Annotated in this window: 41 protein-coding genes and 1 pseudogene (2 of these 42 only partly in view); 22 read left to right on the forward strand and 20 right to left on the reverse strand. The window is 72.4% G+C overall.

Going from position 1 to position 57,671, the window contains the following annotated elements; genetic code table 11:
- A protein-coding gene (locus ACFYM2_RS27020; protein WP_388839789.1) for a DUF1996 domain-containing protein crosses the window boundary here: on the forward strand, positions 1 to 432 show its 3' portion. The gene continues 972 nt to the left of window position 1, outside the view; the window shows 432 of its 1,404 coding nt (coding positions 973-1,404); the start codon falls outside the window, past its left edge; the stop codon is at positions 430 to 432.
- Between the two features lie 58 nt (positions 433 to 490).
- Here the strand turns inward: ACFYM2_RS27020 and ACFYM2_RS27025 are convergent, their stop codons facing one another.
- Positions 491 to 883: a hypothetical protein gene (locus ACFYM2_RS27025; RefSeq protein WP_388839792.1), complete on the reverse strand. Its 393-nt coding sequence runs from the start codon at positions 881 to 883 to the stop codon at positions 491 to 493.
- A gap of 98 nt (positions 884 to 981) precedes the next feature.
- Here ACFYM2_RS27025 and ACFYM2_RS27030 point away from each other — a divergent pair, with 98 nt between their 5' ends.
- From ACFYM2_RS27030 to ACFYM2_RS27055, 6 genes are all read left to right on the forward strand, one after another.
- Positions 982 to 1,563 (forward strand): rhomboid-like protein, encoded by a 582-nt coding sequence (locus ACFYM2_RS27030; protein WP_388839795.1) that lies wholly within the window; start codon positions 982 to 984, stop codon positions 1,561 to 1,563.
- A 28-nt stretch (positions 1,564 to 1,591) separates the two neighbouring features.
- Positions 1,592 to 2,386: a tyrosine-protein phosphatase gene (locus ACFYM2_RS27035; protein WP_388461660.1), complete on the forward strand. Its 795-nt coding sequence runs from the start codon at positions 1,592 to 1,594 to the stop codon at positions 2,384 to 2,386.
- 78 nt (positions 2,387 to 2,464) lie between these two features.
- On the forward strand, positions 2,465 to 4,408 hold the full coding sequence (locus ACFYM2_RS27040) for a hypothetical protein (RefSeq protein WP_388461662.1): 1,944 nt from the start codon (positions 2,465 to 2,467) through the stop codon (positions 4,406 to 4,408).
- A 375-nt stretch (positions 4,409 to 4,783) separates the two neighbouring features.
- A complete protein-coding gene (locus tag ACFYM2_RS27045) occupies positions 4,784 to 5,671 on the forward strand; it encodes a metal-dependent hydrolase (RefSeq protein ID WP_388839798.1) in 888 nt (295 codons plus the stop codon).
- Position 5,672: 1 nt separating this feature from the next.
- On the forward strand, positions 5,673 to 6,737 hold the full coding sequence (locus ACFYM2_RS27050; RefSeq protein ID WP_388461664.1) for a PDR/VanB family oxidoreductase: 1,065 nt from the start codon (positions 5,673 to 5,675) through the stop codon (positions 6,735 to 6,737).
- A 13-nt stretch (positions 6,738 to 6,750) separates the two neighbouring features.
- A complete protein-coding gene (locus ACFYM2_RS27055) occupies positions 6,751 to 7,476 on the forward strand; it encodes a TetR/AcrR family transcriptional regulator (protein ID WP_388839801.1) in 726 nt (241 codons plus the stop codon).
- 526 nt (positions 7,477 to 8,002) lie between these two features.
- Here the strand turns inward: ACFYM2_RS27055 and ACFYM2_RS27060 are convergent.
- The 5 genes and pseudogenes from ACFYM2_RS27060 to cynR all read right to left on the reverse strand — a co-directional run bounded on the left by ACFYM2_RS27060 (position 8,003) and on the right by cynR (position 19,181).
- Positions 8,003 to 8,527: a GNAT family N-acetyltransferase gene (locus tag ACFYM2_RS27060; RefSeq protein ID WP_388457828.1), complete on the reverse strand. Its 525-nt coding sequence runs from the start codon at positions 8,525 to 8,527 to the stop codon at positions 8,003 to 8,005.
- Between the two features lie 175 nt (positions 8,528 to 8,702).
- Positions 8,703 to 10,736 (reverse strand): AAA family ATPase, encoded by a 2,034-nt coding sequence (locus ACFYM2_RS27065; RefSeq protein ID WP_359007050.1) that lies wholly within the window; start codon positions 10,734 to 10,736, stop codon positions 8,703 to 8,705.
- Positions 10,737 to 10,826: 90 nt separating this feature from the next.
- Positions 10,827 to 16,198 (reverse strand): annotated as a pseudogene (gene pulA, locus ACFYM2_RS27070) (pullulanase-type alpha-1,6-glucosidase).
- A gap of 85 nt (positions 16,199 to 16,283) precedes the next feature.
- Complete coding sequence (locus ACFYM2_RS27075) at positions 16,284 to 18,020, reverse strand: carbohydrate-binding module family 20 domain-containing protein (RefSeq protein ID WP_388839804.1); 1,737 nt, start codon at positions 18,018 to 18,020, stop codon at positions 16,284 to 16,286.
- A gap of 264 nt (positions 18,021 to 18,284) precedes the next feature.
- Positions 18,285 to 19,181 (reverse strand): transcriptional regulator CynR, encoded by an 897-nt coding sequence (cynR, locus tag ACFYM2_RS27080; RefSeq protein WP_359007058.1) that lies wholly within the window; start codon positions 19,179 to 19,181, stop codon positions 18,285 to 18,287.
- Positions 19,182 to 19,317: 136 nt separating this feature from the next.
- Here cynR and ACFYM2_RS27085 point away from each other — a divergent pair, with 136 nt between their 5' ends.
- The 3 genes from ACFYM2_RS27085 (at position 19,318) to ACFYM2_RS27095 (ending at position 21,341) form a co-directional block, all read left to right on the forward strand.
- The gene (locus ACFYM2_RS27085; RefSeq protein ID WP_359007061.1) at positions 19,318 to 19,914 is read left to right on the forward strand and encodes a carbonic anhydrase; all 597 of its coding nucleotides are present in this window, start codon (positions 19,318 to 19,320) and stop codon (positions 19,912 to 19,914) included.
- A gap of 47 nt (positions 19,915 to 19,961) precedes the next feature.
- A complete protein-coding gene (cynS, locus tag ACFYM2_RS27090; RefSeq protein WP_359007064.1) occupies positions 19,962 to 20,432 on the forward strand; it encodes a cyanase in 471 nt (156 codons plus the stop codon).
- Positions 20,433 to 20,546: 114 nt separating this feature from the next.
- Entirely contained in the window at positions 20,547 to 21,341 is a 795-nt protein-coding gene (locus tag ACFYM2_RS27095) for an SDR family oxidoreductase (protein ID WP_388839808.1), read from the forward strand.
- Between the two features lie 52 nt (positions 21,342 to 21,393).
- Here the strand turns inward: ACFYM2_RS27095 and ACFYM2_RS27100 are convergent, their stop codons facing one another.
- The 5 genes from ACFYM2_RS27100 to ACFYM2_RS27120 all read right to left on the reverse strand — a co-directional run bounded on the left by ACFYM2_RS27100 (position 21,394) and on the right by ACFYM2_RS27120 (position 27,359).
- Positions 21,394 to 22,443 carry a LacI family DNA-binding transcriptional regulator gene (locus ACFYM2_RS27100; protein ID WP_388457840.1) on the reverse strand — a complete coding sequence of 350 codons (1,050 nt, stop codon included), beginning with the start codon at positions 22,441 to 22,443 and terminating at the stop codon, positions 21,394 to 21,396.
- The gene (locus ACFYM2_RS27105; protein ID WP_388839811.1) at positions 22,428 to 24,077 is read right to left on the reverse strand and encodes a glycoside hydrolase family 13 protein; all 1,650 of its coding nucleotides are present in this window, start codon (positions 24,075 to 24,077) and stop codon (positions 22,428 to 22,430) included. Before ACFYM2_RS27105 ends, ACFYM2_RS27100 begins: the two co-directional genes overlap by 16 nt.
- 75 nt (positions 24,078 to 24,152) lie before the next feature.
- On the reverse strand, positions 24,153 to 25,004 hold the full coding sequence (locus ACFYM2_RS27110; protein WP_388457844.1) for a sugar ABC transporter permease: 852 nt from the start codon (positions 25,002 to 25,004) through the stop codon (positions 24,153 to 24,155).
- 7 nt (positions 25,005 to 25,011) lie between these two features.
- Positions 25,012 to 26,004, reverse strand: coding sequence for a carbohydrate ABC transporter permease (locus ACFYM2_RS27115; RefSeq protein ID WP_388839814.1), 993 nt, complete (start codon positions 26,002 to 26,004; stop codon positions 25,012 to 25,014).
- An 80-nt stretch (positions 26,005 to 26,084) separates the two neighbouring features.
- A complete protein-coding gene (locus ACFYM2_RS27120) occupies positions 26,085 to 27,359 on the reverse strand; it encodes an extracellular solute-binding protein (protein WP_388457848.1) in 1,275 nt (424 codons plus the stop codon).
- 303 nt (positions 27,360 to 27,662) lie between these two features.
- On the opposite strand from ACFYM2_RS27120, the gene ACFYM2_RS27125 reads away from it, so the two are divergent.
- The 3 genes from ACFYM2_RS27125 to ACFYM2_RS27135 all read left to right on the forward strand — a co-directional run bounded on the left by ACFYM2_RS27125 (position 27,663) and on the right by ACFYM2_RS27135 (position 31,310).
- Positions 27,663 to 29,267, forward strand: a complete 1,605-nt coding sequence (locus ACFYM2_RS27125; protein ID WP_388839817.1) for a glycoside hydrolase family 13 protein — start codon at positions 27,663 to 27,665, stop codon at positions 29,265 to 29,267.
- A gap of 25 nt (positions 29,268 to 29,292) precedes the next feature.
- Positions 29,293 to 30,318: a LacI family DNA-binding transcriptional regulator gene (locus ACFYM2_RS27130; RefSeq protein ID WP_359007088.1), complete on the forward strand. Its 1,026-nt coding sequence runs from the start codon at positions 29,293 to 29,295 to the stop codon at positions 30,316 to 30,318.
- Positions 30,319 to 30,422: 104 nt separating this feature from the next.
- Positions 30,423 to 31,310: a phosphatase PAP2 family protein gene (locus ACFYM2_RS27135; RefSeq protein ID WP_359007091.1), complete on the forward strand. Its 888-nt coding sequence runs from the start codon at positions 30,423 to 30,425 to the stop codon at positions 31,308 to 31,310.
- 537 nt (positions 31,311 to 31,847) lie between these two features.
- Here the strand turns inward: ACFYM2_RS27135 and ACFYM2_RS27140 are convergent.
- Positions 31,848 to 34,853 carry a bifunctional [glutamine synthetase] adenylyltransferase/[glutamine synthetase]-adenylyl-L-tyrosine phosphorylase gene (locus ACFYM2_RS27140; protein ID WP_388839820.1) on the reverse strand — a complete coding sequence of 1,002 codons (3,006 nt, stop codon included), beginning with the start codon at positions 34,851 to 34,853 and terminating at the stop codon, positions 31,848 to 31,850.
- A gap of 902 nt (positions 34,854 to 35,755) precedes the next feature.
- Between ACFYM2_RS27140 and ACFYM2_RS27145 the strand changes: the two genes are divergently transcribed.
- The gene (locus tag ACFYM2_RS27145) at positions 35,756 to 37,900 is read left to right on the forward strand and encodes a PIG-L family deacetylase (RefSeq protein WP_388839823.1); all 2,145 of its coding nucleotides are present in this window, start codon (positions 35,756 to 35,758) and stop codon (positions 37,898 to 37,900) included.
- A 16-nt stretch (positions 37,901 to 37,916) separates the two neighbouring features.
- Here the strand turns inward: ACFYM2_RS27145 and ACFYM2_RS27150 are convergent, their stop codons facing one another.
- On the reverse strand, positions 37,917 to 39,020 hold the full coding sequence (locus ACFYM2_RS27150; RefSeq protein ID WP_388457856.1) for an acyltransferase family protein: 1,104 nt from the start codon (positions 39,018 to 39,020) through the stop codon (positions 37,917 to 37,919).
- A 153-nt stretch (positions 39,021 to 39,173) separates the two neighbouring features.
- Between ACFYM2_RS27150 and ACFYM2_RS27155 the strand changes: the two genes are divergently transcribed.
- From ACFYM2_RS27155 to ACFYM2_RS27165, 3 genes are read left to right on the forward strand one after another with little or no spacing between them, the layout of a single operon-like run.
- Positions 39,174 to 40,061 (forward strand): alkaline phosphatase family protein, encoded by an 888-nt coding sequence (locus ACFYM2_RS27155; RefSeq protein WP_359007540.1) that lies wholly within the window; start codon positions 39,174 to 39,176, stop codon positions 40,059 to 40,061.
- 1 nt (position 40,062) lies between these two features.
- Positions 40,063 to 41,448 (forward strand): MFS transporter, encoded by a 1,386-nt coding sequence (locus tag ACFYM2_RS27160; RefSeq protein WP_388839826.1) that lies wholly within the window; start codon positions 40,063 to 40,065, stop codon positions 41,446 to 41,448.
- Positions 41,445 to 42,470 (forward strand): TolB-like translocation protein, encoded by a 1,026-nt coding sequence (locus tag ACFYM2_RS27165; RefSeq protein WP_388839829.1) that lies wholly within the window; start codon positions 41,445 to 41,447, stop codon positions 42,468 to 42,470. Before ACFYM2_RS27160 ends, ACFYM2_RS27165 begins: the two co-directional genes overlap by 4 nt.
- Positions 42,471 to 42,498: 28 nt before the next feature.
- On the opposite strand, the gene ACFYM2_RS27170 is transcribed toward ACFYM2_RS27165, so the two are convergent.
- Together ACFYM2_RS27170 and ACFYM2_RS27175 are read right to left on the reverse strand one after the other, a co-directional pair.
- The gene (locus ACFYM2_RS27170; protein WP_359007548.1) at positions 42,499 to 42,858 is read right to left on the reverse strand and encodes an isomerase; all 360 of its coding nucleotides are present in this window, start codon (positions 42,856 to 42,858) and stop codon (positions 42,499 to 42,501) included.
- A 249-nt stretch (positions 42,859 to 43,107) separates the two neighbouring features.
- The gene (locus ACFYM2_RS27175) at positions 43,108 to 44,469 is read right to left on the reverse strand and encodes a glutamine synthetase family protein (protein ID WP_053723940.1); all 1,362 of its coding nucleotides are present in this window, start codon (positions 44,467 to 44,469) and stop codon (positions 43,108 to 43,110) included.
- Between the two features lie 522 nt (positions 44,470 to 44,991).
- On the opposite strand from ACFYM2_RS27175, the gene ACFYM2_RS27180 reads away from it, so the two are divergent.
- The gene (locus tag ACFYM2_RS27180) at positions 44,992 to 46,911 is read left to right on the forward strand and encodes a protease pro-enzyme activation domain-containing protein (protein WP_388457861.1); all 1,920 of its coding nucleotides are present in this window, start codon (positions 44,992 to 44,994) and stop codon (positions 46,909 to 46,911) included.
- A gap of 74 nt (positions 46,912 to 46,985) precedes the next feature.
- On the opposite strand, the gene ACFYM2_RS27185 is transcribed toward ACFYM2_RS27180, so the two are convergent.
- Positions 46,986 to 48,419, reverse strand: a complete 1,434-nt coding sequence (locus tag ACFYM2_RS27185; protein WP_359007554.1) for an APC family permease — start codon at positions 48,417 to 48,419, stop codon at positions 46,986 to 46,988.
- A 147-nt stretch (positions 48,420 to 48,566) separates the two neighbouring features.
- Between ACFYM2_RS27185 and ACFYM2_RS27190 the strand changes: the two genes are divergently transcribed.
- Positions 48,567 to 50,318, forward strand: a complete 1,752-nt coding sequence (locus ACFYM2_RS27190; protein WP_388839831.1) for an NAD+ synthase — start codon at positions 48,567 to 48,569, stop codon at positions 50,316 to 50,318.
- A gap of 30 nt (positions 50,319 to 50,348) precedes the next feature.
- Here ACFYM2_RS27190 and ACFYM2_RS27195 read toward each other — a convergent pair whose 3' ends face one another.
- The 3 genes from ACFYM2_RS27195 to ACFYM2_RS27205 all read right to left on the reverse strand — a co-directional run bounded on the left by ACFYM2_RS27195 (position 50,349) and on the right by ACFYM2_RS27205 (position 54,054).
- On the reverse strand, positions 50,349 to 51,251 hold the full coding sequence (locus tag ACFYM2_RS27195; RefSeq protein WP_388839854.1) for an endonuclease/exonuclease/phosphatase family protein: 903 nt from the start codon (positions 51,249 to 51,251) through the stop codon (positions 50,349 to 50,351).
- Positions 51,252 to 51,555: 304 nt separating this feature from the next.
- The gene (locus ACFYM2_RS27200) at positions 51,556 to 52,179 is read right to left on the reverse strand and encodes a TetR/AcrR family transcriptional regulator (protein ID WP_388839857.1); all 624 of its coding nucleotides are present in this window, start codon (positions 52,177 to 52,179) and stop codon (positions 51,556 to 51,558) included.
- A 267-nt stretch (positions 52,180 to 52,446) separates the two neighbouring features.
- Positions 52,447 to 54,054, reverse strand: a complete 1,608-nt coding sequence (locus ACFYM2_RS27205) for an MFS transporter (protein ID WP_388839834.1) — start codon at positions 54,052 to 54,054, stop codon at positions 52,447 to 52,449.
- Between the two features lie 208 nt (positions 54,055 to 54,262).
- On the opposite strand from ACFYM2_RS27205, the gene panB reads away from it, so the two are divergent.
- From panB to ACFYM2_RS27220, 3 genes are all read left to right on the forward strand, one after another.
- Positions 54,263 to 55,141 carry a 3-methyl-2-oxobutanoate hydroxymethyltransferase gene (panB, locus tag ACFYM2_RS27210; RefSeq protein WP_359007565.1) on the forward strand — a complete coding sequence of 293 codons (879 nt, stop codon included), beginning with the start codon at positions 54,263 to 54,265 and terminating at the stop codon, positions 55,139 to 55,141.
- Between the two features lie 328 nt (positions 55,142 to 55,469).
- Positions 55,470 to 56,501, forward strand: a complete 1,032-nt coding sequence (locus tag ACFYM2_RS27215) for an ATP-binding cassette domain-containing protein (RefSeq protein WP_388457868.1) — start codon at positions 55,470 to 55,472, stop codon at positions 56,499 to 56,501.
- Positions 56,498 to 57,358: an ABC transporter permease gene (locus tag ACFYM2_RS27220; protein WP_359007570.1), complete on the forward strand. Its 861-nt coding sequence runs from the start codon at positions 56,498 to 56,500 to the stop codon at positions 57,356 to 57,358. Before ACFYM2_RS27215 ends, ACFYM2_RS27220 begins: the two co-directional genes overlap by 4 nt.
- 13 nt (positions 57,359 to 57,371) lie before the next feature.
- On the opposite strand, the gene ACFYM2_RS27225 is transcribed toward ACFYM2_RS27220, so the two are convergent.
- On the reverse strand, positions 57,372 to 57,671 hold the 3' portion of the coding sequence (locus tag ACFYM2_RS27225) for a BTAD domain-containing putative transcriptional regulator (protein ID WP_388839859.1). Its footprint extends 3,039 nt past the window's final position; 300 of the gene's 3,339 nt are visible here — the last part of the coding sequence; its start codon lies off the right edge, out of view — the gene reads right to left on this strand; it ends in the stop codon at positions 57,372 to 57,374.

A 57,671-nucleotide genomic window follows, 5' to 3' on the forward strand; every position in this document is an offset into this window, starting at 1 on the left:
ATCATCACGGGCGACGCCAAGGCGTTCACCAATGGCAATGCCAACGCCAATGCCTCCTGGAGCTGCACCGGCTTCGAGAACCGCCGGCTCAAGGACAAGTATCCGCTGTGTCCGCAGGGCAGCAAGGTGGTGCGCACCCTCAAGTTCCAGAGCTGCTGGGACGGGCGCGACACCGACAGCGCCAACCACCGCACCCATGTGGCCTTCGCCGACAAGCGGGGCGCCTGTCCCGCCGGATTCAAGGCGATCCCCCAACTCGTGCAGCGCATCGTCTACGACGTGCCCGCCAAGGCCGGCGCCTTCGCCGTGGACTCGTTTCCCGAGCAGCTGCACAAGCCGGTCACCGATCACGGTGACTTCATCGACGTCTTCAGCGATCAGCTGATGGGGAAGGTGGTGAACTGCATCAACACGGGGCGCGCCTGCGCCTGACATCTTGCGCGCGAGCGCGAAAGAGGCACCTGCCGCGGCGCGGCCGGGCCGGTCAGTGTCAATTGTGCCCGGAATGCACGTCCCCGGTCTCGACACTGCCACCGAGCCGGCCGCGCAGTGCCGTGACCACCGAGGGATCGCCGACCGCCACCCACCTGCGCCCGACCAGATAGACCCCGCCGTAGTCCTTCGCCTCGTTGATCCATTCGCGCTGGCCCCGGTCGGTGGCGAAGGTGGCGAGCACGTAACGGCCGTACCCGGTGGCGCAGTTGGCCTGGCGCAGCTCCGCCGAATCGGTGGACAGGACCGGGTGGCAGGCGGCCCGCGCGGCCAGCTGCTCCAGGGTGCCGGTCGCGGGCTCCGGCTCGTGCGGCGCCGACGACGTACCACAGCCGCTCATCACGACGGCGGCCACCACCACCCCAAGGACCACTCGTGCTTCATTGCGCATCACCCCATCCTGCACCCAACTCCCGTAAAAACAAGGGGAGTTGGCAACAGTGCCCGGGTGGCCGCACGCGCCGGCCGCCGATGGCCGATCATGGACGCATGCGTGTACCCATCCTCGCGCCGGCCTACGTCGGCGGCGTCCAGCTCATCGCGAACGCCTCCCGCCGCCTGCTGCCGGCGGCGGACCGCCAGGACCTGCTGCGCTCGTGCTCCACCAACGTCGACAACCTGTCCGCCGGGCGCTGGTCGACGCTCGCCACCAGCGCGCTGTTCGTCGAGGAGCCGATGGAGCTGCCGTACGCGCTGCTCCTGGTCGCCGTCCTCGGATACGCCGAGTACGCGCGGGGCGCCTGGTGGGCGGCCGGCGTCTTCCTGCTCGGCCACGTGGGCGCGACGCTCCTGGTGTACGGGGGGCTGCGCGCGAGCCGCCCCTCGCCCGCCGTCCGGCGCGCCGTGGACGTGGGCCCCAGCTACGGCCTCTACGCGCTCCTCGGCGCGCTCACCTCGGCCCTTCCGCGCGGCCCGGTGCGCGGCGGCGCCCGCCTCGCCCTGCTCGCGCTCACCGCGCGGCCCGTGCTGCGGCCGGGGCGCACCTTCACCGACGCGGGACACCTGACGGCACTGGGCCTCGGCCTCGGGCTCGCGGCGGCCGTGGACTACCGTTCGGTTCGAAACCGGTAGATTTCCCCTGCTCAGGAGCCGCCCGCCCATGATCGCGATCCCCGCCACCACCGTCGCCAACCTGCGCGACCTCGGCTCCACCCCGCTCTCCGGCGGCCACACGGTCCGCACCGGTCTGGTCCTCCGCGCCGGCCAGCTCGACCGCATGGACGCGGGCGCCGACCCGGCGGTGGCCGCGCTCGGCGTACGGACGATCGTGGACCTGCGCACCGCCGCCGAGCGCGCCGACCATCCCGACCGGGTGCCGGCCGGGGCGCGGCTGCTGGTCGCCGACGCGCTCGCGGACAAGATCTCCGCATCGGGCGCGCCCGCCGCCGCGCAGCTCAAGCACGTCCTGGCCGACCCGGCGCTCGCCGAGAAGCACCTCGGCGGCGGCCGGGCGCAGACGCTGTTCGCCGACACCTACCGCTCGCTGGTCTCCTCCGGCTCGGCGCGCGCCGCCTACCGCACCCTCCTGACGGAGCTGGCCGCCGACGACGCGGGCCCGCTGCTGTTCCACTGCACGGCGGGCAAGGACCGTACGGGCTGGGGCGCGTCGGTGATCCTCGCGCTGCTCGGCGCGGACGAGGCGACGATCGAGCGGGAGTACCTGTCGGTCAACCCGGCGGTGCGCCAGGCGTTCGCGCCGCTCGTCGAGGGCTTCGTCGCGCAGGGCGGCGACCCCGAGATCGCGCTGGCCGTCATCGGGGTGGTGCCCGCGTATCTGGCGGCGGCCCTCGACCAGGTCGCCACGGAGTACGGCTCGATGGAGACGTACGTCCGCGACGGGCTGGGGGTGTCCGACGACGCGGTCGCCCGGCTGCGCGAACGGCTCATCGCGTGATCGGCCCGGCCGGGCGTCAACTCGCCTGAAGGAGGGGCCCGTTGGGGCCCGGGGTGACCATCTCCACATTCGCTCGTTTTGCTGAACGTGGCCCCAGAGCAGGACATCCTCAACCCACCCGCCCCCTCCGTCGGCGTCGAGCAGGCCGAGGCCGCGCTCGTCGAGCACTACCCACGCCTGGTGCGGCTCGCCTATCTCGTACTGCCGCCCTCCCTCGGGCGCAACCGCCGGGTGCTGACCGCGCACGCGATCGTGCAGCGCTCCCTGCCGCGCGGCCGCGGCGGCCGCGGTGACGGCGCGGGCGAGGGGCTGATCCCGGCGGCGCGGCGGGCCGACGCGGGCGGCGGGCCGGGGTATGCGTATGTGCGGCGGCGGGTGGTGCGCCAGGCCCTCGAAGCGGGGCTCCCGCTGCGGCGCAGGGCCTGGCCCAAGCGGGCGCAGTTCCCCCCGCTGCTGCCCCAGGTCTGGGGCCTGCGGCTGTTCCCGCGCTCGGGCGGCGCCGACGAACTCGCCCTCGACCAGCGCCTCTCGGCGCTGTCCGGGCCCGCGCGCGCGGCCTGTGTGCTGCGCGGCCTCGAACGGCTCGGGGACGAGGAGGTGTGCGCGGAGCTGGCCTCGGCCGGGGTCACCGAGGCGCGCCTGGCACTGGCCGAGGCCGTCGCCACCGAGACGCCGGCCGGGCTGCTCGAATCCGCCGAGTTCGACCCCTGCTCGCTCCAGGCGCGCCCCACCGACCTGATGCGCCGCCGCCAGCACGGCAAGGCCGCGCTCGCCGCCGTCGCCGCGCTCGTGGTGTGCGGGGCGCTGGTCGGGCTTCCGGGCGACGGCTGGGGGCCCGACGGTCCTGCCGCGCCGGCCTACGCGCAGAACCCGGCGGCCCGGGCCGCGCTCGACCCCGGGCACCTGCTGCGGGTCGAGCCCACGGCGTGGACGACCGCGACCCGTACGGACTTCTCCGTCTGGCCGGCCCGGGGCGATCTCACCGCCGACACGGGGCTGTTGCGGCGGGCGCTCGCGGTGTGGGCGCGGCCGGGCGCGGCGGTCCAGGTGTCGGCGACGCCCGGCACCCCGTCCGGCCCGCCGATGGGCGCGCCCCAGCTGCTGTTCGCGGGCGATGTGGACCGGGCCAGGGTGGTGCTGTTCTACGACGGGCTGCGGGTGGCCCGCTATGCCGAGCCACGCCAGGGCACGGCCGGCGCCGCGCTCGACTTCGCGCGGGTGGACGCGGCGGACGCGGCCTCCGCGAGCGCGCTCGTGGTGGGCAGGACCGACGGCAATGTGCGCTATCTGACGGCGCCCTGGGTGCGCGAGGCCTCCGTACGCGATCTGCTCACGCCGGGCGCGGGGGCGCGGCCGCTGCACCGGGACAAGGACGGGGTGAGCGACCCGGTCATCTTCCCCGCGCAGCCCCGCCAGTGCACGTCCTGGGAGGCGCTTGAGTTCCGTGACGACAGCGGGGTGCGGCTCGTGACCGACCTCGGGGAGCTCGCGCCGGCCCGGCTGACGTGGGGGCCGCCGTCCAGCCCCCACGACGTCGGGGACCGCGCCGCGCGCGAGGGCTGGGCGCGGACCGCCTGCCTGCTGCCGACCGTCCGCTCGCACGGGGTGCGTTCGGTGAACGACTGGCAGTTCGCCCAGCAGGCGCTGCCCGAGAACAACGGCGCCGCCTCGTGGATCTGTACGCGCGCGGAGACCTGGCGGGGCGCGGGCAGCCGGGTGTTCGCGCAGTTCCAGGCGCCCTCGACCCGGCTCGCACCCGGCGCGATCGCGGCCCGCGCGGAGAACTCGGCGGCCTGCGGGCAGCGTGAGGCGCGGGTGCTCGCGGGGGTGTTGTGGAAGTCGCGCGGCGGCACGTGGTTCGTGCTGGCGGCGGGCAGTGAGCAGGTGGCGTCGGTGGCGCTGACGGGCGGAATGACCGCGAACGAGCGGGGCAACCTGCTGGCCGTCCGCGCGAAGGAAGGCGCACGCGCCGAACTCAACGGACGACTGTCCGACGGGAGTCCGATCGCGACCCTGCGCTGATCGCCGACGGCGGGGGGCCGCGACCTTGGGGCGGCGGGGGCCGCGACCTTGGAGCGGCGGGGCCACGCGACCCTGGAGCGCCCGGGACCCCGCAACCTCCGAGCGGCCGGGGGCCGCAGCTTCGGAGCGGCCGGACCCGCAACCGTGGAACGCCCGGACCCGCAACCTCTGAGCGACCAAGCCCGCGACCCTGGAACGGCCGGGGCCGGCTTCCGGGGGTCGGGTGCCAGGCGGCCTCGCTCGCTCCCCGGCTGCCGCGACCGCCCGGCCGCACCTCCCCCTTCCCCCGGGCCGCCCCCGGCCCTCACGCGCCGCAGCGCAACAAACCGGTCCCGACCCCTGTCGCCGCGGCGTACCCATCAGTACATTGACGCCATGTCTAATACGCCGCAGCCCGCTCCGGTCGCGGAGGAGCGCATCGAGCTCAAGGCCCGCGCCGTCTCGTTCGCCTGGGACGGCACGCCCCTGCACTGGATACCCGGCGACCCGTTCACCGGCCACACCATCAACGTGCTGCACCTGCTGCTCCCCGCCGGTGAGCGCTGGTTCGTGCACGTCTACAAGCAGGTCCTGCCGTACATCACGGACGACCGGCTGCGCGAGGACGTCATCGGGTTCATCGGCCAGGAGGCGATGCACTCCGCCGCGCACGACGACGTACTCCCCCACCTCAAGAAGCTCGGCCTGGACCCGACGCCCTACACCGCGCAGGTGGACTGGCTGTTCGAGAAGCTGCTCGGGGACCGCACGCTGCCGCCGGGCCGGGCACGGAAGTGGTGGCTGATGGAGCGGGTCGCCACGATCGCGGCGATCGAGCACTACACCGCCTTCCTCGGCAACTGGATCCTCAACGCCCAGGCGCTGGACGAACGCGGCGCCGACCCGATGATGCTGGACCTGCTGCGCTGGCACGGCGCCGAGGAGGTCGAGCACCGCTCGGTCGCCTTCGAGCTGTTCCAGCACGTCGACGGCGGCTACCGGCGCCGGGTGCGGACCTGGGCGACCGCGTTCGCCGCGCTCGCCTTCCTGTGGCAGCGCGGCGCCCGCTTCTTCATGGACCACGACCCGACGCCGGGCACGGGCCGGGCGAGCCTGGGCCGGTTCTACCGCGCGGGCAGGAGCGGGATGCTGCCGTCCACGCCCGCGATGCTGAAGTCCATACCGCGCTATCTGAGCCGCGCCTACCACCCCTCGCAGGAGGGCAGTACGGCGCAGGCCCTGGCGTATCTCGCCGCGTCCCCCGGCGCCAACGGAGGCCGCTGACATGCGCCGTGCCACCACCCTCGCCCTGGCCGCCGGGGCCGCGCTGCTCACCCGGCGCGCCCTGCGCCGCCGCATAGGCGCCTCCCCGCTGTGGCCGCTGCCCGCCCTTGAGCACCCCATATCGGGGCACGGCGCCCGTCGCTCCACCGTCGCCCTGCGGCTGACGGTCACCGAGCGGACCGAACCCGCCGAAGGCGTCGTACGGCTGCGCCTCGAAGCGCTCGACGGGGCCGAGCTGCCCGCCTGGGAGCCCGGCGCCCACCTCGACCTGGTGCTGCCCTCCGGTCTCGTACGGCAGTACTCGCTCTGCGGCGATCCCGCCGACCGCGCCTCCTACACCATCGCCACCCGGCTCATCGCGGACGGCAGGGGCGGCTCGCGCGAGGTGCACGAACAGCTCAAGGAGGCGGTCGAGCTCTCCGTGCGCGGGCCCCGCAACCGCTTCCCGCTGGTGGCCTCCGACTCGTACGTGTTCGTCGCGGGCGGCATCGGGATCACGCCCGTCCTGCCCATGATCAGGGCAGTTGAGGCCGCAGGCGTGCCGTGGCGGCTGCTGTACGGGGGGCGGTCGCGGGCGGCCATGCCCTTCCTCGACGAGATCGAGGCGTTCGGCGCGCGGGTCAGTGTCGTCGCCGAGGACGAATCCGGGCGGCCCGACCTCGCCGCGTTCCTCGCCGCCTGCCCAGCCGACGCGGCCGTCTACTGCTGCGGACCCGAACCGTTGATGGACGCGGTCGTCGCGGTGCTCGGGCCGGGGCGGCCCCCGCACCTGGAGCGGTTCGCGCCCGGCGCGGCCTCGATGGGCGCCGGGTTCGAGGTCGAACTGCGCCGCTCGGGCCGCACGCTGGCCGTCCCGGCCGACCGGACGCTGCTGTCGGTGCTGCGCGCCGAGGTGCCTGGCATCTCCTACTCCTGCGAGCAGGGCTTCTGCGGAACGTGCCAACAGCGCGTCATCGAGGGCGAGATGGACCACCGCGACGAGCTCCTGACGGACGCGGAGCGCGAGGATTCCCTGCTGGTCTGCGTATCGAGGTCGCGCGGCGGGAGGCTGGTGCTCGACCTATAGGTACTCTGTTCGCATGACGACCGGGGTACGGCGCAGGATGGGCGTCGAGGAGCGCAGGCAGCAGTTGATCCAGGTCGCCCTCGACCTGTTCAGCCACCGCTCGCCCGACGATGTGTCCATCGACGAGATAGCGGCGGCCGCGGGGATCTCGCGGCCGCTGGTGTACCACTACTTCCCCGGCAAGCAGAGCCTGTACGAGGCGGCGCTGCGCCGGGCGGCGGACGAGCTCGCGGACCGCTTCGTGGAGCCCCAAGAGGGGCCGCTGGGGGCCCGGTTGCTGCGGGTGATGGGGCGGTTCTTCGACTTCGTCGAGGAGCACGGGCCCGGTTTCTCCGCCCTGATGCGGGGCGGCCCGGCCGTCGGCTCGTCCACCGCTAACGCCATGATCGACGAGGTGCGTGACGCCGCGCGGCTCCAGATCCTGGCGCACCTGGGTGTCCAACAGCCGCCCGCGCGGCTCGATTTGGTCGTACGGTCGTGGGTCTCGCTCGCCGAGTCGACGGCGCTGATCTGGCTGGACGGGCGGCGCATTCCGCGTGGCGAGCTGGAGTTGCAGCTGGTGCACGACTTCGCGGCGCTGGCGGCGGTGAGTGCGGCCCATGACGAGGAGATGGCGGCGATCATGCTGCGGATGCTGGCGGCGGAGCCGGCGGACGGCCCGTTCGCCGAGCTGCTGACACGCCTGACCGCCCTGCTCCCCGGCGCCACCCCGCCCGTCCTCACGTGCCGGACGGGCTGACTTAGCCGGCGCGGGCCCCGTGGGGGCGCGAGGACCTGCGGACCGTGCTGGGTCACCCGCGCAGTTCCCCGCGCCCCTGTCGGGGTCGCCCTTGGCGGGGCGCCCGGCCGAGGCATCCTCAGCCCGTCCGGCGATTGAGGACGAGCGCCCTTCAGGCGCGAAACGGGGTGCGGGGCGGAGCCCCGGAGGGCTCGGCCCGGCTTTCACCCCCGGAGGGTTTCGGGAAGGGGCGGGGCGGGGCGGCTCCCGGGGTCGGGGGCGAAGCCCCAGCGGCTCGGCTGTCATCTGCGGACCGTGCTGGGTCACCCGCGCAGTTCCCCGCGCCCCTACCGGGGTCGCCCTTGCCGGGCCGCCCAGCCGAGACCCCGCTCAGCCCGTCCGGCGCCCGCGCCCCTGTCCGGGGTTGCCCTTGGCGGGGTGCGCGGTCGAGGCGTCCTCAGCCCGTCCGGCGCCCGCGCCCCTGCCGGAGTTTCCCTTGGCAGGGGCCCAGCCGAGATCCCCTCGGCCCGGGTGGCCCGGCGGGGTCTCAGGGGGTGGGGAGGGGCTTCTCCAGCAGGGTTACCGCGTACGGGCTGCCCCCGCCGTCCGTCTTGGAGGCCTGCTCGCCGACCACCACATACCCCGCACCCTCGTAGTAGCGGACCAGCGCCGCGTTGTCCGAGCGGCAGTCCAGGCGGCACAGCGCCCGTCCGGCATCGGCCACGCGCCGTTCCGCGTGGGCGAGCAGGGCGCGACCGGTGCCGCGCGGCGCGGTGGCGCGGTCCACCATCAGACGGTGCACATAGCCGGCCACCGGCGGCTGCTCGCCCCAGGCCGGCTCGTCGCGCCACCACAGTTCGCAGGCGCCGACGACGGCGGAGCCGGCGCGGGCGAGCCACACCTCGCCCTCCCACATCCGCAGCCGGAAGTGCGCGGCGTCCTTGCCACCGGGCTGCCACTGGTCGATGCCCCGCTCCCGCATCCAGCGCGCGGCCCCGTCGTAGAGCGCGGTGAGCGCGGGCAGATCGGATTCGTCGGCGAGGGCGAGGGCGAGCGCTGGTTCGGACGTCATGGGACGATCATGCCGCAGGACGATCATGCCGGAGCGGGCCGGGGCGACTCCCGGGCCGGGGCGAAGCCCCAGTGGTTCGGCTGTCGCCTGCGGACCGTGCTGGGCTGGGCCCCCCGCGCAGTTCCCCGTGCCCCCGGAGGGGCACCCGCATCGCCCCCGTCGCGGCGAACCGGGCTCAACCCCCTTGTCGGCGCGGCCCCTTGAGGGCGAGGGACAGCGCGTCGTCCAGGCCCGTGGCGACCCCCCGGCCGAAGGCGGAGTCGTACGCCCCGTCGCCCAGCGCCGCGCGCGCCCGGCGCTCGCCCTGGCGGCGTACGGCCCGCAGTTCGGGCGCGCCCATCTGCGCCCTGCCCACCGTGCGCCAGCACTCCTGGCCCACGCCGAGCAGCAGCGCGCCGTCCTCGCTCTCGCCCTGGGCGGCGACCGCGCAGGCCAGCAGGTCGAGGCCCATCGCGATGCCGAAGCGGTCGTGCAGGAGGCGTTTGCCGGCGAGCATGGCGCGGGCGTGGGCGGCGGCCTCGGCGGGCCGGCCGAGCGCGAGCGCGCCGGCGGCCAGCATGTAGTCGGCGTACGCGCGCATCCAGCGTTCGTCCCGCGCCGCGCACTCGTCACGCAGCCGGACGGCCTCGGCGGACGCCTCGGTGTGGCGCTCCAGGTTGGTGAGGGCGTAGATCCGGGCGAGCGCGCACAGGGCGCGGCCCGGCGAGAACCCGGTGTCCTGGGCGAGGGCGGCGTCGAGGATGTCCAGGGCCCGTTCCGGGTCGCCCGGCATCAGGACGCTGCCGCCGTACAAGTAGGCCGCCCGCAGGCGCTGTTCGGGGTCGCGGGCGGCCCGGGACGCCTCTTCGCCCAGGCGTTGGGAGATGACGAAGTCGCCCTGGAGGAAGGCGCACATGCCGAGCGCCCAGACGGCGGCCGCGCGGTGGGGCCCCGGCCCCGGGCAGCCGTCGAGGGCGCGCTGGAGGTAGCCTCGGCCCTCGCGCACCCGGCCGCAGCAGAACCAGACGAACCAGAGGGAGCCCGCCATGTCGAGGGCGGCCTCGGGGTCGGTGGCCAGGAGGTGTTCGAGCGCGGTGCGCAGGTCGGCGTGTTCGGCTTCCAGGCGCCGGTGCCCGTCGAGCTGGCCCGGGCCCATCCAGGCCGCTTCCGCCTCGCGGGCGACGCGCCGCAGGCGCCGGGCGTGCCGGTCGGCCGCCTCGTGGCTCTCGCCGAGCTCGTCGAGCCAGCGCAGTCCGTACTCGCGGATGGTGTCCAGCATGCGGTGGCTGAGGCGGCCCGAGGGTGCGAGGCGGGTGCGCACCACCGACTTGTCGACGAGGCCGGCGAGGACCTGCTCGACGGCGCACGCGGGCAGCGGGCCGCCCGCCCCGATCTCCTGGGCGGCGGCGAGGTCGAAGCCGCCGGCGAACACGGAGAGCCGGGCCCACAGCAGCCGCTCCAGGGGCTCGCACAGCTCGTGGCTCCAGCCGATGGCCGTCCGCAGCGTCTGGTGGCGGGGCAGGGCGGCGACCCCGGTGTCGGCGAGCACGTCGAAGCGGGAACCGAGCCGGGTGGCGAGCTGTTCGACCGTCCACGTCTTGAGCCGGGCGCCCGCGAGCTCCAGGGCCAGCGGGATGCCGTCGAGGCGGTGGCAGACGTCGGCGGCGGCGGCCGCGCGGGCCGGGTCGTCGAAGCTGAGGTGGGGCACGGCCTCGACGGCGCGCTCCTTGAACAGGGTCAGCGCCGCGCCCGCGACCGGCAGCGGCTCCAGCGGGAGGACGCGCTCCTGCGGCCTGCCCAGCGGCTGGCGGCTCGTGGCGAGCACGGTGAGTCCGGGTGAGGCCTGGAGCAGTTCGCCGATGAGGTGGCCGCACGCGCTGATCAGGTGCTCGCAGGTGTCGAGCACCAGGAGGGCGTGCTGGCCGGCGAGGCGGCCGCAGAGCGCTTCGCAGGCGGTGCGCAGGCTCTGGTCGGTGACGTCGAAGGCGTCGGCGACGGTGGCGGCGAGCAAGTCGCGGTCCCGCAGCGGCGACAGCTCCACCCACCAGACGCCGTCGGGGTAGCGCTGCTCGCTTTGCCGGGCGGCCCGCAGCGCGAGGCGGGACTTGCCGACGCCGCCGGGCCCGGTGACCGTGACCAGCCGGTGTCGTTCGAGGAGGCCGTCCAGGGTGGCCAGTTCGCCCGACCGCCCGATGAAACTCGTGCTCTCCGCAGGAAGATTCCCCACCACGGGCACAGTCTGGACCACAGTGCGGTCCCGGACGGAACCCGCGGCGGGGAACAACCGAAATCACTCGTCGAGCGACTTGGAATGATCGGTTCAGCGTTGCTTGAAGACCGCTACGGTGCGCGCGGGGACTGTGAAGCTCCCCGCATCCTGATCGTAAGTGGCCGTCCTCACCACCGGGTCGGCCCCGGCCGCCTGGCGCGGATGCAGCGCGTAGGCGGTACCGGCGAGGGCGGCGACGCGCTGCTCCTGGCTTTGGGGCGTGGCGTTGAAGACGACGACCAGCGGGCCGAGCCGCATGGTGATCACGCCCGGCGTCTCGCCCGGCCCCGACAGCGGGAAGGAGAGCGCCGACTGCACCTGCCCGGCGGTGGCGAGACCGAACGCGCTCTCCTCGGCATGGATCGCCAGGAGGTCCTGGTAGGCCGCCGATGTGCCCTCGATCCCCTCGCAGCCGGGGCTGAGCGTCGGGTTGGTCAACAGGGGCTCGGCGTAAGGCCACTTGGGCTGGTTCGCGGCGGCCATGGGCAGCCCGCGGCCGAACCCGTTGCCGGCCCGGCAGTCCCAGTGCAGGGCGTTGAACCAGTCGCCGCTGTTGAAGGAGTCGCGGTCGAGCGACTTGGAGCGCAGCAGGTCGCTTCCGGCCTGGGACAGCGCGGGCCCCTGCGAGAGCGCGGCGGTCGCGAGCGCGAGGACCTGCGTGCGGGCACGGTCGGCGGCCGGGGTCGTCGCGGGGAGCTTGTACGCGAGGGCGTCGTAGAGCGTTTCGTTGTCGTGGGCGTCCACATAGGCGAGGGCGTCGCCGGGCGCGGCCGCGTAGCCGGCCGGGGCGCCGTTGTAGTCGACGTCGGAGCCCTTGACGGTGCGCCCGGAGCTGTCGGTGAAGGTGTACGCGGCGAGGTCCCCGCTCAGGCCCACCTTGATCAGGTCCTGGTAGTGCAGGAGGCGGGCCTTCTGCTCGGCCGGGGTGCCGTTGGCCGGGGAGGAGTTGGGGTCGGTGGAGAGCCCGGAGGCGAAGCCCTGCACGCCGGGGTCGGCGTCGAAGGGACTGCCACCGCGCACCGCGTCGCGGGCCCGGTCGGAGAACGTGGCGATGCCGGTGCCCGCCATGTTCTTCTGGGTGGCCTGCACGAAGCGGGCGTCGTCGGCGACCTCGCCGAAGTTCCAGCCCTCGCCGTACAGGATGATCTTCTTTCCGTCCACGCCGTCCTTGGCGGGGGTCAGCGCGTCCAGGGCCTGACGCACGGCGAGGATGTTGGCCTTGGGGTGGTGGCCCATGAGGTCGAAGCGGAAGCCGTCGACCTTGTACTGCTTGGCCCAGGTCACCACGGAGTCCACGACGAGCTTGCCATCATGGCGTTCTCGGGCGCGGTGTTGGCGCAGCAGGTCGAGTCGGCGACGCCGCCGTCCTCCATCAGACGCTGGTAGTAGCCCGGCACGATCTTGTCGAGCACGGAGTTGTCGGCCTGTCCGCTCGCGGCGGTGTGGTTGTAGACCACGTCCATCACGGTCCGCAGGCCCGCCCCGTTGAGCCCCTGCACCATCTGGCGGAACTCCACCGTGCGGCGGGTCCCGTCGGGGTCGCTCGCGTAGGAGCCCTCGGGGACGGTGTAGTGCAGCGGGTCGTAGCCCCAGTTGTACGCGTCCTTGGCGGCCGCCTTCGCCACGCAGGCCTGCTGCGCGTCGGAGTCGGGCGCGTACACCTTCAAGTCGCAGGCGGGAACGGCCTGTTCGGACTTCTTCTCGGGGATGCCCGCGATGTCGAAGGCCGGCAGCAGATGCACATAGGAGGTGCCCGCCTTCGCGAGCCGGGCCAGGTGTCTCATGCCGTCGGACGCGGTGTCGGTGAACGCCAGGTACTGGCCGGGATGGCGGGAGGTGGGATCGGCGATGGAGAAGTCGCGGATCTGGAGCTCCTGGATCCGCGCGTCGCGCAGCGGCACGGCGGCCGGCTTCCTCAGCGTGGACCAGCCCTTGGGGGCCAGCGACGGATCGGCGAGGTCCACGACGAGACTGCGGGCGGAGTCGGTGGTCAAGGCGGTGGAGTAGGGGTCGGTGACCAGGTTGGTGACCTCGCGCCGGACGCTGGGCGCCCACACCGTCACGGCGTAGCGGTAGGGCTTGCCCGACCAGGACGCGGGCCCGGTCACCGACCAGACGCCGGACGCGTCGTCGCGGCGCATCGCGACGGTGCGTCCGTCGAGTTCGAGGGAGACCTTGCGCGCGGTCGGCGCCCACAGGGAGAGCGTGGGGCGGCCGTGCGCGAAGACCGGGCCGAGCCGCGCCTTGAGGGCTGCGGCGCCGTACAGGTCGTCGAGGACGCCCTGGGTCTGGACGCCGGTCGCCGCGAGGAGCGCCCCGTCGGCGGCGCGCTGGGTGGCGATGAGCTGTCCGGTCAGGGCGGGACGGACCCGGGAGCGGTCGCGGGCGTCGACGGTGAAGGCCGGGTACTCCTTGAGCTGCGGGAACCTGGTTTTCTGCGCGTCGCTCAGGGCGGCCGGTGTCAGGCGCAGCCAGTGGCCCTCGTCGGAGAGCGCGCCGTCCTTGACGGCGATGCCGCCGCCGGGCGCGTACACCAGCTGCTCGCTGGTCGCGGCGCTCGCCTTGACCTTCCAGACCACGGTGTTCCGGTCGATCCACTGCGCGGTGGACTTGGTCAGGTCGAGCGAGACGCCCGAACCGGCCTGCGGCAGCAGGTACGTGGGCTGCCCCGCCAGCAGCCAGGCCTCGTTGCCGTAGGTGGCGAGGTCGAGGGACCGGTCGTCGGGCAGGTCCTTCTGGTCGCCCTTGTGCAGGATGTAGCTGAGCGTGGTGGCGCTTTGGGCGAGCGGCACCTCGAAGGTCACGCCGTAGGCGTCGCGGCCGGCCGGCATCAGGGGCCTGGCCCAGTCGGTGGGCGAGGCGGCGCCGGTCCAGGTGTGCAGCCCCCAGCCGTCGTAGTCGCCGTCGGGCCGGTGGTAGTGCAGCACCACCTTGGAGGTGTCCTGCGGCGGGCGGGCGCCGGTGGGCGCCCGGTCCGCCTGGCCGTCCTTGCCCTGGGCGATCCACACCTCACCGGTGGCGGCGAGATCGACGGTGCGCGCGGGTCCGTCGGCGGACTCGCCCTTGGCCACCGTGTACGTCAGCGACGAGGCGCCCTCGGGCACCTTGAGCCACGCGAAGGCGCCGTAGGCGTCGCGGCCGGTGAAGCCGGCGCCTTGGCCCTCGCTCGTGAGCTGCCAGCCGTCGTAGTCGCCGGCCGGGCGCTTGTAATGCACGACGGCGTACTCGCGCGCCTGCGTCGTCGGCTTGCCGGGCGCGGGCGCCTGCCCCGCCGTCGTCGCGGCGCTCGCGCTCGCGGTCCGCCCCAGGCTGTCGACGACAACCGCCTTGTAGCGCACGGGAGTTCCGGCGGCCACGTCCAGGTACTGGGTGACCTTGTAGGGGGCGTGGTCGGCGGAGCCGAGGGTGCGCCAGGCGCCGTTGCCGCTCTGCGCGGCGAAGACGACCCGGTCCAGCTGTCCGCCGCTGACGTCGGCGGACACCTCGACGGTCCCGGTGGCCCCGGGAGCGGGGGCCTTCAGCGTGATCGAGGGCTTGACGGCCGGCGCGGGCAGCGGGGCGGCGGCTTTGAGGACCAGTGCGGACAGGGCGGGCACGGTCACCTCGACGGTGGCGTCCGAGCCGCTGCGTACCGCCCCCGAACCGCCGTAGAGCGTCGTGTAGGCGGCATCGGCCGCGCCGACCGGGACGCTCACCTTCTTCGCGCCCATCGCGTTGTTCACGGCCACCACGTACTCGGTGCGTGTCCTGGCGTCGGTGCGGGAGAAGGCGTAGACGGAGTCCTTGGCATACCGCTCGGTCTGGACGCCGTCGCGCAGCGCCGGGTTGGCCTTCGTGAGGCGGGAGAGGTCCGCGATGGTGCGGTAGAGCGGGTGGGTGGGGTCGTAGGAGTCGGCGGCGTGGGTGCGGTCGGTTCCGAGCTCGTCGTCGGCCAGGTAGTCGGGGACGCGGGAGGCGAACATGCTCTGGCGGGCGTCCTTGTCGCCGCCGGCGCCCGTGAAGCCCTGCTCGTCGCCGTAGTAGACGACCGGGTTGCCCCGGCTGAGGAACATCAACTCCTGTGCCAGGCGGTCGCGTTGGAGCAGTTCCTCCTCGCTCGCTCCGGGATGGTCCTGCTTGAGGAAGGAGCCGATGCGCCCCATGTCGTGGTTGCCGAGGAAGGTGACCTGCTCGTAGGCGTTGGCCTTGTCGGTGGTGTAGCGGTAGTCGTCGGCGAAGAGCGAGGCGAGCTTGGCCGCCGGGGCGCCCTGGGAGGCGTACTGGCGGGCCGCGTCCTGGAAGGGGAAGTCCAGGGTCGCGTCCAGGCGGCCACGGGTGACGTAGGGCGAGGTGACGGCGGGGTCGGCGGAGTAGGTCTCGCCGAACATGAAGAAGTCCGGCCGCCCGCGCTTCTTGGCGTACGCGTCGAGCGCGCTCGCCCACTGCGTCCAGAAGTCCAGGTCGACGTTCTTGACGGTGTCGATGCGGAAGCCGTCCACGTCGAAGTCGTGGACCCACTTCTCGTAGATCTTCTCCATGCCGGAGACGACCTCGGGCCGCTCGGTCCACAGGTCGTCGAGCCCGGAGAAGTCGCCGTACTCGGCGCTCTCGCCCGCGAAGGTGGAATCGCCCCGGTTGTGGTACATCGTGGGGTCGTTCAGCCAGTCGGGGACCTTCTTCTCGTTCACGACGGGCGTGTAGGGGAAGGAGTTCGCGTCGACCTTCCGCATCCCCTCGCGGTCGTCGAAGGGGCGGCCGCTGGTGTCGAGGTAGGGGTAGGCGCCCTTGGGGCGGTAGCCGGACTGCCGCTCGGCGTAGGAGACGGTGTCGGCGGTGTGGTTGGTGATGACGTCGAAGAAGACCTTCATGTCCTTGGCGTGGGCGGCGGCTATGAGCCGGGTGAGGTCGGCGTTGGTGCCGAAGTGCGGGTCGACCTGGGTGAAGTCGGTGATCCAGTAGCCGTGGTAGCCGGCCGAGGCGTCCTTGCCCGTGCCCTGGACGGGTTTGTTCTTGAAGATCGGGGCGAGCCAGATGGCGGTGGTGCCGAGGCCCTTGATGTAGTCGAGTCTCTGCGTGATGCCCTTGAGGTCGCCGCCCTGGTAGAAGCCCTTGTCGGTGGGGTCGTACCCGGTGTCGAGCCGCGAACCGGCAAGGCCGCCCCGGTCGTTGGCCGGGTCGCCGTTGGCGAACCGGTCGGGGAGCACGAAGTAGAACTGCTCGCGTGTCGCGTCGTGCCGGGCCGGCTCGGCCGCCAGCCGGGCGTCGCTGGGCGGCGCGGGCGGCTTCGGCGCGGCGGCCGCGGGCAGCGCGGGAACGAGCGCCGCGCACAGGGCGGCCGCGAGCGCGACCGCCGTTCTTCGCAGGGGGATCACCGGGTGCTCCTCGGTCGGACGGGGTTCTCGGCACGGGGGAAGGACGGGGCCATCGGCACGGGACGGGGTCATCGGCACGGGAGAGGGTCAGGGGCGGGCCGCCCGGCGTCCGGCGGGACGGGAGGGGCGCCGGGCGGCCCGGTTCTCGGGGCGCGGGTCAGGTGCGCCAGGTGTCGTTCAGCGTCACCTTCCCGTCGGCGGCCACGGTCGCGGTGCGGTTGGCGCCGCTCTCCCAGGTGACCTGGCCGTTCGCGTCCTCGCGGACGTACTTGTACGCGAACGACGTGCCGGCCGGCAGCGCGACGTCGAGCTTCCACACGGGGTAGCTCGCGGGGTCGAGCTTGAGGGCCGAGGCCGGATTCCAGTTGCCGAGCGCGCCCTGGTCGCCGGTGACGTAGATGTTCTGGCCGACGGCGGTGGTGGCGTCGACGGCGAAGGAGGCGCCGGACGCGGTGGTGGTGCCGGTGCTGCCGCTGCCCGTGCTCGAACCGCCGCCGCAGGTGCGGGAGTTCACCTGGAGCGCGAGCGCGGTGTCGGGTGCGAGGGTGGCGGTGAAGCGCCCGCCGGAGTCGACCGTGACGCCCTTGCCGCTCTGCGCGTCGCAGTAGTCGCCCGGTGGCAGCGAGGTCTGGAAGGTGCGGGTCAGGGCGGCGGACTCGTGGTTGATGGCGACGTACGCCTTGGCGCCGCGACCGAAGGCGATCTGGTTGGCGCCGTCGTCCCACCAGTTGGTGACGGCCTCGCCGCGCGCGGTGTTGTGGAAGCCCACCATGCTCTGGATCTGGGGCCACCGGTGCTGGCACTTCCAGCCGTCGGCGTAACAGGCCTTGACCGTACCGCCGTTGGGCGGCCCCGCGTCGTTGTCGGTGAACTCATACCCCGAGTGGACGTCGGGCGAGCCGTAGGGCCAGGCCAGCATGAAGACCTGGGCGAGGGTGTAGTCGGCGCCGTCCTTGTAGCTGAGGGTGGAACCATTGCGCTCGGTGTCCCAGTTGTCGACGAAGACGCCCGCCTGGGCGCTTGGCACATACCCCCAGGCCTCGCCGAGGTTCTTCAGCTCCGCCAGCTTCTCGCCGGTGAAGACCCGCTTGAGGTCGCGCCCGTACCGGAACTCCTGCACGTCGCCGTTGCCCAGGTACTCCGCGGGCTGGACGGCCTCGCCCGCGCCGTAGATCACTTCCTGCTTGAGGTAGACGTTCGGGTGGGAGAGCTGGGACTTGATGGCGCCGATGTCCTCGGCCGCGATGTGTTTGGCGGCGTCGATGCGCAGCCCGTCCACGCCGAGCGAGAGCAGGTCGTTGAGGTACTGGGCGATCCGGGTGCGGACGTAGGGCTCACCCGTGTCCAGGTCGGCGAGCCCGACCAGCTCGCAGTGCTGCACGTTCCAGCGGTCGGCGTAGTTGGTGACCGGGCTCGTGCAGTCGTCCATGTCGGCGGAGCGGTAGATGCCCGGGTAGTCGTACTTGGTGTACGCGGACCCGCCGGTGCCGGTGCCGGAGCCCGCGGCCATGTGGTTGATGACGGCGTCGGCGACGACCTTCACGCCGGCCGCGTGGCAGGTGTCGACCATGTGCTGGAAGGACGCGCGGTCCCCGAGACGCCCGGCGATCCTGTAACTGACGGGCTGGTACGAGGTCCACCACTGGGGGCCCTGGATGTGTTCGGTGGCGGGCGACACCTCGACGTAGCCGTAACCGGCCGGGCCGAGTGTGGAGGCGCACTCCTGGGCGACCGAGTCGTAACGCCACTCGAAGAGTTCGGCGGTGACGTCCCGGTCACCGGGGGCCGACGCGACGGCGGTGGGGGCGCCGGGCACGGCCAGGAAGGCCGAGGCAGCGGCCGTGATGAGGGCGAGGGCGGACGCGGTTCTGCGTTGCCTGCTGGGGGGTTGCATGGGGGCGGATCCTCCTGCGGCTCTGGGAGGTCTCTCAGTGGGGATCTTGCATGTTCTTGCTGCAAGGCTGAAAGGGCTTCTGAGCAGGTGACCGTAGGAGGCAGGGAACGTTCAGGTCAACGGTTTGGGCAGAATCCGGGGCCGGGGATTGCCCTTCTGCAAGGATTTGCGCGCTCCGCGAGGGCGCCCCCGTACGCGCGCGGGAGCGGTGGCGCGGGCCGCGCCGCACCCGGGTCCGCGCGCCGGGTCCGGGTCCGGGTCCGGTCAGGCGGGGGCGTAGCCACGGGCCCGGACGAACTCCCCGGTGAGGCGGGTGAACTCCCGGGCGGCCGCGCTGGCATAGCCGCTCTCACGCCGCAGCAGCGTCACGGTGCGGGCGGGCAGCGGGGGCTGGAGGGCGACGGGCGTCAGCTGGGGGTGCTCGTGCGTGACCGCGTCCGGCAGCACCGTGGCCAGCGGGGTGCGTCGGACGATCTCGGTGAGCGCCTGGAGCGAGTTGGCCTCCACGGCGACAGACGGCGTGACGCGGTGGCGCCGCAGATAGTCGTCGATGTGCCCGCGCGTGGCGAAGTCGCCGCTCAGCAGGGCCAGTTGACATGAGGCGAGCTCGTGCGCGGCAAGGGTGCCGCGCCGCGCGGCGCCCGGGCCGACGACGAGCCCCAGGGTCTCGGTGAACAGCGCGGTCGCGGCGATGCCCGGCAGGTGCGGGCCGTGGAAGGCGATGCCGAGGTCGAACTCGTCGGCGAGCAGCCCCGCCTCGATCCGGTCCTGGGCCGACTCCCGTACGTCCAGGGTGAGTCCGGGGTGGCGGGTGTGCAGTTCGGCGATGAGCGGGCCGACGAGGTAGGCGGTGAAGGTCGGGGTCACCGCGAGACGCAGGGCGCCCCGCGCGAGGTCGGCGACGTCCAGGACCGCGCGTTCGGCCGCCGCCAGGTCACGCAGCGCGCGCCGCGCGTAGTGCGCGTACGTCTCGCCCGCGTCCGTCAGGCGCACCGAGCGGCCGGTGCGGTCGAGGAGCTGGACGCCGACGGAGCGCTCCAGCTGCTTGATCTGCTGGGACAGGGTGGGCTGGGCGACGCGCAGCTCTTCGGCGGCACGGGTGAAGTTGCCGTGCTCCGCGACGGCGAGCAGATAGCGCAGATGCCGCAGTTCCGGGGCCATGAGCCAACTATAGATGACACCTATGGCTGATAGCGAAAACGCGTCTTGGACGCTATAGGTCCAGCTCGTGCAGGGTGGAACAGGTCAGCCCCTCTCTCCGACCCACACCGGCTGGCGGCCCCCGAAAGGAGCGACCATGCACGACCTCGCCGAGGGCGTCGCGCGTTTCCGGCGCGATGTCTTTCCCGCGAAGGCGGACCTCTTCGCCCGCCTCGCCACCACCCACCGCCCGGGCACGCTGTTCATCGGCTGCTCGGACGCCCGGGTGGTGCCCGAGCTGATCACCCGCAGCGAGCCGGGCGACCTCTTCGTCCTGCGCACCGCCGGGAACCTGGTGCCCGCGTACGCCCCGGGCCCCGACGCCGTGGCGGCGGGCATCGAGTACGCCGTGGCCGTGCTCGGCGTCCGCGACATCGTGCTCTGCGGCCACTTTGGCTGCGGCGCGATGACCGCGCTCGCCGAGCGCCACGACCTCGGCGCCCTGCCCGCGATCGCCGCCTGGCTGCGGTACGCCGACGCCTCGCCGGCCCACGCGGACGGCGCGGACCTCGCGGCCCTGGTGCGCGGCAACGTACGGGCCCAGCTCGCGAACCTCAGGACGCACCCCTCGGTGGCGCGCGCCCTGGCCGAGCGGCGGCTCACGCTGCGCGGCTGGGTCTTCGACATCCCCACCGGCGACGTGACCGACATCGAGACCGGCGGCGCCCCCGCCCCAGACCGCCCGCACGCCTGAACTCCCCCACCCCCTGCCCCACTTCACCCCCGCTACAGGAGTCACCCATGACGCACGCCCAGTTCGACCCCACCGCCCGTCAGGCCCTGGCCACCGCCGCCGTCGAGGCCAAGATCCGGCGGGACCTGTCGTGGCAGGACATCGCCGACGCCGCCGGCCTCTCCGTCGCCTTCGTCACCGCGGCCGTGCTCGGCCAGCACCCGCTGCCCGCCGCGTCGGCGGACGCCGTCGCCGCGCTGCTCGGTCTCGACGACGACGCGGCCCTGCTCCTGACCACCATCCCGACCCGTGGCTCGATCCCGGGCGGTGTCCCCACCGACCCCACGATCTACCGCTTCCACGAAATGCTCCAGGTGTACGGCACCACCCTGAAGGCGCTGGTGCACGAGCAGTTCGGGGACGGCATCATCAGCGCGATCAACTTCCGGCTCGACGTGCGCAAGGTCGCCGACCCCGAGGGCGGGGAGCGCGCCGTGATCACCCTGGACGGCAAGTACCTGCCCACCAAGCCGTTCTGAGCGGGGCTTGCCCGGGTGTCCCGCACCCGGGCAGCGCTCATCCTGGTCCGCGCACCCCGGCCCGCCCAGACTCGGCCGGGCAGACACCACCACCCATGGACCGGGGAGCCACGCATGACAGGAACAGCGACGACGACCGCGACGGGAACAACGCCGGCGACGGCGGCAGCGGGCACTGACGGCGCGGCCAAGGTCGTCGTGATCACGGGCGCGAGCAGCGGGATCGGGGAGGCGACCGCCCGCGGGCTCGCCGCCGACGGGCACCGCCTGCTGCTCGGCGCGCGGCGCACCGACCGGCTCGGCGCCCTGACCGAGGAGTTGACCGCCCGGGGCGCCACCGCGGCCTTCCGGCGCCTGGACGTCACCGACGCCGCCGACGTCCGCGCCTTCATCGGCGCCGCCCGCGAGCGTTACGGGCGGGTGGACGTGCTCGTCAACAACGCCGGTGTGATGCCGCTTGCGCCACTGGACGCGCTCACGATCGACGAGTGGGACCGGATGATCGACGTCAATGTGCGCGGGGTGCTGCACGGCATCGCCGCCGCGCTGCCCGCGATGCGCGCTGGGGGCGGCGGGCACATCGTCAACATCGCCTCCGTCGGGGCGTACGAGGTCTCGCCCACCGCCGCCGTCTACTGCGCCACCAAGTTCGCCGTGCGCGCGATCTCCGAGGGGCTGCGCCAGGAGTCGCCCGGGGACATCCGGGTCACGCTCGTCTCCCCCGGAGTGACCGAGTCCGAACTCGCCGACGGCATCGAGGACCCTGCCGCGCGGGAGGCGATGAGGGCCTACCGCGCGGTGGCGCTGCCCGCGTCGGCCATCGCGGACGCGATCGCCTACGCCCTCTCCCAGCCGGCCGGGGTGGACGTGAACGAGATCGTCGTACGTCCCGCCGCGAGCGCCCAGTGACCCGCGCGCACCGGGCCCGGGGGCCGGCCGGACGGGACTGTGAAGACACGGCCTAGGCGCGCACCCGCGCGGTGGAGGCCCGCACCACCAGCTCCGGCTGGAAGACGAACTCGGTGCGCTGGACGGGCGTCCCGCCAATCTCCTCAAGGAGCGCGGAGACCGCGGCGGCCGCCATCGCCTGCACCGGCTGGCGCACCGTGGTCAGGGGCGGGTCGGTGAAGGCGATGAGCTGGGAGTCGTCGAAGCCCACCACCGAGACGTCGCGCGGCACGTCCAGACCGCGCTCCCGCGCCGCGCGCACCACGCCGAGCGCCATCATGTCGCTGCCGCAGACGATCCCCGTGCAGCCTTGGTCGAGCAGCGCGGCGGCCGCCACCTGACCGCCCTCCACGCTGAACAGGGTGGGCCTGATGTACGCCGACGCCTCCTGTTCGCGCAGCCCGAGCCGTTCGCCGAGCGCCGCGGTGAACCCCTCGGTCTTGCGGCGCGAGGGGACGTAGCGCGGCGGGCCGATCGCGAGTCCGACGCGGGTGTGCCCGAGGTCGGCGAGGTGACCGACCGCCATCCGCATCGCCGCGTGGTCGTCGGGCGACACGAAGGGCGCGCGGATCGCGTCGTTGTACCCGTTGACCAGGACGTGGGGCACGCCCCGTTCGGCCAGCGCCCGGTAGCGGGCCGGGTCGGCGGAGGTGTCGGAGTGCAGTCCCGAAAGGAACACGATGCCGTTGACGCCCCGCTCCTCCAACTGCTCCACCAGTTCGTCCTCGGTGGGCCCGCCCGGCAGCTGGGTGCACAGGACGGGCGTGTAGCCGTGGCCCGCGAGCACCTGCTCGACCGCCTGGGCGAAGGCGGGGAAGATCGGGTTGGTCAGCTCCGGGGTCACCAGGCCGATCAGACCCGCGCTGCGCCGCCGCAGCCGGGCCGGGCGCTCCCAGCCCAGGACGTCCAGGGCGGCCAGCACCCGCTGCCGGGTGGCGGCCGCCACGCCCGGTTTGCCGTTGAGCACGCGGCTGACGGTGGCCTCGCTGACGGCGGCCTGCGCCGCTATCTCCGCCAGGCGCGGCCCGGCCCGCTGCGCGGCGAGGTTCACACCGTCCACCACACCGTCGTGTCGGCGGGCAGCTCGAACCGGTCGCCGTCCACGGCGACGGGGGCGCTGGCCAGGACGAGGCGGCCGGACACGGGAAGCGACACCAGACGGCCCGTCAGATTGACCGTGCACACGAAGCCCTCGCGGGCGAAGGCCAGCACCCCGTCGGGCGCCTCAAGCCAGCGCAGGTCGTCCCCCGCGCCGAGGCCCGGGTGGGCGCGGCGGGCGGCGATGGCGCGGCGGTAGAGCTCCAGGGTGGAGTCGGCGTCGCCGGTCTGCGCCTGGACGCTGAGCCCGGCCCAGGAGTCGGGCTGCGGGAGCCAGCTGCCGCCCTCGCCGAATCCGTACGAGCTGCCCTCGACGGTCCACGGGATCGGCACGCGGCAGCCGTCGCGGAAGCCGTCCTGCCCCGCGGCGCGGTGGAAGGAGGGGTCCTGGCGCACCTCGTCGGGCAGGTCGGTGACGTCGGGAAGGCCCAGCTCCTCGCCCTGGTAGACGTAGGCGGAGCCGGGCAGGGCCAGCATCAGGAGGGTGGCGGCGCGGGCCCGGCGCAGGCCGAGTTCGCGGTCGCCCGGGGTGCGCAGCTGGGTGCCGAGGCCGGGCGGGTTGGCGAAGCGGGTGGCGTGCCGGGTGACGTCGTGGTTGGACAGGACCCAGGTGGCCGGGGCGCCGACCGGGCGCATCGCGGCGAGCGAGACGTCGATGACCTCGCGCAGCGCCGCCGCGCCCCAAGGGGCGCCCAGATACTGGAAGTTGAAGGCCTGGTGCAGTTCGTCGGGGCGTACGTAGTTCGCGGTGCGCTCGACCGTGGGGGTCCAGGCCTCGGCGACGGCTATGCGCTCGCCGTCGTACTCGTCGAGGATGGTCCGCCAGGAGCGGTAGATCTCGTGTACGCCGTCCTGGTCGAAGAACGGCATCACGTCATTGCCGAGCAGCTTGAGCTGGTCGGCGCCGCCGATGTCGGGCAGGCCCGGCGCCTTGACCAGGCCGTGCGCGACGTCCACGCGGAAGCCGTCGACGCCCATGTCGAGCCAGAAGCGCAGGATGGAGCGGAACTCGTCGGCGACGGCCGGGTGGTCCCAGTTGAGGTCGGGCTGCTCGGGAGCGAACAGGTGCAGGTACCACTCTCCGTCGTCGGTACGGGTCCAGGCGGGACCGCCGAAGATGGACTCCCAGTCGTTGGGCGGGAGTTGACCGTGCTCGCCCTTGCCGGGACGGAAGTGGTAGCGGGCCCGCAGGGGTGAGCCGGGGCCCTCGGCGAGGGCGCGCTTGAACCACTCGTGCTGGTCGGACGAGTGGTTGGGCACGAGGTCCACGATGATGCGAAGGCCGAGCTCGTGGGCGTCGCGGATCAGCGCGTCGGCGTCGAGCAGGGTGCCGAACATCGGGTCGATGGCCCGGTAGTCGGCGACGTCGTAGCCGGCGTCGGCCTGCGGGGAGGCGTAGAAGGGCGAGAGCCACACGGCGTCGACGCCGAGGTCGCGCAGGTAGGGCAGCCGGCTGCGCACGCCGTCGAGGTCGCCCATGCCGTCGCCGTTGCCGTCGGCGAAGCTGCGCGGATAGACCTGGTAGATCACGGCGTCCCGCCACCACTGGGTTCCGGTCGTCCCGGTGAGGCGGTCGGGGGCGGTGAAGTGCTGGGTCATGTCGTCCTTAAAAGGGGGGTCTGGGGGCGTGACGCCCCGAGCCTTCGGTGTCGAGGGGCCGGGTCCGAGCCCGGCTCAGCCCTTGGTGGCACCCGCGGTCATGCCGGTGACGAGGTGTTTTTGCACCAGGTAGAAGATGGCGGAGACCGGGATCGCGATGAGGACGGCGGTGGCGGCCATGTAGTTCCACTGGGCGTCGTGCTGGCTGACGAAGCTCGAAAGACCCACCGCGAGCGTGTACTTGCTGTCGTCGAGCATGAACGTGGAGGCGAACGCCACCTCGCCCCACGCGGTGAGGCAGGTGTAGAAGGCGGCGACGGCCAGACCCGGCCGGGCCAGCGGCAGGATCAGCCGGAAGAACGTGCCGAACGGGGTCAGCCCGTCCACCCGGCCCGCCTCGTCGATCTCGACCGGGATGGTGTCGAAGTACCCCTTGAGCATCCACGCGCAGTACGGGACCGCGGTGGAGCAGTACACGAGGATCAGGCCGCCGTAGGTGTCGATGAGGCCCATGTCGCCGAGGATCTGGTACATCGGCACGATCAGTACGGCGATGGGGAACATCTGGGTGACCAGCAGCACCCACATCAGCTTCTTGTAGCCGGGAAAGCGCATCCGGGACACCGCGTAGCCGGTGGTCGCCGCGAACATCACGCCGATGACGCAGGTCAGGACGGCGACGAGGGCGGTGTTGCCGAGCCAGGTGAAGAACTTGGTGTGCTCGGTGACGAAGGCGTAGTTGGAGAAGGACAGCTTGGACCAGATGCGGCCCGGGTGCAGATAGTCGTCCTTGTCGGGCCCGAGCGAGACGAAGACCAGCCAGACGATCGGGAAGAGGGCGACCAGGCTGGCGAGGCTCAGCGCGAGGTGCGACAGGACGGCGGTGCGGCGCCGGCCGTGGTCGCGGGAGACGGCCTTGGTGGTCATGGGGGCATCAGACCTGTTCATTGCGGGCCAGCCAGCGACGGTAGAAGGAGGAGAAGACGATCAGGATGGAGAGCAGCAGCACGCCGTAGGTCGCCGACTGCGCGAAGTCGCGGGGCTGCTGTCCGAAGCCGAGCCGGTAGGCCCAGGTGACGAGGATCTGGGCGTCGGGGGCGCCGCCGTTGCCGAACAGCAGGAAGATGATCACGAACTGGTTGAACGTCCAGATGATGCCGAGCAGGACGACGGTGGCGCTGACCGGGCGAAGCCCCGGCAGGGTGACATGACGGAAGCGCTGCCAGAAGCTCGCGCCGTCCATCTCGGCGGCCTCGTACAGCTCGGCGGGGATCGTCTGGAGCCCGCCCAGCAGCGAGACCATCATGAAGGGCACGCCGACCCAGGTGTTGACGAGGATCGCGGCGAGCTGCTGGAAGTGCGGCTGCTCCAGCCACTGGGGCTGCGGCAGGTGCACCGCGCCGAGCACGGTGTTGACGATGCCGGAGTCGCTGAGCATCAGGCGCCAGGAGAAGACGGTGACGAAGGTGGGCACCGCCCAGGGCAGGATCAGCGTCATCCGGTAGAAGGTGCGTCCGCGCAGCTTCTGGTTGAGCAGCAGGGCCAGCGCGAGCCCGATGGTGTAGTGCAGGGTCACACAGGCGACGGTCCACACCACCGTCCAGAGGAAGTGCGACCAGAACCGGTCCCAGGAGGTCGGCCCCCACAGGATGTCGGCGTAGTTGTGCAGGCCGACGAATTCGTAGGTGCCCGGGATGTGGTTGGCGCCGATGGTGCGCGCCGAGTTGAGGCTGTTGGCGTCGGTGAGCGTGTAGTACACGCCCTGGACGAGCGGATAGAGCACCAGGACGCCGAGCACGACGACGATCGGCGCGACCATCGCGTACGCGTACCAGTGCTTCTGCCAGGAGCGCCGCAGGCGTTCCAGCGGTCCGCGGCGCGCCGTGGACGCGCTCGCGGGGGCCGCGCCATCGACGGCAACGGTCATCTCGACACCTTTTCCGGGGAGTTCGGCACACGTGCGTACCGCCGGGCCGCCCCGGTGGGGGAACGGCCCGGCGGCGGGGCTCACTTGGTGAAGCCGGGAACCAGCTTGGCCATGTCCTGCTCAAGGCTCTTGGTGGCGTCGGCGACGGACTCCTTGCCGTCGGCGACCTTGGGCAGGGTGGTGTCCATCGGGGTCCACAGCGAGCTGTACTCGGGCAGCTCGGGCCGGGGCTTGGCGGCGGGCAGCACGCCCTGGAAGCCGGCGATGCCCGGGTCGGCCTTGACCTGCGCGGTGTAGGCGTCGTCGCGGGTCGGCAGGGTGGAGTTCTTCAGGGCGATGGTCTCCTGGCTCTTGGCCGAGGTCATGAAGTTGACGAACTTCATGGCGGCGGCCGTGTGCGCCTTGTCGGAGCCGGCGTACACGGACAGGTTGTGGCCGCCGGTCGGGGCGCCCGCCGTGCCCGCGGAGCCGGCCGGGACGGTGGCGATGCCGAGGTTGGCCTTGTCCTTGAACGCGGAGCCCTTGTAGAAGTTGGTGATCTCCCACGGGCCCTGGATGATGGCGGCGACCTTGCCGTTGACGAAGGCGTCCTGGATGTGGGCGTACGCGTCGGCGGTGACGTCCGCCTTGTGCAGGCCGGGGCCGTCGAACAGGCCCTTCCAGGTGTCGAGCCCCTTGACCGCCGGGGCGCCGGCGATGGTGACCTTCTTGGCGGCGGCGTCGACGGTGTCGGTGCCCTCGCCGTACAGGAACGGCTGCGCGTAGTAGCCGGCGGTGGAGCCCCAGAACCCGTCGACGCCGGCCTTCTCCTTGACGAGCGCGGCGTCCGCCTTCAGCTCGTCCCAGGTGGCGGGGGCCTTGACGATGCCGGCCTGGGCGAACAGGGCCTTGTTGTAGACCAGGGCCAGGGTGTCGGTGACCAGCGGGACGCCGTAGGTCTTGCCCTCGAACTGGGCCTGCTTGATCAGGCTCGGCCGGAACTTGGCCTGGTCGGCCAGGGCCTCGGTGCCGTCCAGCGGCACGAAGTACCCCTTCTTGGCGAAGGCGGGCGTCCAGCCGACCTCGGCGCGCAGCACGTCCGGGGCGCCCTTGGCGCCGGCGGCGGTGTCGAACTTGTTCTGCGCCTGATCGAAGGGCACGTTGACGTACTTGACCTTGATCTTGGGGTTCGCCTTCTCGAACTCACCGACCAGCGCCTGGTACGTGGGGGCCTCGTTCGTGGCGTTCGAGGTGTCCCACCACGTGAGGGTGACGGGGCCGTCCGCCGAGCCGCCGTCACTGTCGCTGCCACCGCAGGCCGTCGCCGCGAGAGCGAGGGTCGCCGCGATCGCGGTGGCCGCTATGCCACGTCGCATGAGAACTCCTTCACTGGGTGCCGTCCATCACGGCGCCGGATCGCCAGGAACGTAACAAGGATGAAAGGCGACCGAAAGACCTTGCGAAGAATTTCTGCAAGCCCCCTCGATCGTTACATCAGCGTGTCCGCACGGTTGCCGTTGTGCGCCTTGTCAAAGCCGGTACGGCTGGTCCATGAGGGACCGGGCCGGACCTGCAAGGCTTCCGCAAGCCCTTGCAAGGCTGTTACTTTCGAGGAGCCGACGGCGTTGATCCCGGGGACGCGAGGACCGTCGCCGCAGGGCTTTCGAGAGGGACCAGACATGACGCAGGAGCTGACGACCCCCGCCGCCGTCCAGGAGCGCACCCGCCCGCGCACCGGCTGGTGGCGCGACGCGGTGATCTACCAGGTGTACGTGCGCTCCTTCGCGGACGGCGACGGCGACGGCGTCGGCGATCTGCCCGGCATCACGGCCCGGCTGCCGTACGTGAGGGAGCTGGGCGCCGACGCGGTCTGGCTCACCCCCTTCTACGCGTCCCCGCAGGCCGACGGCGGCTACGACGTGGCCGACTACCGCAGCGTGGACCCGCTCTTCGGCACCCTGTCCGACGCGGACGACCTGGTGCGCGAGGCCCACCGGCTCGGGCTTCGGGTCATCGTCGACGTCGTCCCCAACCACACCTCCGACCAGCACCCCTGGTTCCGGGAGGCCCTGGCCTGCGGCCCCGCGCGCGAGCGCTACCACTTCCGCCCCGGGCGGGGCGAGAGCGGTCAACTGCCTCCCAACGACTGGGAGTCGGTGTTCGGCGGACCGGCCTGGACGCGGGTCGCCGACGGCGCGTGGTACCTGCATCTGTTCGCCCCCGAACAGCCCGACCTGAACTGGGACCACCGCGAGGTGCGCGAGGAGTTCGACTCCGTGCTCCGCTTCTGGCTCGACCTCGGCGTCGACGGGTTCCGCGTGGACGTCGCCCACGGCATGGTCAAGGCGGCCGGGCTGCCCGACATCGGCGCGAAGGAGCAGGCCAAGCTCATCGGCAACCAGGTGCTCCCCTTCTTCGACCAGGACGGCGTCCACGAGATCCACCGGCACTGGCGCGAACTGCTCGACGGCTACGAGGGCGAGCGCGTCGCGGTCGCCGAGGCCTGGGCACCCTCGCCCGAGCGCCTGGCCCTGTACGTACGCCCCGACGAGCTGCACCAGGCCTTCAACTTCCAGTTCCTGACCTGCCCTTGGGACGCCGAGCGGATGCGCGCGACCGTCGACGCCTCGCTCGCCGCCACCGGCGCGGTCGGCGCCCCCACCACCTGGGTGCTCTCCAACCACGACGTCGTACGCCATGTGACCCGCTACGGCGGCGGCGGGCAGGGCCTGCGCCGGGCGCGCGCGGCGGCCCTCTTCACTCTGGCGCTGCCCGGCTCCGCCTATCTCTACCAGGGCGAGGAGCTGGGCCTTTTCGAGGTCACCGACCTGCCCGACGAGGTGCGCCAGGACCCCGCCTTCCACCGCGCGTCCGGCCAGGACGGCTTCCGTGACGGCTGCCGGGTGCCGATGCCGTGGACGGCGGACGGCCCCTCCCTCGGATTCGGCGCGGCCGCGCCCTGGCTGCCGCAGCCGGCGTCCTGGCGGGGGCTGTGCGTCGCCTCCCAGTCGGGCGACCCGCACTCGACCCTTGAGCTCTACCGCGCGGCCCTCGCCCTGCGCCGGGAACTGCCGGGACTCGGCGACGGCACGATGAGCTGGCTGCCCGCGCCCGACGGCGTGCTCGCCTTCGCGAGGCCCGGCTTCGTGTGCACCCTCAATACGGCGGACCACCCGGTCCAACTTCCGCTTCCCGGAAGGCCGTTGCTGACCAGCGCCGCCGTCGAGTTCGGCGCCGCGCACGCCTCGCTGCCGGCCGAATCCGCCGCCTGGTGGGCAATCTGACGTGGGACCGGTACAGTCCAATCCCGTGACCGCACGGCTCGCCGACATCGCAGCCCAGGCGGGGGTCAGCGAAGCCACAGTAAGCCGCGTGCTCAACGGCAAGCCCGGCGTGGCGGCGGGCACCCGCGAATCCGTTCTGGCCGCACTCGACGTGCTGGGCTACGAGCGGCCCGTACGACTGCGCCGGCGCAGCGCGGGGCTCGTCGGCCTGATAACGCCGGAGCTGGAGAACCCGATCTTCCCCGCCCTCGCGCAGGTCATCGGCCAGTCGCTGACCCGGCAGGGCTACACCCCGGTGCTCGCCACCCAGACCCCGGGCGGGTCCACCGAGGACGAGCTCACCGAGATGCTGGTGGACCGGGGCGTCTCCGGGATCATCTTCGTCTCGGGGCTGCACGCGGACACCACCGCCGACATGGAGCGCTACGAGCAGCTGCGCGCCCAGGGCGTCCCCTACGTCCTGGTGGACGGCTTCTCGCCGAAGGTGCAGGCGCCCTTCATCTCCCCCGACGACCGGGCCGCGATGCGGCTCGCGGTGACCCACCTCGCCGCGCTCGGGCACACCAGGATCGGCCTGGCCGTGGGACCCAAGCGCTTCGTGCCGGTCCTGCGCAAGATCGAGGGGTTCACGGCGGGGATGCAGGACCGGCTCGGCCTGAGCCTCGCCGACGCGGAGTCCTTGATCCAGCACTCGCTGTACACCCTGGAAGGCGGCCAGGCGGCCGCCGCCGCGCTCATCGCGCAGGGCTGCACGGCGGTGGTGTGCGCCAGCGACATGATGGCGCTCGGCGCGATCAGGGCGGCGCGCCAGGCGGGCCTCGATGTGCCCCGGGACATCTCGGTGGTCGGGTTCGACGACTCCCCGCTCATAGCGTTCACCGACCCGCCGCTGACCACGATCCGCAAGCCCGTGACCGCGATGGGTCAGGCCGCGGTCCGCGCGCTGCTCGAAGAGGTCGGGGGCACCCCCGCGCCGCACAGCGAATTCGTGTTCATGCCCGAGCTGGTGGTACGCGGTTCCACCTCGGGCGCGCGCCCTCCCCGCCCCTGACGCACCCGGGCAAAATCCTCATCCCGCAGGAGTAGCGGGTGCGGAGCGAACCCGACCGGAGGATGATCGGCGGAGGGTATGTGCATCTGGCAGACTCTCTCTCCATGGGTGACATGACCGTGAAAACTCTGGAAGGCCGGACGGCCGCTCCAACCAAGGGACCGCCGGCCTCACCCTCCACAGCCAACGAACCGGGGCGCAGCGGCTTTTCCGCCCGGGTCCGAAGTCTGCGCCGGCCGCGTCGGCCGCGCATCTGGTTCGAAGTCCTTCTGATCGCGGTGAGTTACTGGGTGTACTCGCTGATCCGCAACGCCGTGCCGGAGCAGAAGGCGAAGGCGCTCCGCAACGCCGACTGGATCTGGAGCGCCGAGCACCACCTGGGCATCGCGGTGGAACAGTCGGTCAACCACGCCGTGAACTCGGTGACATGGCTCGTCGTCGGCATGAACTACTACTACGCGACGCTGCACTTCATCATCACGATCAGTGTTCTCGTGTGGCTCTTCCGTAGTCACCCCGGCCGTTACGCGGCGTCACGGCTCGTCCTCTTCGCGACGACGGGCGTGGCCCTGGTCGGCTACTTCCTCACCCCTCTCGCGCCGCCCCGTCTGATGAACGGTGGCGGCTTCATCGACACGGTCCTTGTGCACCACACCTGGGGCTCAATGGCCTCCGGCGACCTGAAGAACATGTCGAACCAGTACGCGGCGATGCCGTCCATGCACATCGGGTGGTCGACCTGGTGCGGGCTGACGATCTTCGCGCTGGCGTCGGCGCCCTGGGCGAAGATCCTGGGTCTGCTGTATCCGATGGCCACGCTCGTGGTGATCGTCGCCACGGCGAACCACTTCTGGCTCGACGCGGTGGGGGGTCTGCTCTGCCTCACCTTCGGCGTCCTGGTCTCCCGCGCGTGGTACGGCTCCCTGCCGCACCGCCTGCCGCGTCGCGTCGGCCCCGGCCAGGGCGTCTCCGCCCGGCCGGCCCGGACATAGCCACACCGCGGCCCGTGCTGGGCTCCTCGCGCAGTTCCCCGCGCCCCTGGCGGGGCTTGTGCTGGCCCGCATCGGCACCCCTCAGCCTGCCTGGCGTTTCGCGACACGGGGTCTGGGCAGAGCCCCAGGAGCCCCGGCTGCGGACCGTGCGTGGCTGGTCGCGCAGTTCCCCGCGCCCCTGGCAGGGTCGGTGCTGGCCCATGTGCACATACCCAGCCCGTCCGGCGATTGAGGACGAGGCCGTTCAGGCCGAACGGGGTCTGGGGCGGAGCCCCAGGGACCTCGGCTGCGGACCATGGTCGCTCCTCGCGCAGTTCCCCGCGCCCCTGGCAGGGTCGGTGCTGGCCCACACCGGCAACCTCAGCCCGTCCGGCGATTGAGGGCGAGCGCCTTCAGCGCGAACGGGGTCTGGGGCGGAGCCCCAGGGACTCCGGCTGCCGACCGTGCGTGGCTGAGCGCGCAGTTCCCCGCGCCCCTGGCGGGGGCGGTGCTGGCCCGGGTGGGCATCCCGTCCGGGGTGGGGCGGAGCCCCAGGGGTTATAGGTGGGTGCCGTAGAACAGTTCCTCCACGATGCCCCGCGCCCTGCGGGTGAGGCGTCGGTAGTCCTCCAGCATGTCCCCGACATGCCCGGGCCCGTACCCGAGGTAACGACCCACCGCCGCCAGCTCCCGCCCGTCGGAGGGAAACGTGTCCCCGGCCCTGCCCCGCACCAGCATGACCCCGTTGCGCACCCGCGTCGCCAGCACCCACGCCTCGTCCAGTATCGACGCGGCCTCAGTGTCGATGAGCCCCGCCGCGTGGGCCGCGGCCAGGGCCGCACGGGTCCGGGTGGTCCGCAGCCCGGGCAGCTCCCACCCGTGCCGCATCTGGAGCAGCTGGACCGTCCACTCCACGTCCGAGAGGCCGCCACGCCCGAGCTTGGCGTGCAGCGTGGGGTCGGCGCCGCGCGGCATCCGCTCGGACTCCATGCGGGCCTTGAGACGGCGGATCTCACGCACCGCGTCGTCGCTCAGGCCCTCCATCGGATACCGCAGCGGGTCGATCAGGTCGATGAACCGGGCCCCGAGCTCCGCGTCGCCCGCCATCGCCTCCGCCCGCAACAGCGCCTGGCTCTCCCACCCCAGCGACCAGCGCCGGTAGTAGGCCTCGTACGACTTCAGGGTGCGTACCATCGGCCCCGACTTGCCCTCAGGGCGCAGATCCGCGTCGATCATCAACGGCGGGTCGGCGGCGGGCAGTTGGAGCAGCCGGCGCATCTCCGCGACGACCCGGTTGGCGGCCCGCGCGGCCTCCTGCTCGTCGACGCCCTCGCGGGGCTCGTGGACGAACAGGACGTCCGCGTCCGAGCCGTAACCCGCCTCGTGGCCGCCGAAGCGCCCCATGCCGATGACCGCGAACCGGGTCGGCAGCGTCTCGCCCCACTCGGCCCGCACCGCCGCGCGCAGGGCGCCCGCGAGCGTGGCCGCGTTCAGATCGGTGACCGCGCCGCCGACCCGGTCGACCAGCGCGCCCGGATCCTCCTCTGCGGGGCTGTCCTCGGTGCCGTACGAGCCGATGAGGTCGCCCGCCGTGGTGCGGAACAGTTCGCGCCTGCGTACCCCCCGGACCGCCGCGACCGCGCCCTCGGCGGTCTCGGCCCGGCCGACGGCGGCCATGATCTCCTGTTCGAGGTGGTCGCGGCCGCGCGGCACGAGCCCGTCGGGGTCGCCGAGGATGGCCACCGCCTCGGGGGCCCGCAGCAGCAGATCGGGGGCGAGCCGGCCGGCCGACAGGACCCGGGCCAGGTTCTCGGCCGCCGCGCCCTCGTCCCGCAGCAGCCGCAGGTACCAGGGGGTCTTGCCGAGCGCGTCGGAGACCTTGCGGAAGCCGAGCAGGCCCGCGTCAGGGTCGGCGGAGTCCGCGAACCAGCCCAACAGGACGGGCAGCAGGGTGCGTTGGATGGCGGCCTTGCGGCTCACGCCCGAACTCAGCGCCTCCAGGTGACGCAGGGCGGCGGACGGGTCGGCGTAACCGAGCGCTTCGAGGCGGTGCGCGGCCGCCCGGGGGCTGAGCCGGATCTCGCCCGGCGCGAGCTGGGCGACGGCGTCAAGAAGCGGGCGGTAGAACAGCTTCTCGTGCAGACGGCGCACCACCGATGCGTGCCGCTTCCACTCCTTGTTGAGGCTGGCGACGGGCTCGGTGCGCAGGCCGAGCGAGCGGCCGAGGCGGCGCAGGTCGGCCTCGTCCTCGGGGACCAGGTGGGTGCGGCGCAGCCGGTGGAGCTGGATGCGGTGCTCCATGGTCCGCAGGAAGCGGTACGCCTCGTCGAGCTGGGCGGCGTCCGCGCGGCCCACGTAGCCGCCGGCGGCGAGCGCCGCGAGCGCGTCCAGGGTGGTGCCGCTGTGCAGGGTGGCGTCGCTGCGTCCGTGCACCAACTGAAGGAGCTGGACGGCGAATTCGACGTCGCGCAGCCCGCCGGGGCCGAGCTTCAGCTCGCGCTCCACCTGGCCGGCGGGGATGTTCTCGATGACCCTGCGCCGCATCTTCTGTACGTCGGCGACGAAGTTGTCCCGCTCGGCGGCCTGCCACACCAGGGGGGCGACGGCCTCGACGTACTCCCGGCCGAGTTCGGGGTCGCCCGCGACCGGGCGGGCCTTGAGCAGCGCCTGGAACTCCCAGGTCTTGGCCCAGCGCTGGTAGTAGGCGAGGTGGCTGGAGAGGGTGCGTACGAGCGGGCCGTTGCGGCCCTCGGGGCGCAGGTTGGCGTCCACCGGCCAGATCACGCCCTCGACGGTGGTCTCCGAGCAGATCCGCATCAGGTGCGCGGCGAGGCGGGCGGCGGCCTGCATCGCCTTGCCCTCCTCGAAACCGGCGACGGGCTCGGCCACGAAGATCACGTCGACGTCGGAGACGTAGTTGAGCTCGTGCCCGCCGCACTTGCCCATCGCGATGACCGCGAGCCGGCACTGGGCGGCGTCGTCGGGCGCGGCGGTGGACGCGATGGTGAGCGCGGCGCGCAGGGTGGCGGTGGCGAGGTCGGCCAGTTCGGCGGCGGCCTCGGCCACGTCGGTGGTGCCGCACACGTCACGGGCCGCTATGGCCAGCAGGCAGCGCCGGTAGGCGACGCGCAGGCTGACGGGGTCGCCTGCCTCGGCCAGGCTCCGCTCGAACTCGGCGACGCCCGGGTGCAGGTCCTCGGCCTCGTAGGTGACCAGGGCGTGCCAGTCGTGCGGGTGGCGGGCGAGGTGGTCGCCCAGGGCCTCGGATGCGCCGAGCACGCCGAGCAGCCGGTCGCGCAGCGGCTTCGCGGTGACCAGGGTGTCCAGGAGCGCGCGGCGCTCGTCGTCGTCCTGCCCCGGCGCCTCCACGAGGCGGACCAGGCCGGCGAGGGCGAGGTCGGGGTCGGCGGTGGCGCCGAGTGCGTCCAGGAGGACGGGGTCGGTGCGTACGGGGGTGAGGCCGGGGGTTTCGAGCAGGCGCTCGGCGGCGGAGGGGTCGGTGAAGCCATGCCGCAGCAGTCGCGTGAAGGTACTGCTCCTGCGCCCCGGCGCCGGCACCGTCATGTGGCCGCCTCCCACGTCGTCCGTGGGTCGAGCCTATCCGGCGACCGGGGTCGGGGGGCGGGGTGGCCCCCGCGTGCCCCGAGGGGTCGCCCTTCGGGCGCGGGCCGTGCGGGGTTGCTCGCGCAGCGGGTCGGTGCGGGCCCGCACTGGCACCCTCAGCACGTGTCCGCGCCCTTGACGGGGCCGGTGCTGGCCCACCTGGACATACCCAGCCCGTCCGGCGATTGAGGACGAGCGCCTTCAGCGCGAACGGGGTCTGGGGCGGAGCCCCAAGAACCCCGGCTGCGGGCCGTGAGCGCTCCTCGCGCAGTTCCCCGCGCCCCTAACAGGGCTCCTGCTGAGGCATACCCAGCCCGTCCGGCGTTTGAGGACGAGGCCGTTCAGGCCGAACGGGGTCTGGGGCGGAGCCCCAGGGACCCCGGCTGCCGACCGTGCGTGGCTGAGCGCGCAGTTCCCCGCGCCCCTGGCAGGGCTCGTGCTGGGCCACCTGGACATACCCAGCCCGTCCGGCGTTTGAGGACGAGCGCCCTTCAGGCGCGAACGGGGTCTGGGGCGGAGCCCCAGGGACCCCGGCTGCCGACCGTGCGTGGCTGAGCGCGCAGTTCCCCGCGCCCCTGGCAGGGTCGATGCTGGCCCGCACCGGCAACCTCAGGCTGCCCCCGTAACCCTGGCGGGTTTGGTGGTGGCCCGCACAGCAACCTCAGCCTGCCCCCGCGGATCCGCGTGAGCGAGGACACACGATTTGCGTGGTCGCGTAAGTGAACCCCATTCTGGGACCTTTCGTCTTCCCGAGCGATCAGGTTCTGACCAGACCTGATCGAGCACGCACCCACGGCCGGCCCCGGCACCCCGTGCTCACGCACCAGTCCGGCCCAAGCCGCCCGTACCGAAAGACCACACCCATGGACCCCAGGCCGCCGCTGCGCTCCGCCCTGCTCTCCCGGCGCGGCGCCGTCGCCGGTTCCGCCCTCGTCGCCCTGCTCGTCTCGGGCGGCGTGTTCGCCGAACTGGCCATGTCCGACAGCGAAGGGCAGGCCGGGACGGGCGGCCACCCCGTGAACGCCGGCCCCGTCAGCGCCGGCCCCGCGGACGCCCGCCCCGCGTCCCCGCCGCCCGTGCGCCCGGACGGCGGCTCGGTGATGCAGATCATGGCCCACCCGGACGACGACCTGTTCTTCATGAACCCCGACACCGGCCAGTCCCTGCGCTCGGGCCGCCCCATGACGTCGGTCTACGTCACGGCGGGCGAGGCGGACGGCGTGAACTCGCCGCCCGTCAAGAAGGGCGAGCGCAGGCCCGCCGCCGACCGGGCCGCGTACGCCGAAGCCCGCCAGAACGGCATACGCGGCGCCTACGCGCAGATGGCCACCGGCGACCGGGCCGGCTCGTGGACGCGCCGCTCCATACCCACCGCCGGCGGTGGCACCGCCGAACTCGACACCCTCGACGCCCACCCCGGCATCCACCTGGTGTGGGTGCAGCTGCGCGAGGCCGAGACCATCCTCGGCAAGCAGCCGCACAGCCTGCGCGGCCTGTGGAACGGCCAGACCGGTGCGCTCGCCTCGCAGATCGCATCGGGCAGCCCGGCGCACGCCTTCACGTACACCAAGGACCAGGTCGTCAAGACCCTGGCCGGCCTGATGGAGCGCTTCCGCCCCACCCACGTACGCACCATGGACCCGACGCCCGGCCTCGACGGCAAGCCGGGGAAGATCATCGATCACCAGGACCACATCTACAGCGCCCGCTTCGCCCAGGCCGCGCTCCAGGAGTACGCCAGGTCCGCCAACCACCCGGACTTCAGCGTCCAGACCTACTTCGGCTACAACACCAGCCACCTGCCGCACACCTTCCCCAAGGCGGCCGCCGACGCCAAGGCCGCCGTCGTGGAGACGTACGCCTGGATGGACCCGGACGACAACTACTGTGCCAGCGCGGCCGGTTGCGGCGATCGCAAGGTCGCGCCCGACCCGCACGGCAACAACTGGGCCGAGTCCATCCGCTACAGCCGCACCAACTCCACCTCCTGGCTCACCTCCGGCGCCGACGGCAGCCTGTGGGCGTTCGGCGTGCTCAACCAGCGCCTCGCCGTCTGGCACAAGCCGCCCGGCGCGAACAGCACCTGGGACGCGCCCGGCCTGCTGCCCGGCGACGGCATGGACCCGGGCGTGAGCGCCACGCGCCTGGCGGACGGCCGCCTCGCGGTGTTCGGCACCCGTACGCTCCTCGGCGCCGAACCCGGCGGCTACCAGCGCGAGGCGGTCGCCACCGTGCAGCGGCCGGACGGCACGTTCGGGCCGTGGCGCTCCCTGGGGGCGCCCCGCACCAGCGGCGCGCCCGGCGCGGGCGGCACCGACGGCGTCTTCGACATGTCCACTCCCAGCGCGGCGGTGGACGGCACCGGAAAGCTCACCGTCTTCCTGCGCGGCGCCGACCGCAGGCTGCACTCGGCGACCCTGACCGGGGACGGCGACTGGACGCCGTGGACCTCGCTCGGCGGCGCCGCGCTGATCGGCGACCCGGTGGCGGCGACCGACGGCGCCGGACGCGTCCACGTCTTCTCCAGCACCCCCTCCTCCATGGCCACCTGGGTCCAGCGGGACCCGAGCGCCCCGATGCCCGCGCGCGCCGAGGACACCGGGCTCCCGCCCAACACGACGGGCCTGTCCGCCCACGCGGACGGCGCGGGCGTGCGGGTGTACTACCGCGCGGCTGACTCGGGCGACGTACGCAGCGTGCTGTTCACGGGCGCGCGCCCCGCCGCGCCCACCGGTCTCGGCGGCACCTCCGGCTACGGCATGGTCGGCGCGGCGGGCCCGCTCGTCGCGGGCCGCGCCGCCTCGGGCGCGCTCGCCACCGCCGAGCCGGGCACGGACGGCACGCGCTGGGCGGCGGACAGCGGCATCCTGTTCACCGGCGCCCCCTCGGCGGTAGCGGACGGCCGGGGCGCGGTGGCCGCCGCGATCGGCCTCGACGGACGCCTGTACTGGACCCGGGCGGCGGGCCCGGGCAGCCCCGCCGCTCCCTGGCAGCCCGCGTCGGACTGACCGCCGACTCCCTGCCTCAGCGCGCCAGGGTCTTCTCGCGCGCGACCGCCTCCGTGGGGGCGGCCGGCGGCGCGGGCACCTCGGTCCGGGCCGCGAACCGGCCCGGCAGGCGCGGCTCGACCAGCGGCCACAGCACCGCCCGCACCGGCCGGGTCGACAGCAGCGCCACCATCGCCACCACGGCCGCGCTCAGCACCAGCTGCCCCGGGAGCCCCGCCGCCCGTACGGTCCGGAAGAAGCCGTAGTGCTCGACGACCCGCAGCACGATCCCGTGCAGCAGATACGGGTAGAGGGTGACCGCGCCGAACGCCGTGAGCCACATCCGGCGCCCCGGCACCAGCGCGAAGAACGCCGCCACCAGGAGCGCGGTCACCGCGAACAGGGCCAGCCTGAGCAGCAGATACCGGACGAGCGAGACATGCAGGACGGTGTTGCCCGCGTCCGAGGACAGCCAGTCGTCACTGGGGTCGGGCGACAGCCAGTAGGCGAGCGCCAGGGCGCCGGCGACGACGGGCACCGCGAGCGCCCGGGCCGCGCGGGAGCGCAGGCGGGCGAAGTGCTCGGGGCGCAGCCGCAGCCCGAGGACGAACCACGGCAGGAACATCAGCACCCGCGAGAGCGCCATCTCCCCGCCGACCGCGGTCGTGCCCGCGCCGAGCGAGATCACGACGGCGAGGGCCAGCGGGTGCCGTACCGCGTGCCAGATGGGGGTGGTGATGCGCCACAGGAAGAGCGCGAGCAGGAACCAGCACAGAAAGGTGGGCGAGGTCGGGGTGATCGCGAGGTCCGTGCCACGCGTCCAGTGGTAGACGACGCTGTAGATGGTCTCGAAGACGAGGTAGGGCACGAGCACCCCGCCGAGCAGCCGCCGCACCTGGTCGGGCCGGGCGGTGAAGGTGCGCGAGAAGTAGCCGGAGAGCAGGATGAAGGCCGGCATGTGGAAGCAGTAGACGAGGTTGTGCAGGGCTCTGAGGCCCGGGGTGTGGGGGGTGATGATCTCCTCCCAGCTGTGACCGAGCGCGACCAGGACGATCAGCATGAACTTGGCGTTGTCGAAGAACGGACTGCGGGCAGGGGTTCGAGGGCCCCCAGGACCGGGGTGAGGGGTGGAGCTGGTCATTCAGCCCACCGTAGGGGGCCGGGCGCCCCGGACCGGGCAGCAACCGCGTCGGGCACCGTACGTTCCCGGGGTCTTCACCCGCTTCACCCTTCCGAGTTGACATGGACACCCCTAATCTCTGGGTGCCCGCTCCCCCTCACCCCGGAGGCAGCCGTGTCCGGCGACCCCACACCCCGGCGCACCCGCACCGCCCTCTTCAGCGCTCTCGGCCTCGCGGCCGCCTCGGCCGGCCTGTGGGCCGGTCTCGGCTCCGCGTCCGCCGCGGGGGCCTCGACGAGCGTCCCCACACCCGACCACGTGGTGGTCGCCGTCTTCGAGAACCACGCCTACGACCAGGTCATCGGCAGCTCGAACGCCCCGTACATCAACTCCCTCAAGTCCGGCGGTGCCAACCTGACGGCCTCGTACGCCGAGACCCACCCCAGCCAGCCGAACTACTACGCGCTGTTCTCCGGCTCCACGCAGGGCATCACCGACGACAGCTGTGTGACCCCCGGCTTCTCCTCCGCGCCCAATCTGGCGTCCGAACTGATCGCGAGCGGCAAGACCTGGGCGAGCTACAACGAGTCGCTGCCCAGCCAGGGCTCCACGACATGCGCCAGCGGCAAGTACGCCCAGAAGCACAACCCGTGGTTCGGCTTCTCCAACGTGCCGACCTCCTCGGCGTACACCTTCACCCAGTTCCCCACCGACTACAGCAAGCTCCCCCAGGTCTCGTTCGTCACGCCGAACCTGTGCGGCGACATGCACGACTGCTCGGTCTCCACCGGCGACACCTGGCTCAAGAACAACCTGGGCGCCTACGCGACCTGGGCCAAGACCCACAACAGCCTGCTCGTCATCACCTTCGACGAGGACAACAGGCTCGCCGGCAACAAGATCCCCACCGTCCTCTACGGCCAGCAGGTCGCCCCCGGTTCCTCGTCGTCGACGACGTACAACCACTACAACCTGCTGCGCACCATCGAGGACATGTACGGCACCGCGCACGCGGGTCAGGCTGCCAACTCCTCGGACATCACGGGGATCTGGACGAGCTGACGTGTACGTAGCGGACAGCCGCGGCACTCCCGCGGCTCCCGCCGGCGCCGCCCGGACGCGCTCCGGGCGGCGTACGGCCGTGGCCTCCACCGTGCTGGCGCTCGGCACGGTCAGCCTCATCACGGACATCTCGTCGGAGATGGTCACCGCGGTGCTCCCGCTGTACCTGGTCACCGGGCTCGGCCTGTCCCCGCTCGGCTTCGGGCTGCTCGACGGGGTGTACAACGGCTTCAGCGCGCTGGTCCGCCTGGTGGGCGGCCACCTCGCCGACCGGGGCGGACGCCACAAGTCGGTCGCGGTGCTCGGCTACGGGCTCTCGGCGCTGTGCAAACCCCTTCTGCTGGTGGCGGGTTCGCTCCCGGTGATCGGCGCGGTGCTCGCCGCCGACCGCACCGGCAAGGGGCTGCGCACCGCGCCGCGCGACGCGCTCATCTCGCTGGCGTCGGCGCCCGAGTCCAGGGGCCGCGCCTTCGGCGTGCACCGGGCGATGGACACGGCCGGAGCCCTGCTCGGCCCGCTGACCGCCTTTCTCATCCTGCGTCAGGCGGCGGACGGTTACGACGCGGTGTTCACGGTGAGCTTCTGCGTGGCGGCGCTCGGCATCCTGGTCCTGCTCCTCTTCGTCCCCGCGCGCACCCCGCTCACCACGCCGCCCGAGGACGCGCCACGCGGGGGCGGCGCACGCGCGGACGGCGCACGCGCGGACGGTGCAGGCGCGGGCGCGCCACCCCTGGATGCGCCACGCCTGGATACGCCACCTCCGGGCGACCCGCGCCCCTCCCTCAGGGGCGCCCTCGCTCTGCTGCGCATCCGCCCGGTCCGCCAACTCACGCTCGTCGCCTTCCTGTTGGGCCTCGCCACGGTCAGCGACTCCTTCGTCTACCTCCTGCTCCAGCGCCGCCTCGGCGTCCCCGACCGCTGGTTCGCGCTGCTTCCCATCGGCACGGCGGCCGCCTTCCTGCTCCTGGCAATCCCGCTGGGCCGGCTCGCCGACCGGCTGGGCCGACGGCAGGTCTTCCTCGGCGGCCACGCGGCCCTGCTCCTGGCGTACGTCCTGCTCCTGACCGGTGGCCACGGATCCGGCGGCCCCGTTCTCGCGTCGCTCACCCTGGCCCTGCACGGCGCCTTCTACGCGGCCACCGACGGCGTCCTGATGGCGGCGGCGGCCGGATCGGTCCCGGCCGCGCTGCGCTCCTCCGGGCTCGCGCTGATCCAGACCGGCCAGGCGCTGGCCCGCTTCGCCTGCTCGATCGCCTTCGGCGCGGCCTGGACGGCGTGGGGCGAGCGCCCCGCCCTCGGTACGGCCGCGGCGCTGCTCGCCGGGTGCGCCGCGCTCGCCGTCCCGCTGCTACGTCCCTCCAACTCCCCCGAGGCAGGCCGCACTTGACGCTCCGTAACAAGCTGCTCGTCCTGGTGGCGGCCCTCGCGGTCCTGGCGGCGGTCGCGGTCGCGTCCGTGCTGCACGCGGCGGGCCGCGAGGACCGCAAGAACCAGGCGCAGGCAGGCGGCCCGGCCGTCACCGCCGGTTCCGTGACGCTCAAGCCGGGCCCGACTCCTCTGATCGTGTTCCGCACCATGGCGTGGGGCCCGCACCGCGACGAGCTCGCCACCGTCGCGGCGAGCGACCCGGCGGGCCCGCGCACCGCCTCCGGCGTGAAGTGCCTGCGCTTCTTCGCGGCGGCCGGCACCGGCGTCTGCCTCCAGGCCGTGCGCGGCGCGATGACGGACTCCTACCGGGCGGTGGTGCTGGACGCCGGGCTCAAGGAGCGCGCGCACTACAGCCTCCCCGGCATCCCGACCCGGGCCAGGGTCTCGCCGAGCGGGCGCTGGGTGGCCTGGACGGTGTTCGTGGGCGGCGACTCGTACGCGGGCACCAACTTCTCCACGCGCACGGCGGTCCTCGACACCCGTACGGGCCGGCTCACCTCGTCCCTGGAGGACTTCACCGCGTACCTGGACGGCACGGAGCACCACGCCGCCGACACCAACTTCTGGGGCGTCACCTTCGCCGCCGACGACCGGAGCTTCTACGCGACGATGGCGACCGGCGGCCACACCTACCTCGTACGGGGCGACCTCGTGGCGCGTACGGTGACCTCCCTGCACGCAGGCGTCGAGTGCCCCTCGCTCTCGCCGGACGGCACCCGGATCGTCTACAAGAAGCGGGTCGCGGGCCTGCCGGCCGACGCCCCGTGGCGCCTGTACGCCCTGGACCTGGCGACGATGCGCGAGACGGCGCTCGCGGAGCGAAGGAGCGTGGACGACCAGGCGGTCTGGCAGGACGAGCACACCGTCGTCTACGCCCTGCCCGGCGACTACGGCACCGATCTGTACACGGTCCCTGCGGACGGCACCGGAAAGCCCGGCCGCCTGTTGACGGCGGGGCTCGCGCCGGCCTACCTCCGCTGAGCCCGCTCCCGCCGGCGGGCCCTGCCCGCTACTCCTTGTGGGCGCGGTAGTAGTCGCGCTCCATCTCGCGGGTCTCGACCATGATGTGCAGCCGCCGGCCGGGGGCCGCGCTCACGTGCTTGCGGGCGATCTCCAGGACGGTCTCGCTCAGGTGCTCGATCGCCTTCGGGGTGCGCCCGGAGAGGATGGCGACCTGGATGAAGACGGCGTCCAGGTCGTCCTCACCGGCGCCGAACCAGGCCTCCTCCACGCTCCGGAACCGGGTCTTGAAGGCCTCGGTGGGCGCGTTGATCCCGGCGGCCGCGACCTCGTGGACCTCCTGGGCGAAGGCCGGCCGGTCGAAGGTGGGGGCGAGTTGTCCGGAGTATTCGACGGTGACGAACGGCATGAGCGTTTCCCTTGCGTAGTGGGCTTGAGCAGGGGCGACCGGCCGGCGGCGGTGTGCTGTCGCAGGCGTCCTCGCGCCGCCGCGCGCCTCTTCGTGCTGGTCGGCCCGGAGAAGAACGCGACGACCGTCACCATCCTGCCCAAGCGGGTCGCCGGCGACGTCGGGGCCCTGCCCGCCGCCCTCGACCGCCACGCGACCCGCGCCGGAAGCACCCCGTGCCCGAAGCCCCGCGCCCGAAGCGGCCCGCGCCTACAACACCGGCAGGTTCTTGCGCAGCTCGAAGGCCGTGACCTCGCTGCGGTACTCCTCCCACTCCTGCTTCTTGTTGCGCAGGAAGAAGTCGAAGACGTGCTCGCCCAGCGTCTCGGCGACCAGTTCGCTGCGCTCCATCAGGGCGATCGCCTCGCCCAGGTTCTGCGGCAGGGGCTCGATGCCCATGGCGCGGCGTTCGGCGTCGGTGAGGGCCCAGACGTCGTCGTCGGCGCCCGCCGGGAGCTCGTAGCCCTCCTCGATGCCCTTGAGTCCGGCCGCGAGCAGCAGCGCGTAGGCGAGGTAGGGGTTGCAGCCCGAGTCGAGGGAGCGGACCTCGACGCGCGCGGAGCCCGTCTTGCCCGGCTTGTACATCGGGACGCGGATGAGGGCCGAGCGGTTGTTGTGGCCCCAGCAGATGTACGAGGGCGCCTCGCCGCCCGCGCCCGCCGTGCGCTCCGAGCCGCCCCAGATGCGCTTGTAGGAGTTGACCCACTGGTTGGTGACGGCGGCGATCTCGGCGGCGTGCTTGAGCAGGCCCGCGATGAAGGAGCGGCCCACCTTGGAGAGCTGGTACTCCGCGCCCGACTCGTAGAACGCGTTGCGGTCGCCCTCGAAGAGGGAGAGGTGGGTGTGCATGCCCGAGCCCGGGTACTCCGAGAACGGCTTGGGCATGAACGTGGCCTGCACGCCCTGCTCCAGCGCGACCTGCTTCATGACCAGACGGAACGTCATGATGTTGTCGGCCGTGGAGAGCGCGTCGGCGTAGCGCAGGTCGATCTCCTGCTGGCCCGGCGCGCCCTCGTGGTGGCTGAACTCGACCGAGATGCCCATGGATTCGAGCATGGTGATCGCCTGGCGGCGGAAGTCCATGCCGACGTTCTGCGGGGTGTGGTCGAAGTAGCCCGAGTTGTCGGCGGGGACCGGGCGGGTGCCGTCGAGCGGCTTGTCCTTGAGGAGGAAGAACTCGATCTCGGGGTGGGTGTAGAAGGTGAACCCGAGGTCGGAGGTCTTGGCCAGGATGCGCTTGAGGACGAAGCGCGGGTCCGCGAAGGACGGGGAGCCGTCGGGCATCCGGATGTCGCAGAACATGCGGGCCGTGCCGGGCGCCTCCGCGCGCCAGGGCAGGATCTGGAAGGTGGACGGGTCGGGGCGGGCGATCATGTCGGACTCGTAGACCCGGGCGAAGCCCTCGATGGCCGAGCCGTCGAAGCCGATCCCCTCGTCGAAGGCCTGCTCCAGCTCGGCCGGGGCGACGGCCACCGACTTCAGGAAGCCGAGCACATCGGTGAACCACAGGCGCACGAACCGGATGTCGCGCTCCTCCAGGGTTCGGAGCACGAACTCCTGCTGCTTGTCCATAGCCACATCCTTGCAGTTCAGACGGCCTGTGCGCCGGGGCCCCGCGAATGGGGGACGGCGGGGGAATCCTCAGTATCGAGGCGCGGGATTACCTCCACATTACGCACCCGGTATGACCTACGGCACGTCCCCTCCCCGCGTGTGCCCCCTCGGGACCGGTCCAGCGCGCCGGGGCACCGCGCACCCGACGCGGGCCTCCCCGCGCCCCCGCCCGCCCGCGCGCCCGCGCACTCCCCCGGCGCGCTCCCTCCCGCACTCCCCCGGGCACTCCCCCGGGCGCACCCCCGGGTGCCCGCCGCCGCGCCCAACCGCACAGAAAACGGACCCTTCGCCGTTTTCCAACTGCCCATCCGTAAACGCTCTTTGGCGTTTCTTGGTGATCACATGCCCCCCGCATGAACCGTTCCTGACAAGAGTGACGCATTACATGCGCACATCAGACCGCGCATGCGCAGCAGGCGAAGACCTCACGCAGGGGGTTACATGAGAACAAGCCGCGCATGGCGGCGTACCGGCATGAGCATGGCAGCGACACTGCCTCTGCTCGCCGGCGCGCTCGCCCTCGGCATACCGTCCGCCCAGGCGGCCGACCCGGTCCCGAGCGGGCGGGCCGCCCTCGCGGGCACCAAGCCCGTCTGGGCCACCGGCTCCGCCGACCAGGGAGCGACGGCCGCGTCCACCAAGGTGAACGCCCGGGTCTACCTCGCCGGGCGGGACGCGAAGGGCCTGGACGCGTACGCCGCGGCCGTGTCCGACCCGCGGTCGGCCTCGTACGGCAAGTACCTGAGCGCCGCCGAGACGCAGGCGCGCTTCGGCGCGACCAAGGGGCAGATCGACGCGGTCACCCAGTGGCTGAAGTCGTCCGGACTGACCATCACGGGCTCCAACCAGCACTACATCTCGGTCTCCGGCGACGCGGCCGCCGCGCAGAAGGCGTTCGCCACGCCGCTGCACAACTACCGCAAGGACCAGCGCACTTACCGGGCGCCCGCCAAGGCCGCGTCCGCGCCCGACGCGCTGGCCGGCGCCGTTTTGACGGTCACGGGTCTGGACAACGCCCCGCACCGGGCGACGCACCAGGACACCCTGCCCGGGCCCGGCGCGGGCTTCCACAACGCCGGTCCCTTCTCGACGTACTACGGCTCCAACGTCGCCAAGACGCTGCCGGACGCGTACGGCACGAAGATCCCGTACGCCGTGCACGGCTACACCGGTGAGCAGCTGCGCGCCGCCTACGGCGCCGGCAAGTACACCGGCAAGGGCGTCACCGTCGCGATCACCGACGCGTACGCCTCGCCGACCATGGCCAAGGACGCCGCGCAGTACGCCAAGAACAACGGTGACAAGGCCTACAAGAAGGGCCAGTACACCGAGGTCCTGCCGGCGGAGTTCAACAGCACCGAGGCGTGTGACGCGTCCGGCTGGTACGGCGAGGAATCCCTCGACGTCGAGGCCGTGCACGCGGTCGCCCCCGAGGCGAACATCGTCTACGTCGGCGGCGCGTCCTGCAACGACCCGGATCTGCTCGACGCCCTGAACAAGGTCGTCGACAACCGTCTCGCCGACATGGTCTCCAACTCCTGGGGCGACGTCGAGGCGAACGAGACCCCGGACGTCCAGGCCGCCTACGACCAGACGTTCAAGCTCGGCGCGATCGAGGGCATCGGCTTCTACTTCTCCTCCGGCGACAACGGCGACGAGGCCGCCCACGCCGGCAAGAAGCAGGTCGACACCCCGGCGAACTCCGCCTGGGCGACCTCCGTCGGCGGCACCTCGCTGGCCGTCGGCAAGCACGACACCTACCAGTTCGAGACCGGCTGGGGCACCGAGAAGGCCACCCTGTCCGCCGACGGCAAGAGCTGGGTGAACTTCCCGGGCGCCTACACCGGCGGCGCGGGCGGCGGCACCAGCTCCACCGTGAAGCAGCCGTTCTACCAGCGCGGCATCGTGCCGGACTCGCTGGCCAAGGCCAACGGCGCGACCCCCATGCGCACGGTGCCGGACATCGCGGCCGTGGCCGACCCCAACACCGGGTTCCTGGTGGGCCAGACGCAGGCGTGGCCCGACGGGTCGGTGAAGTACGACGAGTACCGCATCGGCGGCACCTCGCTTGCCGCGCCGGTCATCGCTGGCATCCAGGCCCTGGCCCAGCAGGCCCAGCGCTTCCCGATCGGCTTCGCCAACCCGGGGATCTACGCCCGGTACCACTCGCCGCTCTTCCACGACGTGACGGACCACCCGCTGGGCGCGCACCGTGATCTCGCGGTCGCCCGCGTCGACTTCGCCAACAGCGTGGACGCGTCCAAGGGCGTGCTGACCTCGGTGCGCTCGCTCGGCAAGGACAGCTCGCTGGCCGCGGTCAAGGGGTACGACGACGTGACGGGTGTGGGCTCGCCCGCGCCGGGTTACGTCGCCTCGTACGGCTTCCCGTTCCGCCGCTGACCCGACGGTCCCGGGTCCACCCGGCCCCGCTCCCTGGCCCACCCGGGCCGGGGAGCGGGGCCTTCGTGTTGCCCCTACCGGTGATCCGGATGCACCCAGCCCGGTTTGCGGAAGGTCAGGAAGGCGAGGGGGGCCAGGACGCCGAGGGCCAGGAGGCCGCCGCCGACGATCAGCAGGTAGCGCCACAGCGGCTGGCCGCCGAACTGGTCCGGCGGCACGAACCCGATGCACAGGGCGGCCACCGACGCCACGAACCCGATGCCCGCCACCCAGGCGACCGCGGGCACCCGGAAGCCGCGCTCCACTTCGGGCCGGGTCCTGCGCAGCCTCACCACCGCGACGAACATCAGCAGGTAGGCGATGAGGTAGATCTGGACGGTGATGACGGAGAACATCCAGTACGCGCTCGACACGTCACCGCTGAAGGCGTACAGGATGCCGATCAGCGTGGTGATGACGCCCTGGGCGACCATGACGTTGCGCGGGGTGCCGTACTTGTTCAGGCGCTGGAGGACCGGCGGCAGATAGCCTTCCTGGCGGGCGAGCAGCACCAGGCCCTTGGCGGGACCCGCCAGCCACGTCAGCATGCCGCCGAGCGCGGCCGCCACCAGCATCACGCCGACGACCTTGGTCATCCAGCCGATGTGGAAGTGGTCGAAGAACGCCTGGAACGCCTGCATCAGACCGGCCGTGAGGCTCAGCTCCTTGGACGGCATCACCCAGGAGATGGCCAGGGCCGGAAGGATGAAGATCAGCAGCACGAGCCCGGTCGCGAGCAGCATCGACCTGGGGTATTCGCGCTTGGGCTCGCGCAGCGAGGACACGTGGACGCCGTTCATCTCCATGCCCGCGTAGGACAGGAAGTTGTTGACGATCAGGACCAGGCTGGCGAGCCCGGTCCAGGGCGGCAGCCAGTGCGAGGCGTTCATGGGCGCGGCCGAGGGATTGCCCTGGCCGAGGAAGACGAGCCCGAGGACCACGAGGACGACGCCCGGGATGAGCGTGCCGATGACGAGGCCGAGCGAGCTGAGCCCGGCCACGGTCTTGGTGCCGCGCGAGGAGATCCACACCCCGGTCCAGTAGATGACCACGATGACGACCGCGACGTAGAGCCCGTTCTCGGCCAGGCTCGGATCGATGACGTACGCGAAGGTCGAGGCGACGTACGCCAGTAGGCTCGGGTAGTACGCGATCGTCATCGCGAACTGGCACCACACGGCGAGGAATCCGAGCGGTTTGCCCAGCGCCTCGCTCACCCAGCGGTAGATGCCGCCGGTCCAGCCGGACGCGAGCTCCGCGCCGACCAGGGCGGTCGGGAGCAGGAAGACGACGGCGGGCAGGAGGTAGAGGAAGACCGCGGCGAGGCCGTAGATGGCCATCGAGGGCGAGGGGCGCAGGCTCGCGACGGATGCCGTCGTCATGAGGCCGAGCGTCACCCAGGAGACGAACCGCCGTGCGGTGCCGTCGTCGGCGACGAGTTCTTCATCGGAGGCGTCCGTGGTCGTCATGCGCCCATGATCGGCGCGGCGGCCGGGTCCCGCATGTCGGGCGCGGCCGGTCCGCACGCGACGCGTCCTGCCGAAACGCCCCGGCGCGTAGGCGCCACGCGGCGTCGCTCCACCCCATCGCGTCGCTCTGACGATTAGAGTGGCGCCGTGCCTCAACTACGTCTCGCCCTCGCCCAGATCGACTCGACCGTCGGAGACCTCGCGGGCAACGCCGACGCGGTCGTGCGCTGGACCCGGCACGCGGCCGAGCGGGGCGCGCACCTCGTCGCGTTCCCCGAGATGGTGCTGACCGGCTACCCCGTCGAAGACCTCGCCCTGAGAGGGTCCTTCGTCGAGGCGTCCCGGCAGGCGCTCACCGCGCTCGCGGCGCGCCTTGCGGCGGAGGGGTTCGGTGAGATCCCCGTGGTGGTGGGGTATCTGGACCGCTCACCGGTCGCCGTGCCCCGGCTCGGGCAGCCGGCCGGCGCCCCGCGGAACGCGGCGGCGGTGCTGCACGGCGGCCGGGTCGAGCTCAGCTTCGCCAAGCACCATCTGCCCAACTACGGCGTCTTCGACGAGTTCCGCTACTTCGTGCCGGGCGACACCCTGCCCGTCGTGCGGGTGCGGGGCGTGGATGTGGCGCTCGCCATCTGCGAGGACCTGTGGCAGGACGGCGGGCGCGTCCCGGCGGCCCGCTCCGCCGGCGCGGGCCTGCTGATCTCCGTCAACGCCTCGCCGTACGAGCAGAACAAGGACGACACCCGGCTCGAACTGGTCCGCGCGCGGGCCCGGGAGGCGGGCTGCGTGCTCGCCTATGTGGCGACCACCGGCGGCCAGGACGAGCTGGTCTTCGACGGCGACTCGATCGTCGTCGACGAGCGGGGCGAGGTCCTGGCGCGCGCCCCGCAGTTCACCGAGGTCTGCCTCGTCCTGGACCTGGAGCTGCCGGCCGCGGGCGCCGCGCCCTCGGGCGTGGTCGACGACGGGCTGCGCGTGGACCACGTGGTGATCTCCGACGAGCCGGTCGCGCCGTACGAGCCGGAGCCGCGCGGCGCGTGCGCGGAGCGCCTCGACGACGACGAGGAGGTCTACGCGGCCCTTGTGGCGGGCCTGCGCGCGTACGTCACGAAGAACGGGTTCCGGTCCGTCCTGATCGGCCTGTCCGGCGGCATCGACTCGGCGCTCGTCGCGGCGATCGCCTGTGACGCGCTGGGCGCGGACGGCGTCCACGGTGTCTCCATGCCCTCGAAGTACTCCTCCGACCACTCCAAGAAGGACGCGGCGGAGCTGGCACGGCGTACGGGGCTGCGTCTGCGCACGGTCTCCATCGAGCCGATGTTCGACGCCTACCTGGGCTCCCTCGCGCTGACCGGACTCGCGGAGGAGAACCTTCAGTCCCGGCTGCGCGGCACCCTCCTGATGGCCCTGTCCAACCAGGAGGGCCATCTCGTGCTCGCCCCGGGCAACAAATCCGAGCTGGCGGTGGGGTATTCGACGCTGTACGGCGACTCGGTGGGCGCGTACGGGCCGATCAAGGACGTCTACAAGTCGGCGGTCTTCCGCCTCGCGCGGTGGCGCAACCGGGCGGCCGCCGAGCGTGGCCAGACGCCCCCGATCCCGGAGAACTCCATCTCCAAGCCCCCGAGCGCCGAACTGCGCCCCGGCCAGGTCGACACGGACTCGCTGCCCGACTACCCCGTCCTCGACGCGATCCTGGCCCTGTACGTCGACCGGGACCAGGGCGCGGACGCGATCGTGGCGGCCGGGTACGACGCGGAACTGGTGCGCCGGACGCTGTGGATGGTGGACATGGCGGAGTACAAGCGCCGCCAGTACCCGCCGGGCACGAAGATCTCCCCGAAGGGCTTCGGCAAGGACCGCAGACTCCCGATCACCAACCGGTGGCGCGAGTCACGCTGAGCGGGTCCGGGGCCACGCCCCGGGCCCGTCTCACACCTGGAGCCGGGCCGCGACCGGGAGGTGGTCGCTCTTGGTGCGGGCCAGGGTCCACGACGACTTGGGCTGGATGCCCTTGACCATGATCTGGTCGATCCGGGCCATCGGGAACGAGGCCGGCCAGCTGAACCCGTAGCCGTCGCCCGCGGCGCCCTGGGTGGAGCGCATCTGGGCGGTGATGTTGTTCAGGGAGCGGTCGTTCATCGTGCCGTTGAGGTCGCCGAGCAGGATCACCTTCTTGTTCTGCTCGGCGGAGATCGCCTCACCCAGGGTGTAGGCGCTGTTGTCCCGCTGGTTGGCGGTGAACCCGGCGTTCAGCTTCACCCGTACCGAGGGCATGTGGGCCACATAGACCGCGACGTCGCCGGTCGGGGTCTTCACGGTGGAGCGCATGGCGCGCGTCCAGCCCATCTTGATGTCGACGGGACGGCTGTCGCTCAGCTCGTACTTGGACCACAGGCCCACCGTGCCCTGCACCGAGTGGTACGGGTAGAGGCCCGCGAGCGCCTTCTTGTACGTGTCGACCTCGTCGCCCGGGATCTCCTCAAGGGCCAGGACCTGCGCGCCGGAGGACGCGACCTGGCGGGCGGTGCCGGCCGGGTCGGGGTTGTCGGCGTTGACGTTGTGGGTGGCCACGATCAGATTGCCGCCCGCGCTCTGCTTGTCGGTGAGCAGCCCGCCGAACATGTTGAGCCAGACGATCGTCGGGAGCAGCAGCGCGATCAGAGCGGTCGCCGAGCGGCGCCACAGCGCGAGGCCGAGCAGGACGGGCACGAACAGGCCGAGCCAGGGCAGGAAGGTCTCGGAGAGCGAGCCGAGGTTGCCCACCGAGTTGGGGATGTGCGAGTGCAGGATCATCACGAGGGCGATCACGACGGCGATCCCCGTGAGCACCATGCCCCGGCGCCAGATGCCCCGGTCGCCCCGCCAGCCGTCGACCAGGCGCCGGAACCGGGACCCGCTGCGCTCGTCCTCCGCGCTGCCGTCGCCCGTCTCCGTCATGTACGCCCGCGCCATACCGCTGTCCTCACTGCTGTTCTCGTACTCCGTTCCCCGTCCTTCGACCCTAGGCGAAAACGGGGCGGCCTTGCCTGCCGTCGTGCCTCGCGCACGACATCTCCACGGCCAGCAGGACGAGTGGGCGCGGCGGGGGGTTCCAAGCCGGGGCGTGGCGCGGAGCCCTGTGACACAACGCGCATATTCAGCGCTCCGGGCGCAGCCCTTCGAGTACGGCGTCGACGATGCGCTCGGCGAGCTCGGGCCCGGGCAGTTCACGGCCGGGCCGCAGCATGGTGCGTACCAGCATCGGGGCGACGAAGAGGTCGCCGGCCATCTCCAGGTCGATCCCGGCGCGGATCTCGCCGTTCTCGATGCCCCGCCGCAGCACGTCGTCGAAGAGCCGGCGGCGGGGGTCGATGACCAGGCTGTGGTACTTGGACCAGAGCGTGGGGTAACTCTGCATCTGGGCGAAGACGTTGTGCAGCAGGGCGGAGGACTGCTTGGCCGCGCCGCGCACCCGTACGTTGTCGACCATCGTGACGAGGTCGTCGCGCAGACAGCGGCCGGCCGGCGGCGGGCTCGGCGACTCCATGGACCGCACGACCTCGACGTACAGCTCCTCCTTGCCGGCCCAGCGCCGGTAGATGGTGGCCTTGCCGACGCCGGCGGTGCGCGCGATGCGCTCGATGGAGAGGTCGGCGAGCGAGACGCCTTCCTCCAGCAGTTTGATGACGGCTTCCAGGATCTGGCGCTCCGCGGCCTGCGAGCGGGGCCGCCCGCGCCGGGGTTCGCCGTCCTTGTGCTGCTTGTCCATCGAGTTGTCCATCGAGGTCACGCCCGCTCCGTTTCGTCTCGACCGGCCCGTTGATTGTCCCGAAGGCCCCCGGCCCGGCCGCGGGCGGCCTCGGGTAGCGGCAGACGGCCTCGGCTAGGGGGTGTCTGGTGGATCAGGGTCGGTCAGGGCGCGGCGTCTGGTGCGGTGCATCGCAAGGCGCCGGAGCGTCTCGATAGCGGAGCTATCGGGGCGATTCGGCAACGCCGCGAGGTGCCGTGCCAGACGCCGCGCCCCCGGCCATGGTCCACCAGACACCCCCTAGCGGCGGGCGGCCTCGGCGGGCCGGTCCCGCGCGGTGGGCGCCTGGTCCTGGGCGGGCCTGCCCGGCAGGAACAGGGCGACGACGAGGGCGCCGAGCAGGGCCACGCCCGAGGAGGCGAAGGCGGTGATGTGCATGGCGTGCAGGAAGGCGTCGTCGGCGGGGCCGATCAGGGCCTTGCCCGCCGGGCCCATCCGTTCGGCGACGCCGAGGGTCGCCTCGATGGATTCGCCGGCCGCCTTGCGCGCGCCTTCGGGGACCGCGTCGAGGTGGCTCTGGATGCGGCCCCGGTAGACGGTGGACAGCAGCGAGCCCAGCACGGCGATGCCGAGCGCGCCGCCGACCTGGCGGAAGGTGTTGTTGACGGCCGAGCCCGAGCCGGCCTTCTCGCGCGGCAGCGCCTGCATGATCGAGACGGTGACGGGCGGCATGATGTGGGCCATTCCGGCGCCCTGGACGAAGAAGACGACCTCCATGACCCAGATGGGCGTGTCCACGCCGAACAGGCCGAAGGCGGCGAGGCCGAAGGCCACCAGGACAAGGCCCGCCGTGCACACCGCGCGGGCGCCGAAGCGGTCGACGACCAGCCGGGCGCGCGGCGCGAAGATCATCTGGGCGGCGGCGAGCGGCAGGATGAGCAGCCCGGAGCGCAGGGCGCTGTAGCCGCGCACGCTCTGCATGTAGAAGACCGAGAAGAAGGTCACGCCCATCAGCGCGAAGAACGTCAGCGCGATGGCGACGACGGCGGCCGAGAACGCGGGCTTCTTGAAGTAGCCGATGTCGATGGCGGGATGCGCGCAGCGCTTCTCGTACGCCACGAAGCCGACCAGGACCGCGATGCCGCCGAGGGTGGTGGCGAGCACCGTCGTGTCCGTGAAGTCGGCGAGCTCGCCGCCGTGGATGATCCCGTACACCAGCAGCACCAGGCCCACGACGGACAGCAGCACGCCCACCGGGTCGAGCCTGCCGGGGTTCGGGTCCCTGGAGTCCGGTACGAGCACGATCATGGCGATCAGGGCGATGAGCACGACCGGCACGTTGACCAGGAAGACCGAGCCCCACCAGAAGTGCTGGAGCAGTACGCCGCCGGTGATGGGCCCGATCGCGATGGCGAGGCCGACGCCGCCGGCCCAGATGCCGATCGCCTTGGGCTGCTCCTCGCGCTCGAAGACGTTCATGAGGACGGCGAGGGTGGCGGGCATCACGAAGGCGCCGCCGAGGCCCATCAGGGCGCGGAAGGCGATGAGCTGGTCCGGGGAGTTGGAGAAGGCGGCGAGCACCGAGCCGAGGCCGAAGACCGTGATGCCGAAGAGCAGGATCTTCTTGCGGCCGAGCCGGTCGCCGAGCAGTCCGGAGGTGAAGAGCAGTCCGGCGAAGACGAGCGTGTAGGCGTTGATCGCCCACTCCAGCTCGCTCTGGGTGGCGCCGATGCCGGTGGGGGCGGGGCTCGCGATCGTCTTGACGGCGACGTTCAGGATCGAGTTGTCCAGGACGACGATCAGCAGGCTGAGCATCAGGACGGCGAGTATCGCCCAGCGCCGGCGGTGGACGGCTTCGGGTATCCGGGGTGCGGCCGGGGCGCCGGACGCGGCAGACGTGGTTGGCATGCGCACAGCCTAAGTCCATTTCGAAACGGAACCGTCTCGTATAGGAAGGACTTTACTTTCCGGCCACCGGGCGACGACGGCCGGGGCGCGCGGGGCCGTGTCTTTCCCAACACACCCCACTTCCCGGCAGGGGGCACGGGGTGCCACCATGGATGTGGTCCGGAGACGCCGTAAGGGCGCTTCGAGATGACGAACAGGAGCCGTTGCGATGACGCAACACCTTCAGGCTGCCCAGAATCAGAAGGCTTCCGACAGCAGCGACCCCAAGGCGCTGTACGGGGGCAAGGGCACCCGGCGCATCACCGTGCACGACATCGCCGGCGCCAAGGCGCGCGGCGAGAAGTGGCCCATGCTCACCGCCTACGACGCGATGACCGCGTCCGTCTTCGACGAGGCCGGCATCCCGGTCCTGCTCGTGGGCGACTCCATGGGCAACTGCCACCTCGGATACGAGACGACCGTCCCGGTCACCCTCGACGAGATCACCATGCTCTCCGCCGCCGTCGTCCGGGGCACCTCGCGCGCCCTGGTCGTGGCCGACCTGCCTTTCGGTTCCTACCAGGAGGGCCCGGTGCAGGCGCTGCGCTCGGCCATGCGCCTGGTCAAGGACGCGGGAGTCGGCGCGGTCAAGCTGGAGGGCGGTGAGCGCAGCCACGAGCAGATCCGGCTGCTCGTCGACTCCGGCATCCCCGTCGTCGGCCACATCGGCCTCACCCCGCAGTCGGTGAACACACTGGGCTACCGGGTGCAGGGCCGGGGCGACGAGGCGGCGCACCAGCTGCTGCGCGACGCCAAGGCGGTCCAGGACGCGGGGGCGTTCGCGATCGTGCTCGAACTGGTCCCCGCGGAGCTCGCCGCCGAGGTGACCCGCATCCTGCACATCCCGACGGTGGGCATCGGCGCGGGCATCGAGTGCGACGCGCAGGTGCTCGTCTACACCGACATGGTGGGCCTCACCCCCGGCAAGGCCCCCCGCTTCAGCAAGCAGTACGTCAACCTGCGCCAGTCCCTCGGGGACGCGGCGAAGGCCTTCGCCGGCGAGGTCGTCGGCGGCTCCTTCCCGGCCGAGGAGCACACCTTCCACTAGGGGGTGTCTGGTGGATCAGGGTCGCCCCCGGCCATGGTCCACCAGACACCCCCTAGCTCCGGGCAGCCTCCGGGCTTCCGCCACCAGCCACTGCGGTCACGACGACAGTCCGCCGACTTCCCCCATCGGCGGGCTGTCCGTCGTTGCAGGACCCGATCGCCGCGCGGCGCCTTGCGGGGCGTGACGGCGCTTGTCGGGGCGTGATGGCGCCTGTCGGCGGTGCGGGCCGTGGCTGTCGGCGGTGCGGGCGGGGGCTGTCGGCGGTGCGGACGGGGGCTGTCGGCGGCATGTCGGCGGATTGTCGGTGGCGCCTGGCACCTTGGTGTCCATGACGCGAATCGACAAGAAGCCCGACAACAACGGAGCCGGTGCCGGGATCGCCGTCTCCGTGCGGGGGCTGGTGAAGCACTTCGGCGACACCTTGGCACTGGACGGCGTGGACCTGGACGTCCGCGAGGGCACCGTGCTCGGTGTCCTCGGCCCCAACGGCGCCGGCAAGACCACGCTCGTGCGCTGCCTTTCGACCCTGCTCGTGCCCGACGCCGGCACCGCGACCGTGGCCGGTTACGACGTGGTGCGCCAGCCGCGCCAGCTGCGCCGCACGATCGGCCTGACCGGGCAGTACGCCTCGGTCGACGAGAAGCTGTCCGGCCGCGAGAACCTGTACATGATCGGCCGGCTGCTCGACCTGCCCCGCAAGGAGGCGCGTTCGCGGGCGGACGAACTCCTGGAGCGCTTCTCGCTCACGGAGGCCGCCAAGCGGCCCGCGATGACCTACTCCGGCGGTATGCGCCGCCGGCTCGACCTGGCCGCCTCCATGATCGGCCACCCGGCCGTGCTCTACCTGGACGAGCCGACCACGGGCCTGGACCCGCGCACCCGCAACGAGGTGTGGGACGAGGTGCGCCGGATGGTCGCCGAGGGCGCCACCGTGCTGCTGACCACGCAGTACATGGAGGAGGCCGAGCAGCTGGCGAGCGAGCTCACCGTCATCGACCGGGGCCGGGTCATCGCCGAGGGCGAGGTGGACGAGCTGAAGGCCCGGGTCGGCGGCCGCACGCTTCAGATCCGGCCCGTGGACCCCGGGCAGCTCGGCGAGATGGCGCGGGCCGTCACCGAGGCGGGCCTGGGCGGCGCCGCCGGCACCCAGGCCGTGCCCGACGAGAACGTCCTGAACGTGCCGATCCTCAGCGACGAGCAACTGACCGCCGTCGTCGGCCTGTTGGGGGCGCGCGGCTTCGGCATCGCCCACATAGGCACCCACCTTCCCAGCCTGGACGAGGTGTTCTTGGCCATCACCGGCCAGAAGACCGCCGACTCCCAGGACGCCACCCGTCAGACCGAGGAGGTCGCGGCATGAGCACCACCACCACTGCCACCGTCAACGCCCCTGCCCAGCCGGCCCCCAAGGCGCCGGCGCCGGCCAGGGGCAGGGACGACGGGCGGATCGGAGCGCGCGCCAATCTGCGCCACATCGGCGCCCTGGCGCGCCGCAACATGCTCCAGATCAAGGCCGACCCGGAGTCGATGTTCGACGCCGTCCTGATGCCGATCATCTTCGTGCTGCTCTTCGTGTACGTCTTCGGCGGCGCGATGTTCGGCGACGGGAACCGGGGCCAGTACGTCAACTACCTGGTGCCCGGCCTGATGGCGATGATGGGCATCAACATCGCGATGGCGGTCGGCACCGGCGTCAACGACGACTTCAAGAAGGGCGTGATGGACCGGTTCCGGACGATGCCCATCGCCCGGTCCTCCGTCCTGATCGCCAAGATGGTGGTCGAGGTCGGCCGCATGCTGGTGGCCACCACGATCCTGCTGGTCATGGGCTTCATCCTGGGCCTGACCGTCAGCACCTCGGTGTTCGGCCTGCTCGCCGCCGTCGGTCTGTCACTCGTGTTCGGCGCGTCCCTCATGTGGATCTTCATCCTGCTCGGACTCACGATGAAGACGGCCCAGGCCGTCCAGGGAGTGGCCATGCTCGTTCTGATGCCGCTCCAGTTCGGTTCGTCCATCTTCGCCAAGCCGACCACGATGCCGGGCTGGCTCCAGTCCTTCACCGACTACAACCCGCTGTCCAACCTGGCGGACGCGGCCCGCGGCCTGATCACCGGCGGCCCCGTCGCCCACTCCGCCCTGATGACGCTGGCCTGGTCGGCGGGGATCACCCTGGTGATGGCGCCGCTTGCGGTCGCCAAGTTCCGTAAGCGCACCTGATCCTGACGCCATGTCAGGGCTTGCTTTCGCGCCGCGCCAGGGCGATGGCCTCCTCCCGGGAGAGGCCACCGCCTTCGGCGTGGGCGGCGGCGTAGGCGTCGTCGTCGAGCATGGCGCGCACGGCCCGCTCCGCCGAAGCCCGCTGCTGCGCCTCCACCGGCGAGGAGAAGTGGCCGGCCGGAAGCAGCGCGTCGTGCGCGCCGATCAGGCGGGCCGCGTCCAGGCCGTTCCGGTCGCCGCCGAGTCCGGCGATCGCCCAGGCCGCCGTGAGCAGGTGGACGGCGATCATCTCGGGCGCGACCATCTGCGCCAG

It is taken from the genome of Streptomyces sp. NPDC006711, assembly GCF_042869775.1.
GTDB lineage: Bacteria > Actinomycetota > Actinomycetes > Streptomycetales > Streptomycetaceae > Streptomyces.

What these genes read in the sequence shown, in the direction of transcription:
- ACFYM2_RS27215 (WP_388457868.1), top strand. Translation starts at nt 55,470, where the DNA reads ATGACGCGAATCGACAAGAAGCCCGACAACAACGGAGCCGGTGCCGGG.
- cynR (WP_359007058.1), bottom strand. Translation starts at nt 19,181, where the DNA reads ATGGCCCCGGAACTGCGGCATCTGCGCTATCTGCTCGCCGTCGCGGAG.
- ACFYM2_RS27050 (WP_388461664.1), top strand. Translation starts at nt 5,673, where the DNA reads ATGCGCCGTGCCACCACCCTCGCCCTGGCCGCCGGGGCCGCGCTGCTC.
- cynS (WP_359007064.1), top strand. Translation starts at nt 19,962, where the DNA reads ATGACGCACGCCCAGTTCGACCCCACCGCCCGTCAGGCCCTGGCCACC.
- ACFYM2_RS27220 (WP_359007570.1), top strand. Translation starts at nt 56,498, where the DNA reads ATGAGCACCACCACCACTGCCACCGTCAACGCCCCTGCCCAGCCGGCC.
- ACFYM2_RS27185 (WP_359007554.1), bottom strand. Translation starts at nt 48,419, where the DNA reads ATGACGACCACGGACGCCTCCGATGAAGAACTCGTCGCCGACGACGGC.
- ACFYM2_RS27200 (WP_388839857.1), bottom strand. Translation starts at nt 52,179, where the DNA reads ATGGACAACTCGATGGACAAGCAGCACAAGGACGGCGAACCCCGGCGC.
- ACFYM2_RS27055 (WP_388839801.1), top strand. Translation starts at nt 6,751, where the DNA reads ATGACGACCGGGGTACGGCGCAGGATGGGCGTCGAGGAGCGCAGGCAG.
- ACFYM2_RS27170 (WP_359007548.1), bottom strand. Translation starts at nt 42,858, where the DNA reads ATGCCGTTCGTCACCGTCGAATACTCCGGACAACTCGCCCCCACCTTC.
- ACFYM2_RS27035 (WP_388461660.1), top strand. Translation starts at nt 1,592, where the DNA reads ATGATCGCGATCCCCGCCACCACCGTCGCCAACCTGCGCGACCTCGGC.
- ACFYM2_RS27115 (WP_388839814.1), bottom strand. Translation starts at nt 26,004, where the DNA reads ATGACCGTTGCCGTCGATGGCGCGGCCCCCGCGAGCGCGTCCACGGCG.
- ACFYM2_RS27095 (WP_388839808.1), top strand. Translation starts at nt 20,547, where the DNA reads ATGACAGGAACAGCGACGACGACCGCGACGGGAACAACGCCGGCGACG.
- ACFYM2_RS27025 (WP_388839792.1), bottom strand. Translation starts at nt 883, where the DNA reads ATGCGCAATGAAGCACGAGTGGTCCTTGGGGTGGTGGTGGCCGCCGTC.
- ACFYM2_RS27205 (WP_388839834.1), bottom strand. Translation starts at nt 54,054, where the DNA reads ATGCCAACCACGTCTGCCGCGTCCGGCGCCCCGGCCGCACCCCGGATA.
- ACFYM2_RS27045 (WP_388839798.1), top strand. Translation starts at nt 4,784, where the DNA reads ATGTCTAATACGCCGCAGCCCGCTCCGGTCGCGGAGGAGCGCATCGAG.
- ACFYM2_RS27195 (WP_388839854.1), bottom strand. Translation starts at nt 51,251, where the DNA reads ATGGTGCTCACGGGGATCGCCGTCGTGATCGCCCTCGTGATGATCCTG.
- ACFYM2_RS27075 (WP_388839804.1), bottom strand. Translation starts at nt 18,020, where the DNA reads ATGCAACCCCCCAGCAGGCAACGCAGAACCGCGTCCGCCCTCGCCCTC.
- ACFYM2_RS27105 (WP_388839811.1), bottom strand. Translation starts at nt 24,077, where the DNA reads ATGACCCAGCACTTCACCGCCCCCGACCGCCTCACCGGGACGACCGGA.
- ACFYM2_RS27135 (WP_359007091.1), top strand. Translation starts at nt 30,423, where the DNA reads ATGGGTGACATGACCGTGAAAACTCTGGAAGGCCGGACGGCCGCTCCA.
- ACFYM2_RS27140 (WP_388839820.1), bottom strand. Translation starts at nt 34,853, where the DNA reads ATGACGGTGCCGGCGCCGGGGCGCAGGAGCAGTACCTTCACGCGACTG.
- ACFYM2_RS27085 (WP_359007061.1), top strand. Translation starts at nt 19,318, where the DNA reads ATGCACGACCTCGCCGAGGGCGTCGCGCGTTTCCGGCGCGATGTCTTT.
- ACFYM2_RS27180 (WP_388457861.1), top strand. Translation starts at nt 44,992, where the DNA reads ATGGCAGCGACACTGCCTCTGCTCGCCGGCGCGCTCGCCCTCGGCATA.
- ACFYM2_RS27150 (WP_388457856.1), bottom strand. Translation starts at nt 39,020, where the DNA reads ATGACCAGCTCCACCCCTCACCCCGGTCCTGGGGGCCCTCGAACCCCT.
- ACFYM2_RS27175 (WP_053723940.1), bottom strand. Translation starts at nt 44,469, where the DNA reads ATGGACAAGCAGCAGGAGTTCGTGCTCCGAACCCTGGAGGAGCGCGAC.
- ACFYM2_RS27125 (WP_388839817.1), top strand. Translation starts at nt 27,663, where the DNA reads ATGACGCAGGAGCTGACGACCCCCGCCGCCGTCCAGGAGCGCACCCGC.
- ACFYM2_RS27060 (WP_388457828.1), bottom strand. Translation starts at nt 8,527, where the DNA reads ATGACGTCCGAACCAGCGCTCGCCCTCGCCCTCGCCGACGAATCCGAT.
- ACFYM2_RS27110 (WP_388457844.1), bottom strand. Translation starts at nt 25,004, where the DNA reads ATGACCACCAAGGCCGTCTCCCGCGACCACGGCCGGCGCCGCACCGCC.
- ACFYM2_RS27120 (WP_388457848.1), bottom strand. Translation starts at nt 27,359, where the DNA reads ATGCGACGTGGCATAGCGGCCACCGCGATCGCGGCGACCCTCGCTCTC.
- ACFYM2_RS27030 (WP_388839795.1), top strand. Translation starts at nt 982, where the DNA reads ATGCGTGTACCCATCCTCGCGCCGGCCTACGTCGGCGGCGTCCAGCTC.
- panB (WP_359007565.1), top strand. Translation starts at nt 54,263, where the DNA reads ATGACGCAACACCTTCAGGCTGCCCAGAATCAGAAGGCTTCCGACAGC.
- ACFYM2_RS27145 (WP_388839823.1), top strand. Translation starts at nt 35,756, where the DNA reads ATGGACCCCAGGCCGCCGCTGCGCTCCGCCCTGCTCTCCCGGCGCGGC.